This window comes from Oceanospirillum sediminis (assembly GCF_014164585.1).
GTDB classification, from domain to species: domain Bacteria; phylum Pseudomonadota; class Gammaproteobacteria; order Pseudomonadales; family Halomonadaceae; genus Oceanospirillum; species Oceanospirillum sediminis.
Window position 1 is genome coordinate 4,838 of the sequence record NZ_JACJFM010000020.1, and the last position, 57,671, is coordinate 62,508.

45 protein-coding genes (1 of these 45 cut by a window edge) are annotated in these 57,671 nt (G+C 46.1%); 26 read left to right on the forward strand and 19 right to left on the reverse strand.

Going from position 1 to position 57,671, the window contains the following annotated elements; all coding sequences use genetic code 11:
• Nucleotides 1–1,715, forward strand: a 1,715-nt coding sequence (locus tag H4O21_RS14695; RefSeq protein ID WP_220495675.1) for a hypothetical protein, incomplete at its 5' end; no start/stop codon positions are given.
• Between the two features lie 207 nt (nucleotides 1,716–1,922).
• On the opposite strand, the gene H4O21_RS14700 is transcribed toward H4O21_RS14695, so the two are convergent.
• The gene (locus tag H4O21_RS14700) at nucleotides 1,923–2,684 is read right to left on the reverse strand and encodes a substrate-binding periplasmic protein (protein ID WP_182809632.1); all 762 of its coding nucleotides are present in this window, start codon (nucleotides 2,682–2,684) and stop codon (nucleotides 1,923–1,925) included.
• A gap of 290 nt (nucleotides 2,685–2,974) precedes the next feature.
• Here H4O21_RS14700 and H4O21_RS14705 point away from each other — a divergent pair, with 290 nt between their 5' ends.
• The 3 genes from H4O21_RS14705 to H4O21_RS14715 all read left to right on the forward strand — a co-directional run bounded on the left by H4O21_RS14705 (nucleotide 2,975) and on the right by H4O21_RS14715 (nucleotide 6,921).
• Complete coding sequence (locus H4O21_RS14705) at nucleotides 2,975–3,520, forward strand: nuclear transport factor 2 family protein (RefSeq protein WP_182809633.1); 546 nt, start codon at nucleotides 2,975–2,977, stop codon at nucleotides 3,518–3,520.
• A 378-nt stretch (nucleotides 3,521–3,898) separates the two neighbouring features.
• Nucleotides 3,899–5,746: an adenylate/guanylate cyclase domain-containing protein gene (locus H4O21_RS14710; protein ID WP_182809634.1), complete on the forward strand. Its 1,848-nt coding sequence runs from the start codon at nucleotides 3,899–3,901 to the stop codon at nucleotides 5,744–5,746.
• 218 nt (nucleotides 5,747–5,964) lie between these two features.
• A complete protein-coding gene (locus H4O21_RS14715; protein ID WP_182809635.1) occupies nucleotides 5,965–6,921 on the forward strand; it encodes a methylenetetrahydrofolate reductase in 957 nt (318 codons plus the stop codon).
• Nucleotides 6,922–6,994: 73 nt separating this feature from the next.
• Here the strand turns inward: H4O21_RS14715 and H4O21_RS14720 are convergent, their stop codons facing one another.
• Nucleotides 6,995–7,201, reverse strand: a complete 207-nt coding sequence (locus H4O21_RS14720; protein ID WP_182809636.1) for a hypothetical protein — start codon at nucleotides 7,199–7,201, stop codon at nucleotides 6,995–6,997.
• A 204-nt stretch (nucleotides 7,202–7,405) separates the two neighbouring features.
• Here H4O21_RS14720 and H4O21_RS14725 point away from each other — a divergent pair, with 204 nt between their 5' ends.
• Entirely contained in the window at nucleotides 7,406–7,849 is a 444-nt protein-coding gene (locus H4O21_RS14725; protein ID WP_255487317.1) for a GNAT family N-acetyltransferase, read from the forward strand.
• A gap of 86 nt (nucleotides 7,850–7,935) precedes the next feature.
• Entirely contained in the window at nucleotides 7,936–8,505 is a 570-nt protein-coding gene (locus tag H4O21_RS14730) for a DUF3833 domain-containing protein (protein ID WP_182809637.1), read from the forward strand.
• Between the two features lie 178 nt (nucleotides 8,506–8,683).
• Here the strand turns inward: H4O21_RS14730 and H4O21_RS14735 are convergent, their stop codons facing one another.
• The 4 genes from H4O21_RS14735 to H4O21_RS14750 all read right to left on the reverse strand — a co-directional run bounded on the left by H4O21_RS14735 (nucleotide 8,684) and on the right by H4O21_RS14750 (nucleotide 12,293).
• Nucleotides 8,684–9,061, reverse strand: coding sequence for a DUF6172 family protein (locus H4O21_RS14735; protein WP_220495676.1), 378 nt, complete (start codon nucleotides 9,059–9,061; stop codon nucleotides 8,684–8,686).
• Between the two features lie 412 nt (nucleotides 9,062–9,473).
• Nucleotides 9,474–9,932: a hypothetical protein gene (locus H4O21_RS14740; RefSeq protein WP_182809638.1), complete on the reverse strand. Its 459-nt coding sequence runs from the start codon at nucleotides 9,930–9,932 to the stop codon at nucleotides 9,474–9,476.
• 624 nt (nucleotides 9,933–10,556) lie between these two features.
• Nucleotides 10,557–11,381 carry a mechanosensitive ion channel family protein gene (locus tag H4O21_RS14745; protein WP_182809639.1) on the reverse strand — a complete coding sequence of 275 codons (825 nt, stop codon included), beginning with the start codon at nucleotides 11,379–11,381 and terminating at the stop codon, nucleotides 10,557–10,559.
• 75 nt (nucleotides 11,382–11,456) lie between these two features.
• Nucleotides 11,457–12,293, reverse strand: a complete 837-nt coding sequence (locus H4O21_RS14750; protein WP_182809640.1) for a diguanylate cyclase domain-containing protein — start codon at nucleotides 12,291–12,293, stop codon at nucleotides 11,457–11,459.
• A 457-nt stretch (nucleotides 12,294–12,750) separates the two neighbouring features.
• On the opposite strand from H4O21_RS14750, the gene H4O21_RS14755 reads away from it, so the two are divergent.
• Nucleotides 12,751–17,787 (forward strand): EAL domain-containing protein, encoded by a 5,037-nt coding sequence (locus H4O21_RS14755; protein WP_182809641.1) that lies wholly within the window; start codon nucleotides 12,751–12,753, stop codon nucleotides 17,785–17,787.
• Nucleotides 17,788–17,924: 137 nt separating this feature from the next.
• Here H4O21_RS14755 and H4O21_RS14760 read toward each other — a convergent pair whose 3' ends face one another.
• The 6 genes from H4O21_RS14760 to H4O21_RS14785 all read right to left on the reverse strand — a co-directional run bounded on the left by H4O21_RS14760 (nucleotide 17,925) and on the right by H4O21_RS14785 (nucleotide 24,899).
• Nucleotides 17,925–20,219, reverse strand: coding sequence for a sensor histidine kinase (locus H4O21_RS14760; protein ID WP_182809642.1), 2,295 nt, complete (start codon nucleotides 20,217–20,219; stop codon nucleotides 17,925–17,927).
• Between the two features lie 84 nt (nucleotides 20,220–20,303).
• Nucleotides 20,304–21,368, reverse strand: coding sequence for a succinylglutamate desuccinylase/aspartoacylase family protein (locus tag H4O21_RS14765; RefSeq protein ID WP_182809643.1), 1,065 nt, complete (start codon nucleotides 21,366–21,368; stop codon nucleotides 20,304–20,306).
• A gap of 47 nt (nucleotides 21,369–21,415) precedes the next feature.
• Nucleotides 21,416–22,321 carry a 30S ribosomal protein S6--L-glutamate ligase gene (gene rimK / locus H4O21_RS14770; RefSeq protein ID WP_182809644.1) on the reverse strand — a complete coding sequence of 302 codons (906 nt, stop codon included), beginning with the start codon at nucleotides 22,319–22,321 and terminating at the stop codon, nucleotides 21,416–21,418.
• Nucleotides 22,322–22,337: 16 nt separating this feature from the next.
• Nucleotides 22,338–22,784, reverse strand: a complete 447-nt coding sequence (locus H4O21_RS14775) for an ATP-dependent zinc protease family protein (RefSeq protein ID WP_182809645.1) — start codon at nucleotides 22,782–22,784, stop codon at nucleotides 22,338–22,340.
• Between the two features lie 15 nt (nucleotides 22,785–22,799).
• Nucleotides 22,800–23,720 (reverse strand): mechanosensitive ion channel family protein, encoded by a 921-nt coding sequence (locus H4O21_RS14780; RefSeq protein ID WP_182809646.1) that lies wholly within the window; start codon nucleotides 23,718–23,720, stop codon nucleotides 22,800–22,802.
• Nucleotides 23,721–23,759: 39 nt separating this feature from the next.
• On the reverse strand, nucleotides 23,760–24,899 hold the full coding sequence (locus H4O21_RS14785) for a cation:proton antiporter domain-containing protein (protein WP_182809647.1): 1,140 nt from the start codon (nucleotides 24,897–24,899) through the stop codon (nucleotides 23,760–23,762).
• A 263-nt stretch (nucleotides 24,900–25,162) separates the two neighbouring features.
• Between H4O21_RS14785 and H4O21_RS14790 the strand changes: the two genes are divergently transcribed.
• The 5 genes from H4O21_RS14790 to H4O21_RS14810 all read left to right on the forward strand — a co-directional run bounded on the left by H4O21_RS14790 (nucleotide 25,163) and on the right by H4O21_RS14810 (nucleotide 32,210).
• A complete protein-coding gene (locus H4O21_RS14790; protein ID WP_182809648.1) occupies nucleotides 25,163–26,143 on the forward strand; it encodes a zinc transporter ZntB in 981 nt (326 codons plus the stop codon).
• A 301-nt stretch (nucleotides 26,144–26,444) separates the two neighbouring features.
• A complete protein-coding gene (locus H4O21_RS14795) occupies nucleotides 26,445–28,217 on the forward strand; it encodes an N-acetylglutaminylglutamine amidotransferase (protein WP_182809649.1) in 1,773 nt (590 codons plus the stop codon).
• Nucleotides 28,218–28,228: 11 nt separating this feature from the next.
• Complete coding sequence (gene ngg, locus H4O21_RS14800) at nucleotides 28,229–29,971, forward strand: N-acetylglutaminylglutamine synthetase (RefSeq protein ID WP_182809650.1); 1,743 nt, start codon at nucleotides 28,229–28,231, stop codon at nucleotides 29,969–29,971.
• A gap of 11 nt (nucleotides 29,972–29,982) precedes the next feature.
• Nucleotides 29,983–31,095 carry an osmoprotectant NAGGN system M42 family peptidase gene (locus tag H4O21_RS14805; protein ID WP_182809651.1) on the forward strand — a complete coding sequence of 371 codons (1,113 nt, stop codon included), beginning with the start codon at nucleotides 29,983–29,985 and terminating at the stop codon, nucleotides 31,093–31,095.
• A gap of 260 nt (nucleotides 31,096–31,355) precedes the next feature.
• Nucleotides 31,356–32,210, forward strand: a complete 855-nt coding sequence (locus tag H4O21_RS14810) for a GGDEF domain-containing protein (RefSeq protein WP_182809652.1) — start codon at nucleotides 31,356–31,358, stop codon at nucleotides 32,208–32,210.
• A gap of 330 nt (nucleotides 32,211–32,540) precedes the next feature.
• Here H4O21_RS14810 and H4O21_RS14815 read toward each other — a convergent pair whose 3' ends face one another.
• From H4O21_RS14815 to H4O21_RS14825, 3 genes are all read right to left on the reverse strand, one after another.
• Nucleotides 32,541–32,861: a hypothetical protein gene (locus H4O21_RS14815; protein ID WP_182809653.1), complete on the reverse strand. Its 321-nt coding sequence runs from the start codon at nucleotides 32,859–32,861 to the stop codon at nucleotides 32,541–32,543.
• A 407-nt stretch (nucleotides 32,862–33,268) separates the two neighbouring features.
• Nucleotides 33,269–34,900, reverse strand: coding sequence for a chaperonin GroEL (gene groL / locus H4O21_RS14820; protein ID WP_182809654.1), 1,632 nt, complete (start codon nucleotides 34,898–34,900; stop codon nucleotides 33,269–33,271).
• Nucleotides 34,897–35,211 carry a co-chaperone GroES gene (locus tag H4O21_RS14825; protein WP_182809655.1) on the reverse strand — a complete coding sequence of 105 codons (315 nt, stop codon included), beginning with the start codon at nucleotides 35,209–35,211 and terminating at the stop codon, nucleotides 34,897–34,899. Before H4O21_RS14825 ends, groL begins: the two co-directional genes overlap by 4 nt.
• A gap of 266 nt (nucleotides 35,212–35,477) precedes the next feature.
• On the opposite strand from H4O21_RS14825, the gene H4O21_RS14830 reads away from it, so the two are divergent.
• Together H4O21_RS14830 and H4O21_RS14835 are read left to right on the forward strand one after the other, a co-directional pair.
• Entirely contained in the window at nucleotides 35,478–36,071 is a 594-nt protein-coding gene (locus H4O21_RS14830) for a hypothetical protein (RefSeq protein WP_182809656.1), read from the forward strand.
• A 149-nt stretch (nucleotides 36,072–36,220) separates the two neighbouring features.
• Nucleotides 36,221–37,132 (forward strand): zinc metalloprotease HtpX, encoded by a 912-nt coding sequence (locus H4O21_RS14835; RefSeq protein WP_182809657.1) that lies wholly within the window; start codon nucleotides 36,221–36,223, stop codon nucleotides 37,130–37,132.
• Nucleotides 37,133–37,297: 165 nt separating this feature from the next.
• Here H4O21_RS14835 and H4O21_RS14840 read toward each other — a convergent pair whose 3' ends face one another.
• Complete coding sequence (locus tag H4O21_RS14840) at nucleotides 37,298–38,419, reverse strand: polyamine ABC transporter substrate-binding protein (RefSeq protein WP_255487318.1); 1,122 nt, start codon at nucleotides 38,417–38,419, stop codon at nucleotides 37,298–37,300.
• 181 nt (nucleotides 38,420–38,600) lie between these two features.
• Entirely contained in the window at nucleotides 38,601–39,947 is a 1,347-nt protein-coding gene (locus H4O21_RS14845; protein WP_182809659.1) for a glutamine synthetase family protein, read from the reverse strand.
• Between the two features lie 394 nt (nucleotides 39,948–40,341).
• Between H4O21_RS14845 and H4O21_RS14850 the strand changes: the two genes are divergently transcribed.
• The 5 genes from H4O21_RS14850 (at nucleotide 40,342) to H4O21_RS14870 (ending at nucleotide 45,737) form a co-directional block, all read left to right on the forward strand.
• Nucleotides 40,342–41,625, forward strand: a complete 1,284-nt coding sequence (locus tag H4O21_RS14850; RefSeq protein WP_182809660.1) for an NAD(P)/FAD-dependent oxidoreductase — start codon at nucleotides 40,342–40,344, stop codon at nucleotides 41,623–41,625.
• 51 nt (nucleotides 41,626–41,676) lie between these two features.
• On the forward strand, nucleotides 41,677–42,387 hold the full coding sequence (locus tag H4O21_RS14855; RefSeq protein ID WP_255487319.1) for a TetR/AcrR family transcriptional regulator: 711 nt from the start codon (nucleotides 41,677–41,679) through the stop codon (nucleotides 42,385–42,387).
• A gap of 293 nt (nucleotides 42,388–42,680) precedes the next feature.
• Nucleotides 42,681–44,258: a peptide chain release factor 3 gene (locus tag H4O21_RS14860; protein ID WP_182809661.1), complete on the forward strand. Its 1,578-nt coding sequence runs from the start codon at nucleotides 42,681–42,683 to the stop codon at nucleotides 44,256–44,258.
• 276 nt (nucleotides 44,259–44,534) lie between these two features.
• Complete coding sequence (locus tag H4O21_RS14865) at nucleotides 44,535–45,308, forward strand: TatD family hydrolase (RefSeq protein WP_182809662.1); 774 nt, start codon at nucleotides 44,535–44,537, stop codon at nucleotides 45,306–45,308.
• A gap of 114 nt (nucleotides 45,309–45,422) precedes the next feature.
• Nucleotides 45,423–45,737 (forward strand): hypothetical protein, encoded by a 315-nt coding sequence (locus tag H4O21_RS14870; RefSeq protein ID WP_182809663.1) that lies wholly within the window; start codon nucleotides 45,423–45,425, stop codon nucleotides 45,735–45,737.
• Here H4O21_RS14870 and H4O21_RS14875 read toward each other — a convergent pair whose 3' ends face one another.
• Together H4O21_RS14875 and H4O21_RS14880 are read right to left on the reverse strand one after the other, a co-directional pair.
• Nucleotides 45,738–47,420, reverse strand: a complete 1,683-nt coding sequence (locus H4O21_RS14875; RefSeq protein ID WP_182809664.1) for a PAS domain S-box protein — start codon at nucleotides 47,418–47,420, stop codon at nucleotides 45,738–45,740. It lies immediately after the preceding gene.
• A gap of 366 nt (nucleotides 47,421–47,786) precedes the next feature.
• Nucleotides 47,787–49,481 carry a FapA family protein gene (locus H4O21_RS14880; protein ID WP_220495677.1) on the reverse strand — a complete coding sequence of 565 codons (1,695 nt, stop codon included), beginning with the start codon at nucleotides 49,479–49,481 and terminating at the stop codon, nucleotides 47,787–47,789.
• A 358-nt stretch (nucleotides 49,482–49,839) separates the two neighbouring features.
• Between H4O21_RS14880 and H4O21_RS14885 the strand changes: the two genes are divergently transcribed.
• The 7 genes from H4O21_RS14885 to H4O21_RS14915 all read left to right on the forward strand — a co-directional run.
• Nucleotides 49,840–50,175 (forward strand): hypothetical protein, encoded by a 336-nt coding sequence (locus tag H4O21_RS14885; RefSeq protein ID WP_182809666.1) that lies wholly within the window; start codon nucleotides 49,840–49,842, stop codon nucleotides 50,173–50,175.
• A 128-nt stretch (nucleotides 50,176–50,303) separates the two neighbouring features.
• Nucleotides 50,304–50,933, forward strand: a complete 630-nt coding sequence (gene upp, locus H4O21_RS14890) for a uracil phosphoribosyltransferase (RefSeq protein ID WP_182809667.1) — start codon at nucleotides 50,304–50,306, stop codon at nucleotides 50,931–50,933.
• Between the two features lie 14 nt (nucleotides 50,934–50,947).
• Complete coding sequence (locus H4O21_RS14895) at nucleotides 50,948–52,195, forward strand: uracil-xanthine permease family protein (protein ID WP_182809668.1); 1,248 nt, start codon at nucleotides 50,948–50,950, stop codon at nucleotides 52,193–52,195.
• Nucleotides 52,196–52,388: 193 nt separating this feature from the next.
• Nucleotides 52,389–53,639, forward strand: a complete 1,251-nt coding sequence (locus tag H4O21_RS14900; RefSeq protein ID WP_182809669.1) for an EAL and HDOD domain-containing protein — start codon at nucleotides 52,389–52,391, stop codon at nucleotides 53,637–53,639.
• Between the two features lie 72 nt (nucleotides 53,640–53,711).
• Nucleotides 53,712–54,791 carry a DNA polymerase IV gene (gene dinB, locus H4O21_RS14905; protein WP_182809670.1) on the forward strand — a complete coding sequence of 360 codons (1,080 nt, stop codon included), beginning with the start codon at nucleotides 53,712–53,714 and terminating at the stop codon, nucleotides 54,789–54,791.
• Between the two features lie 222 nt (nucleotides 54,792–55,013).
• Nucleotides 55,014–55,808, forward strand: a complete 795-nt coding sequence (locus H4O21_RS14910) for a response regulator (RefSeq protein WP_182809671.1) — start codon at nucleotides 55,014–55,016, stop codon at nucleotides 55,806–55,808.
• Nucleotides 55,809–55,868: 60 nt separating this feature from the next.
• Nucleotides 55,869–57,671 carry the 5' portion of an EAL domain-containing protein gene (locus H4O21_RS14915; RefSeq protein ID WP_220495678.1) on the forward strand. The gene runs 798 nt beyond the window's last position, so 1,803 of the gene's 2,601 nt are visible here — the first part of the coding sequence; its start codon is at nucleotides 55,869–55,871; its stop codon lies beyond the right edge, outside the window.

The window sequence follows — 57,671 nt, forward strand, 5'->3', positions numbered from 1 at the left end:
ACGAAGACGCAGACGCAGACGCAGACGCAGACGCAGACGCAGACGCAGACGCAGACGCAGACGCAGACGCAGACGCAGACGCAGACGCAGACGCAGACGCACCTGATGATGGTAAGTGGGACGGGGTCGATCTGGATATTGCTCCTGATGCCGGAACAGACTTTACTCCGGATTCTGATCAGGCTTACTTCGACAACATGAACTCTTCTTCTGAGAGAGCGATGTCTGGCGACGACGAAGTTGTTGTTGAACAGAATATGAATGCTCGATTTGACCTGGGCAGCGGAGACGATGAATTACTGGTTAAAGGTAATGTCAATAACTCTCTCAATATGGGAGAGGGGCATGATGAACTGGAAGTAGAAGGGAATCTTTCTGGTTCCACAAATACCGGAGCTGGTGATGACAAAGTTAAAGTTGGTCAGGATCAGACATCTCAGCTGAAGACTGGTGAAGGTGATGATACGGTCATCATTGATGGCAATTCACAGGCTACAATTGATACCGGGTCTGATAATGATCTGGTTGATATTGGAGGAAATGCAACCAGTAAGATTAAGACTAGTAGCGGTGATGACACTGTTAATGTCGGTGGAAACCTGCAGAATAAAGTAGAGACCAGCGCAGGAAATGACACAGTTAATATCCGGGGGGATGTAACCGGGAATATTAATCTGAGTTCAGGTAATGATGTCGTTACTATTGGCGGCAAAGTGAGTTCTAAAGTCGAAGGTGGATCAGGTAATGATTCGATTCATCTTGAATCCTATACCCAGGAGGATTGGGATAATAACGTCGATAATATTCAGAATCTGGTGAAAGGTTTTGAGCAGATCACTTTTGCTGAAAGTAGTGAGGAAGAGGCCCCTGAAGAGCTGATTGCTGATGAGAGCTCGAACTTGCAGGCGAAAACTGCAATGGTTGGTGAGCCGGATGAGGCATTTGATCCGGAAGCGGATGATTCTGAGGAAACTGTTCTGTCTGAAGATGAACCTTCAGAAGATAGCGATAGTACAGAAGAAACTGATGATGAGTCTGAAGTTTTTGCTGCAGATGAAGATGACGATGACTCGGATGATTCTGATGGCGTAGATGAAGAGGATGATGACTCAGATGATTCTGATGCCGCAGATGAAGATGACGATGACTCGGATGATTCTGAGGCTGCAGATGAAGAGGATGATGACTCGGATGATTCTGATGCCGCAGATGAAGATGACGATGACTCGGATGATTCTGATGTAGCAGATGAAGAGGATGATGACTCGGATGATTCTGATGCCGCAGATGAAGAGGACGATGACTCGGATGATTCTGATGCCGTAGATGAAGAGGTCGATGACTCGGATGATTCTGATGCCGTAGATGAAGAGGTCGATGACTCGGATGATTCTGATGTCGTAGATGAAGAGGATGACTCGGATAATGCTGATGCAGCAGATGAGAACGACGATGACTCTGATGATCTGGACGGGGCATTCGAAGATGATGATGCTATAGATGACCTGTTTACATACGGAGATGACAATCAGTCTGGTGACTGGACCAATGCGATTGAAGGTGAGGTTGAGCAACCTTCTGACAATAACGGTTGGCTTGGTGAGCTGGATGACGCCGCAGACAGTGATTCATTCGGATCTGATTCTGACTTTGATGAAAGCTATGGTAGTGATGATGGCCTTGGAGAAGGGCTTGATGACTCTCCTGTAGAGTAATAAACATAACGGCGCCGAAAGGCGCCGTTATTGTTTGAGTCGCTTTATTGGAGAGGTTTGTTGGCTATTCTGTCAAAAATACTATCTGAATTGCTTTTTACTGTGCACAGCGATTGAACGTGGAAAGATATGCGATGCACTATTAATAAGCAAAAAAGAACAGATGTTCCTGCGCATCATGACAAAGCAGCGGGTTTGCTTGAGGTGTCAGTTACTGGAGTGACTGATATTGTATTGAAGCTCGCCTGACATGATCCTGCGATACTGACCATTATCCCGTATCAGACTTAAACCTCTATCCAGAGCCTCAGCCAGTTGCCCGGATGAAGGTGACGAGCGACTGAACGCGACATATATGTCACTAACATGATTCTGAAAGCCTTTATACAAAGCAGGCCTTTCCTGTCTGATTTGCTCTTGCGTGTAGTTTGCTACCCGATCAAACATAATGGCGCCATCTATACGATCAGCCATTAACATTCTGATTAGCTGAACCTGAGTGGGCACTCTTATTTCAGAAAAACGATGGCGGTGAGCTTCATAAGTATCGCCATACTCATAATCGATGATCAGTCCGATTCTGCTGTTATCTGGAAGATCAGACAAACTATTGGCCTGGGAGAACTCTGGATCCGAGTAGTAAAAAGAAGCAGGTGCTTTAAGCAGATATTGTGTTCCAAAGTGGAAGCGTTCTTCTGTAGATTGTTGGCGGGTAACGTTATAACCACCATCTGTGTTACCAAACTGAAGATCATAAAGCACTCTGGCGTAAGGTTTCACGGAGATTATGGGCTTTATACCTACTGCATTAAAGGCGGCTATAACCAGAGATGTCGATAGTCCATTACCCTGTTTATCCGCGTAGGGAGGCCAGCTGTTTTCCACGCTGAGTGTGACCTGATTTTCTGTTGCTATTGCCTTAGAGAGTGGAAAACAGAGGCAGAGTGACAGAAAAGTCTGTTTAAACATGGCAGCAGTTGATCCTCTCGGGCTTTACAGTTTTCGGGTATTCTATGCGCCGTTTATTGTCTTACACTGACAATGAAGACCTTTATTAGCTTTTTCATGATTCTATATCATCGGTATTCATTATGCACTGAATCTGATTTTTTCTGATATTTTTTGTTTCTTTTCTGATTGACTCCTTACCCAGTTCTGTATCACTCTGATTGAATTAAATACTCTGTGATTGATGGCACAGTCTTAGCAAGTATGCTTTTCCGTGTGTTTTTCTATTTACGCAAGGAGGTAACGAGAACATGAATATGACAGAACAATATCAACAGCGGGTCAGTGACTATATTCTGGCTAAAGATGGCAACCGTCCCTGGGCGATGGCAAAAGCTTTTCTTCCCGATGCAGAACTCCAGATGCAAGTTGATACCGATAATATTGATTTTCCGGCCAGAGTGATTGGGCTGGACGCGATTACCGACACTCTGGTCCGTGGCTTTGGACGTGAGAATGACAACGTTTTTACATTCTGTCTGCAGGATACTCTGGTTGTTCAGCAAGAAAAGCTGATGTGTGACTGGGTGGTTTTTATGACTGATAAGGATACTGGTCGTATTCGTGTCGGCTGGGGGCAGTACCATTGGGATTTTGCCGATCAGGAAGGGCAGGCATTGGCAAAAGCTCTGCTGATTCGTATTCAGCAAATGGATATTCTATCTGCAGCACATCAGGCAGAACTCTTTTCGGTACTTGATGGTATGCCTTACCCATGGCTGTCTAAAGAACAGCTTTTAGCTGCTGTGTCTGATTCAGAATATCTGCGTAACCTGTCGGACTTTCTGGCTGGCTAGAGCGTCTTTCCGGGTTTGTAGTGATTACAGGGGTGTGGTTCTTTAACTTAGATTTTTACCCGGGACTTTATACTCATTCTGAAGTGAATGTCTGCCTGATAAGAAGGAGATAATCTTTATCAGTCACAACAAATTTTCAGATCTCTCTGATTATTGCTTGTCAGATCGTGAGTAATGCAATGCTTGCGATCTGAGCGACCTGTATCCGGTTCCGGGCACATTCTTAATGCTGGTACGCTTACTGAATACCAACAGAATGAATGTTATCCTGAGAGTAAGCTTAACGGGTTAAAGGTGCTCTGAGGGTTTCCCTCTGAACAGAATATCTGGTAGCACAATGCTATTTCCCTGATTGGTACTTCCTCGGTTTTTTTCTCTATGAGTGATCCGGATTCTCCTCGGAACTTTTCTGTAACTGTTGTGCTAGCGACTGCAATTGGCTCTTTAATGGCGGTTATGCTGATCATTGTGCAGTTAATTCATTTTACGGCCAATGAGAAAAATACGGCTGAACTTCTGATTGATAAAGCCAGAAATATCGTAGTGGATATTGAGCAGGGCGTTCGCCTGCAACTGGATCAGACAGCTGAAATCACAGCGTTATTAGCCGCTGAAATGGTTGATGATCAAGGATTGGTCAGTGACCTGCGCCTGGAAGATCTGTTCTCTGGTGCACTGCTAAGTCATGGGCGAATGGGGAGTCTGAATTTTTTTTCGGCAGATCTGCGTCCTTTTGGTATGGCAAAAAATGAGCAGGGTTTACCGGAATATTCGGCTATTACCGGGCTGACTGAAAGAGCGATGAGGGATCCTGATATTCTTCGGGTGATGGCAATTTGCCGGGAGTCTGACGGACCTGTCTGGCAACAGCCCGAATACTTCCAGGATGAGTCTTTTCTGGTGCTGACCCACCCTGTTTTTTTTCAGGACAAGTTTCTCGGTTGTCTGGGCGCAACAGTTGAAGTACGCAGTCTGTCAGAGTTAATGGTACATCTGGGAGATCGATTCGACGCAACACTGTTTATTATCCGAGGGCGTGATCGGGTTCTGGCACATGCATCTTTACAGTATGGCCATGAAGGCCAGAGCAAAGAGACGCCGTTATTGCACCTGAATGATATTGATGACTCTGTTTTACAGCGTATCTGGGATTCAGAGTCGGTACATGACGAGTTTGCAGAACTGGCAGAAGAAGGTATTCAGCTAAGGCTGGCAAAAGGAGAGCATGAGAAACCCTGGCTTTTTCTGATGCGTTCGTTGGAAGGGTATGGCGATGAACCTCTGCTTGTAGGGGCCTGGTTTCCCTGGGAAAGCTTTTCTGCTCAGATTATGAGGCTGTTCTATGCGATGATTTCAGGGTTAGTGTTATTGGTGATCGGAATTGGGCTGGCAGTATTTATGGGGCGTCGTATTGCTCGCCCGATTAAAGAAACTGCACTGGCTGCTACCAGAGTCAGCCATTTCAGCCTGGATGACGTTGAAGCTTTGCCTCCTAGCCGGTTTCGTGAGCTGAATGATCAGGTTCAGGCGTTTAACAGCATGCTGACAGGGCTAAGAGCGTTCGGTAAGTATGTGCCTGATAAGCTGGTTGAGCGTCTGATCCGCCAGAATCAGGGGTTGAACTGCTTATCTCAGGAAAGAGAGCTGACGGTTATTTTTACCGATATTGCAGGGTTTACTCAGGTATCTGAACATCTGCCTGCAACAGATGTTGCTGACTTTTTAAACCATCATTTCGAATTGTTGGGAACAGAGGTACTGGCAGAGCAAGGAACGATTGATAAATACATTGGTGATGCCCTGATGGCGTTCTGGGGTGCCCCTGAAGTACTTGATGATGCTCCGGTTAAAGCCTGTCGGGCTGCATTGGCAATACGTAGCGCGATAGAAGCTGATAACAGAATCAGGCGCGAGCGAGGGCTGAATCCTGTCCATATGAGAATAGGTATTCACACCGGAGCTGTCGTCGTGGGGAATATCGGTTCAACAGACAGGATCAACTACACTATTGTCGGGGACACCGTTAATGCTGCACAGAGACTGGAAGCCAGTGGAAAGCAGTTTTCCTTACCTGATGAAGAAGTGGTTATTCTGATCAGTGGTGAAACCTGTCAGCAGTTGACGGAAGAGTTTCTGACTCAGGATCTGGGAGCAGTTCAGGTGAAAGGGCGTCATCAGCCGATTGATGTTTTTCGTTTGCAGGGAATTAAGGATAAACAGGTCTGATTATACTTCGGCCCTGCCATTGATGAGCATGGAGTTATTAAGGCCCATCAGATAAACCGGGACAGAAATTCAATCTGTGTGAAAATAAATCTGCTGACTATTAAAAATCTTCAATTTGATCCATAGAAACTTTCATCTTATAACCTAATCACATGAATGTATTTAATTGTTATAATTAAAAGCAATTAGAGTGCAGATAGAAAGATAAAGACAGAATCATGAAACAGGATCTCAGAAGTAAATTTAACGATAGTAGCCGTGGTATTTACCTGTTTGGTACAACACCACCTAAAGCGGGTACCAGCCCGGAAGCCACTTCCGAGATTGCGGATAAGCTATTAGAGCGTTTGCAGCATGTGGAGTTTGACGGCCTGATTGTGTATGACATTCAGGACGAGAGTAGCCGTATCGATAAGCCGCGTCCTTTTCCTTACATGCAGACTCTGGATCCGAGAGCCTATTCAAAACTGATTCGTGAAAAAGCAGATAAGCCGGTTATTACGTACAAAAGTGTATCACAACGGGATGCGGCTTCTTTTTCACAATGGCTTGATGAAGCCTGGCATGAGTATGGTGTAAGAGATACTGTTCTGGTTGGCAGCCCTTCGTCAGATGGTGATATCAAACTGAGCCTGAATGATGCCTATGGTGTGATAAAAGATCACCCGGATGCATTTAATCTGGGTGGGGTGACAATCGCTGAGCGCCATGCTGCAAAAGGCAATGAGCATGAGCGTCTGTTTACCAAGTCAGAACAGGGGTGTGACTTTTTTGTTTCCCAGGCTGTTTATAATGCTCAGGCAACGATTGATATGCTGAGTAGCTATGCGCGCAAGTGTCGTGAGCAGGGTATTGAACCGAAGCGGGTTATTCTGACTTTTACGCCATGTGGCAGTACTAAGACACTTGAGTTTATGGAATGGCTGGGTATCTCTGTACCTGATGCAACCCGGTACAGAATTATGGATGCGCGTCAGCCGTTGCAGGAGTCTATCCGGATTTGTCGTAATAACCTGGAGCAGATTCTGGAAGCGATATTACCGCTGAATATCCCGATTGGTCTGAATATTGAGAGTCTGACTAACCGTAAAGAAGAGATTGAAGCCTCGATTCGGATGTTTAAATTGTTGAAATCTATCGTTGATTTGAAGCTGGCAGAAGCTGACCTGCTGTAAACAGCGCCTATTGAGATTCTGTCAGTGCAATAAGCCCTGCGTCATAAGATAGCAGGGCTTTTTTATCGCTGATTTAAGGGCACTTCACAAACATTGACCGATCTGCAAACTGGAATACTTTGGTCAGAGTATGACTAATATTCTGTAGACGTTGCGCACGCTCTTCTTTTGTCTTCTGTATTACACGTTCTTTTGCCAGACGCTGGAAGTACTCTGCTTCTGTTTCTGTACGGTGTGTAGAAGGAATATGAATAACCTGGGCTGGGTCGAAAATAAACATGCTCTGTTAGTTCCTGGGGAGATGTAATTACTGCAAATAAGTCTATTGAGTAGTGAATTTTGCCAGGATTCTACATCTGGGATATATCAGAAACAAACGAAGTTTATTAATGCCAGAGCTTAGAAATATTCATCAATTTGGCAAAATCTGTGGCTATTATCGATTAAAATAGCAACTTTTTGTTAAACAGATACGATAGATGAGATGAATACTATGATAGCAATGCGTGAGATGTTGCCAGATGATTATCCTGCCGTCATGAGGCTCTGGTCTGTGAGCGACGGTATGTTACTTCGCGAAGCGGATTCGGAAGAAAATATTATCCGGTATTTGCAGCGTAATTCGGGGTTAAGCTTTGTTGCTCTGCATCAGAAAACCGTAGTGGGTGCCGTACTGGCAGGTACGGATGGTCGCAGAGGCTATCTGCAGCATCTGGCTGTTGACCCTGAATTTCAAAAGCAGGGGATTGGCCGTCAGCTGGTGCAGCGTGTGACAGATGCATTACTACATGAAGGCATTGCTAAAACCCATTTATTTGTTGGCCATGACAATAAAAGTGCTCAGGCGTTTTATCAGAATATGGACTGGCAACCCAGAGATGAAGTGCGCATGTTCTCGTTTAATGCCTCTTTTGATAAGAATATCTGATGCCTGAGTGGCATTATCAGCTATTCAGTTTTTGATCCGACACCCATTCTGAAACGTAGAAAAAGCGATTGTTTCTGGAGAATAAAATGAAACCGATTCGCTTTTTTACCGCCCTTGCTATAACGGTTCTTATGTTGTCCGGGTGCTCTGGCATGAAGCCTGAGCAGTTTACAAAGCATAGACCTCCGCTCGTACTGGAAGATTATTTTTCAGGCACTGTGTATGCCTGGGGGATATTTGAAGATCGATTTGCTCAGGTTAAACGTCAGTTCCAGGTGGATATTCAAGGTATCCGGGATGGCAACACGCTGGTGCTTGATGAAGCTTTTCTGTTTGATGATGGCGAAAAAGATTCGCGTATCTGGACGATAACGAAACACTCTGATCAGCATTATACAGGAACAGCAGGAGATATTATCGGAGAAGCAAAAGGTATCTCTGCAGGCAATGCGCTGAACTGGCAGTACCAGATGAACCTTCGGGTTGGCGATGGCAGTCTGCAGGTGACGTTTGACGACTGGATGTTTCTACAGCCTGGTGGTGTCATGATTAATCGGGCTATCGTGAGTAAATGGGGTGTTGAGCTGGGGCGGGTTACTTTGTTCTTTGTCAGAGCTGAAGCATTGAAACAGGCTCCTTTCAATCTGCGTGATTGAATATTTCTTTTATTGATATCACTGCTTTGATAGCTGTGAAATGACAGGAAAAGCTTCAGGCTTACAGTACAGGTAACAAATACTGGCGCAAAGCGGCCAGTATTCGCTATTTTCTTCGGGCGATCACCTGCTCAATAAAGTGGTATCACTATCTGTTACCCATTGGGTGATGGTTTGATCAGTCTTCTGTCCATGGATCTGCTGGTGTGGACTTTTCTGCTTCTGCAGATGTTTCGGTATCCTGCTCTGTATCTTCTGATGTATCGGCTACCGGACGAGGGCTGCGCTTAGCTGGTTTTGCCTGAATTTCCAGATAGAAAGAGTCCAGTTGTTGTGCTTCTGCCTGACTGATGTATTTATTAATTTCAGCAACGTGAATCACTTCAGCGTCCTGCTCATTGGTACCGTATTTACAATCGAAATCCCAGAAGTCAGCATCGTCTGGTAATGCCTTATTTCTTTCCCGTTTCAGGTATTTTTTAGCTTCATTCTTAGCCGCCTCAATCAGTCGAGGGTACTTAATTTTGGGATGAGATAAAGTAAATGTCTTTTTCATTAGAATCCTGAAATCAGCTATCTGTTGTGATGGAATGCCATCACTTACTTTGAGATGGCGCGCATGATAACGGATTTATGGCTCTTCGGCAGATCTTTTTCGAGAATCATTTAATAGATTTATCAACGCTGTGCTCAAAACTACACAGAGTAAAATTACCCTGACATAATCGTTATACCTATCGAGGACGAGCAACTCTGGCGATTTTTTTATGCCTATAGAGAGCTTTGTGACTCATGGCAGAGAGTATCGCCCTGAATAGTCAAAAAACTCATCAGTTATTCTCGATCTCTCTGTCGTTTTTCCGTGACCTTCGGGTCTTTATCCTCATGGGGCCTGATAAACGTATTGAAGGCTTTGTCCGCATCTGAGTGAGTTTCAGTCTGCCAGATATTACCTGAGCGCATAGTCTTTAAGCAAAACGGTTCACAACAGACAGATAGCTATTTACCCGGCTTGAAGTGACCGATGAAGGATTCAGGCGATCAGCAATTCTAAGGGTCAGACCTAACTGATTTAACGATTCCCGATCATCTTCAGACAGCTCTTCAGCGGCATCAGATTTGGTGAAACTGTTCAGCTCAGCAAGTACCGATTTAATATCGGCTTTAGTCTCTGCTGACTGAGAGCCATCAAAATTATCAATGATCTCTTCGGCCTTATTCAGGGTCTCAATCAGGCTGTTTTCAGAATCATCTTCTTTTAATTCATCACGAAAATCGCTGATAAACTGAGTGACCTTATCCAGAGAGGTATTGTCACCCTGATCTTTGAAACGAGATGCCGATGATACCAGAGGCGATAAGCGTGATGCTTCTGTACCGTTGATTAAGCCATACTCTTCAAGCCGGGATACAAACTGAGACGTCACCTGAAAACCTTGGGTGCCATTAGTAAAAAACTCCTGACTGAGCTTCTGAACGCTTAACGCTCTGCCGGATAGAGAAACATCTTTGTTACTCGATGATGAGCTGGAAGCAGTGCTCTCTTCAGAACTGCGGCTGTCATCTGTCCTGAACAGGCTGCTGCTGGTTGAATGTAGTATAGACGTATCAAGCTGTGCAGAACTGACTCGAAACATGATTATTCCCTATAGTGTGGTTACTCTAATTGTCAGGGAATATGAAAAAAACATGCCAGGAACAGGTTGTACAGACAACACGGGGTTGCAGAAAAGATATCAGAATTAAGCAGAATTAAAACGGCAAGCTTTCGTCGAAAGCGAAGGTTAACCTGTGCCGGTCACGGATAAAAATGCAGTATATCAGCCTGTGACACGTCATCAGTGACAGATGGGGGCCGGTTTAAACGGCTTTCACCTGGTCTGGAGCGCATTACAAACGAATAATCATTTTAAAAACTTCACCGCTCAGTGTGCTTTTTGATAGTGATATCAGAGAGTAGTGGTAGTGGTGAGCAAATATATTACTTCCCTCTCCGGCTATTAGCTGGAGAGGGAAAGGGTATAAATACCAAAACACTTTTGTACAGCGACTTAATCACTACCATGTTGATATAAATGCACATCTCGCTGTGGGAAGGGGATTGAAATACCTTCTTCATCCAGCTTCAATTTTACCTTTTCCGTCATATCAAAATAAGTAGGCCAGTAGTCTTCTGATTTCACCCAGATACGTACTGTGAAGTTCACAGAGCTATCCGCTAAAGCGCTAACGGCCACAAGCCCTTCTGGCTCTTTCAGTCCCCGGCTTTCTTCAGCAACCAACTGCTTTAATACATTTTTTGCTTTTAGCAAGTCATCGCCATAACTGATCCCGACAGTAAGATCCAGACGTCGCGTTGCATTAGCGGAAAAATTAGTTAAGTTATCATTGATCAAAGAAGAGTTTGGAATAACAACCAGCTTATTATCAGGCGTTTTCAGGCGGGTATTCAGCATAGTAATTTTTTCTACTGAACCCGAAACACCTGAACCCTCAATGAAGTCCCCTTTCTTAAAAGGGCGCTGCGAAACGAGCAATATGCCAGCGGCAAGATTTTCCAGGGATCCTTTAAGGGCCAGGCCTATTGCAAGGCCTGCGGCACCTAATACTGCCAGCAAAGAGGTTGTATCAACACCCAGTTGCCCCAACGCAGTAATGAGTAAAAGAACCGTAAGAACTGTTTTAACAATCTGTCCGACAAAATGAGTGGCTGCTTCATCCATATGTTTGCGCTTGAGCAGACTTTCAAGCACATTGACGACTCTTTTTACTACCCATAAACCGATTAATAACAGTAGCAAAGCTGGCCAAAGATTGTTTAACCACTGAAGAGCTAATGCGAACCATTCATTTTGTAAAATATTTGATATATCCATATCGAGTCCTGGTTGTAAAAATCTCAATAAAATCAGTGCAAGAACAGGAGAGCATTTTTCGCTCTGCCTCAATATTCATGCTCTGATCGCCTGGGTGCTAATCTCTTTTATCACATAACTATGCTTTCCTTCAGCCTTTGCACAATAAGTGGCCTGATCGACCTCTTTCATTAAGTCTGTTATTTTCAGTTGCTCGTTTTCCAGGCCATTTTTTGAGCCAATCAAACCAATTGATGTGTTAATACTGAGTTTTATACCTTCAAATTCCAGTGGTTGGATCAAGGATTCAAGCACTCTCTGGATAATAAACTCAGCTTCATCGAGATCGGTTAACGGCAGCAGTAAAGCGAACTCGTCACCACCAAGCCGTCCTAAAGTATCCGTTTTTCTGAGTTGATCTTTAACTCTTTGCACAAACGTTTTCAGCAGTTCATCGCCCACGTGATGTCCATAGGTGTCATTAACCGGCTTAAACTTATCCAGATCAAAGTAGGCCAGAGAGATTGGCTGATGATGACGTTTAGCATTTTCCAGAGCCTGTTTCAGACGATCTGTAAAAAGGTGTCGGTTAGCCGCTCCAGTAAGATTGTCGTAATGAGCCAGCGCAACCAGCTTCTGATTTTTAACAAAATCTCTTAGCAAAGAGTTAATACTCATTTTCAGAATTGCAGGCGATAAGAGATCCATTGGCAAAAAATCTGTAGTGAACTGCTTATCATGCGCCTGGAGTTCAGATTTTTTATTATTTCCGACGACAAGTATCGGGGTGGTACAGCCATTATCTTCATAGACGTTTATCATCTGAGAAAACAGATTATCTGAACAAATAGTAATTTTCAGGCCTGCCATTTCGTTGGCATTGAACTGGGACGGATGCTGATATATATGCAATTTTGCTTTTGGGAAGCACAAAGCCAATCCTGAAGCCAGCCACTGTGACATGTGGACGTTATCACAGACGACTAAGAATGTATCTTTGATTCTCTTTGCAGACATGATTGATCTCTACGTCAAAAAAGCAAAAAACAGCAGCGAATATCGCGCTTGAGCTGATGCCATGATAAGGCGGCTCACCGGATAGAAACCGAATACAGCTGTAAATAAAGGTTTTCAATTATGATACTGATTAATCCGTAGCCTGTTAAATCCGGGATTCAGACTCACTCTTTATGGCGCAGGCATAAAACGTTGCATTTAAAGGCTTCTATTTTATACGCGGTGAGCCAAAAATTGTACAAAAAACAAGCACAAGAGGCGTTTCCAAAGATACGCTACGGAATGTCCGGTATTTAGCCATCTGATTTATTGTTGTCGTGCAATTGTATGGAGTATCCTTACATATCAGAGATATTTGTACTGCAGGTGAGAGATGGACGCTATCAGGAAAGTGCTTTATGTAGAAGATGACACCAGCATCAGGGATGTTTTTACTGAATACCTGCAGCGACGTTTTACCACAGTGATTACTGCCGTTGATGGCGAGGATGGGTTATCCCGGTTTATTACCGAACAGCCTGATCTGGTGATTACGGATATCAGAATGCCGGGGATGAATGGTGTTGAGCTGATCCACGCCATTAGGAAGGTTAATGCACAGACCCCCTTGATTGTACTCAGTGCTTATGCCGATCAGGATTTTCTGACCGATAGTATTCAAAGCCAGATAGCAGGCTATCTGTTAAAGCCCATTGATGAAGACGCCTTTCAGGCTCTTCTGGACAAACTGCTCGCCCCCAATCAATCCATTGAAGAGTCTGAGTCGGTCAAAGGACTAGTGACTCAGGAAACCTTCGCTGCCAGCAAGCCGAATGATCTGCCAGATATACCCAGTGCCGCAGTCCAGGAAGGGTTGATGATTGTTGGGATCGGTGCCAGTGCCGGAGGCCTGGAAGCATTAAATGCGATGGTGGCCGGATTACCGGAAAAAAACAACACCGCTTACCTGATTGCCCAGCACCTGAGTCCGACGCATAAGACCATGCTGGTGGATCTGCTCAGCCGCACGACTGACTTATCTGTACGTGATGCTGAACACGGTTTAACGGTTCAGCCAGATGTGATTTATGTCACGCCACCCAATAAAAATATCGAACTGACCAGCAATAATACGATTATTTTAAAGGCCCCTGAGAAATATTCATTCTTTCCAAGACCTTCGGTTAATCAGCTATTTCTATCACTGGCTGAGCAGAAGAAAGACCGTGCCGTCGGAGTTATCTTATCGGGTACTGGTTCCGATGGGGCGCAGGGGATGCGTGCCATTAACGCCTCCGGCGGCGTAACCATCGTGCAGAATCCGGACTCTGCAAAGTACGATGGTATGCCACTGGCAACCATCAATGGTTGTAGCGTCGATATGGTGATCGAACCAGGGAAGATCGGTGAAGAGCTGGTGGCATTAGCCAATTTCCCCCGGCAAAGAGTGCTACAAAAATATCAGGAGAAATCAGACAATGATGATATCTCCACGGTATTTCGCTTGCTGTATCAGTATAAAAAAGTCGATTTCTCGGTTTATAAAAAGAATACGATTGCCCGCCGGATTGAGCGGCGTATGCTCACATTGAAACTCACCTCATTAGGTGAATATATCGAGTATTTGCAGAAACACGATAATGAAGTCGTGATGCTCTATAACGATATCCTGATTGGCGTGACCAGCTTTTTCCGGGATAAAGAGTCCTTTGAAGCACTGGAAGAGGCTTTAGAACAGTATCTGGCTAAACGTCCGGATATGGATGAGTTCAGAATATGGATTCCGGGTACGTCTACCGGAGAAGAAGCTTACTCCATTATTATCACGCTGAAAAAGTTGTTAAAAGGCCGGGATACCGTGATTCGCGCCTTTGCCACTGATATCGATGAAGACGCACTGAGAATTGCCCGTCGGGGCGGTTACAGCGAAGCCTCGGTCAGCGAAATTTCGGTACCGGATATCCAGAGCTACTTCAATATTCGTGACAGTGAGTTTGAGGTTAAAAAGCCGATTCGTGAGTCTGTGGTTTTCTCTTTTCACAACCTACTGGCCGACCCGCCGTTTAAAAATATCGATCTGGTGGTTTGTCGTAATCTGCTGATTTACTTCACCCTGGAAGCACAGCGCCACATTATGCCTTTGCTGCACTATGCGCTAAAGGATCATGGTTTATTGTTTCTGGGAAAATCAGAAAATGTCACTGGTTTTGAGCATCTTTTTGCCTCCCAGAATCGCAATCATAAGGTGTTCCGTCAGGTTCCGGCGATAAAAAGAGAGTTTAATCTCTCACTGGCTCCTCCTGTTTATAGCTTAAATAAGATTGCAGAGGTGAAGCGGGAAGAAACCATTAAAAGTGTGCCGGTTCACTTAAAAGCGGTGGAAGAAGCAGCCAGGCTGATCTTACCCAATCTGGTTGTGGTCAATGAACAATACGATATCGTCTATAAAAAAGGCGAAATACGCTACCTGTCTTTTCAGGATGGTTATGTCAGCTATAACCTGTTCAAAATGATCGACCCCAGGCTGGCCATTGATGTGCGCAAAGCCTTAACGGACAGTAAAGATCAACAGACGGCTATTTCTACTCCCTATGTTTCATTGTCCTCGGAAGAGAAAGGACAGAGCTTCCTGCGGATCTCTGTTATTCCTCTGGTTCATCACCGACAGGAGCTGTATGTACTCTATTTTTCTGAGATTGCTGAAGAAGAACTGCCCCAGCTAAGCTTTATTCAAGCCGAAGGAGAGGCACCAGCAGATAAGCAAATTCTACTGGAGCTGCAACGCACCCGTGAGCATATGCATACCCTGGTTGAAGAGCTGGAAACCAGCAATGAAGAGCTTCAATCCACCAATGAAGAACTACAAAGCTCTAACGAAGAGCTGCAATCCACCAATGAAGAGCTGGAAACCAGTAATGAAGAGCTGCAATCCACTAATGAAGAGTTACAAACCGCATACAGTGAATTAAGACAGCTCTATGAGAACAATAACGAGATTAAAGAGGAGCTGTCCTCATTAAGCAAACGCTATGAGCGTGTGCTCGACAGCATCAGTGATGGGGTGTCTGTTGCGACTTTAGACGGTACGTTTATCCGAACAAATCAGACCATTCAGTTGATGACCGGTATCAAGGGAGATGCCTTGTTGACACGCAGCTGGTCTGATCTTTTGACCTCATTTCCAACTGACTGGAAAGGCCGAAGCGAGAAACTAATTAATCGTGGTCGCTTTGGTCCCTATCAGGGCAAACTGATTAACGGCGATGGCGACGAAATCATCGTGAGTATTCGGGATTACCTGGTGGAAGATGAGCGCGGTGTACAACTGGTCTGGAGTTTTGTCTCGGATGTCTCTGCAGAAATAAAAGCTAAACATGCGCTGGAGCTAAGCGAACAGAAATACCGGGGTATTTTTAATAATGCCAATGTGGGCATCGCTAAGGTAGCGTTTAATGGTACCTGGGTCGAGGTGAACTCTAAGCTGTGTGAGCTACTCGGCTATGACTCGGAAGAATTAAAAAATCTGCCCTTTCAAAAAATCACACATCCGGAAGACCAGAGCAAAGAGCAGACGCTCATGAAAGAGCTGGTCGAAGGGGGCAGAGACAGCTATAAGCTGGACAAACGCTATATCTGTAAAGATGGCACGGTACTGTGGGCAAAGGTTTCTGTAGCCGTCGTTAAGAATGACCTCAACCAGCCGGAGTTTCTGGCCAAAGTCGTTGAAGATATCAGCCAGATAAAGAAGGTGATGAATAGCCTGGAACAGGCTCAGGTAGTATTTAACGCTACCCAGGAGGCGATCATGGTAACGGATGAGGAGGCAAATATTCTCAGTGTCAATGATTCATTTGAAAGTATCACAGGTTATAGTTCAGAAGATGCCATCGGTCAGTCCGCCTCCATTTTAAAATCCGGCAAACACCCGAAGCTTTTTTACGATGAAATGTGGCGTTTAGTTAAAAAGACAGGCTTCTGGTCTGGCGAGGTGATCAATCGTTCTAAGTCAGGTGATTATTACCCCAGTTTTCTGAACATCACTTCAGTAAAAGACAATAAAGGCAAAATTATTCAGTATGTCGGGGTTTTAACCGATATCTCACTGATTAAGGAGTCTCAGGAGAAGATCGATTATCTGGCCAATCATGACACCCTGACGGGCTTACCAAACCGTGCTTTACTGAAAGATCGGCTGGAAAATGCGCTGGATCGGGCTAAGCGGCATGGCAGTAACCTGGCGATGATGTTTGTTGACCTGGATCGCTTTAAAGTGATTAACGACGGCCTGGGTCATCAGGTTGGTGATGATGTTCTGGTTGAAATCTCCCGTCGTTTTAAAAACATGCTGCGAGACCTGGATACCGTGGCTCGAATTGGCGGTGATGAGTTTGTTATTTTACTGGATAACCTGAGTTCGCCGATCTATGCCGGTAATGTGGCACAGAAGTTAATTGACGCCGCATCAAAACCGATCACCTCCGGTGAGCATACTGTGCATGTGGGTTGCAGTATCGGTATCAGTATCTACCCGAATGATGGCATTGATATTGATGAACTTTTTCGTCTGGCCGATATTGCTATGTACGAGGCCAAAGAAGGCGGCAGAAACACTTATCGTTTCACGAATTCCGAGCTGTCTTCCAACGCTTTCGAGAAGATTACTCTGGAAAGTGCCATCCGGGATGGGCTGAAGCATGATGAGTTTGAAGTACATTATCAGCCTATCTATGATCTTAAAAGTAATCAGGCTGTGCACTATGAGGCTCTGATTCGCTGGAATCACCCGAAACTGGGCCTGGTGATGCCGGGTAAATTTATTCCTGTGGCGGAAGAAAGTGATCTGATTGTCGCTATTTCGGAATATGTGGTTTTTGAGTCCCTGCAAGCGGTTAAACAGCTTTCCGCTGCCCAGGGGCGTGATGTTAAAGTCGCGATCAACTTCTCGGTGAAGGACTTTGAGAGCCGGGAGCTGTTTACCAAGTTCAAACAGTACCTGAAACAGAGTGGATTGCAGGCCTCATCGATTGTACTTGAGCTGACGGAACGGATGTTTGTTAAAGGAGACAGCCGTCAGAAACAGCTGTTTGAACGTTATGAGCAGCTGGGTGTGGAGATTGCGATTGATGACTTTGGTACCGGTTATTCTAATCTGAACTCCTTAAGCAGCATGGAGTTTGATTATCTGAAGATTGACCGCAGCTTTGTTGATGGCATAGGACGGGAAAAAACTGCTGAAGAGCTGGTGAAAGCCACGATCGCAATCGCTAAGGCTCTGGGTCATAAAACCATTGCCGAGGGTATTGAGCAGCCGGAACAGCTGAAATTTCTGCTGGATAATGGCTGTGACTTTGGCCAGGGCTATCTGATGCATATGCCCTGTTCCCTGAGCGAGTATTTGCAAAATACGATAGAGATATCACGGGAACCCTGATTGTCTGTATTCTCAATGCTGTGCGCCTGGCATCCCTCTATTTTCTGTCAGCTCTTCAGGAAATAGAGGATCAGGAATATAGAGGGGCAGGAAATAGAATGAGGCAGGGAATACGTAACCCAGCATCATGCGCTGGGCTATGAAGGAAGAGGCAGGCTAATGGTCAGAGCTGTGCCATTCGGAAAGCCGTGTGCTTCGAGCTTGCCTGTCATATTCTTTTCAATAATGATTTTACTCATGTACAGCCCAATCCCCGTCCCTTTTCCTTCAGGCTTAGTCGTAAAGTAAGGTTCAAAAATCCGATCAATGATCTGTTCCGAAATACCACTGCCGTTATCTTCCACGATAACAAGCGCTTTTTGATGATTTTTATCCCGTATAATACTGATACTGATTCTGCCCTGATGAGCCTCCGTATCCTGCCGTTCAACAACGGCATCTTTGGCGTTATTGATCAGGTTGATAACAACCTGGATAAACTCATTTTTAAAGCCCATCACCTGCAGCTGTCTTTCAGGAGCTAAAAGTTCCGGGGCTTCGAGCAGCACAATATCCTCATGATCAACCAGACGAATGGCCAGATCAATGCCGCAGTTGTTGAGTTGAACCTGTGTCATTTTTATAGCAGATAGTGTCGCACGAATAATACAGAATGGGGCCGGTGTTTTTGCAGGAGCAAAAAAGTTGCGAAAGTCATCAATGGTTTCAGACAGAAAGTTAAGATGACTATAAGCCTGTCTGACCTGCTTATCCATATATTCAGGGGTCAGCTGGTGATGCTGATAGGTATCTTTCAGATTCAGCAGCAGTACACCTATAGCGGTTAACGGTTGACGCCATTGGTGTGCGATTGCTCCCAGCATCTCACCCATAGCAGCCATTTTGGACTGTTGAATCAATAACTGCTCTTTCTCCTGGGCGTTTTCCTCAAGGGTGACTTCTCGACTAATATCCTGAAGAATGCCTATAGCCAGAGGTTCATCGTTATCTGTCATCATGACAGAGAAATAAAATAAAACATGAATATCACTCTGGTCCTGACGGCACAGTTTTTTCCTTATGGAGAAATGGGTAATCTCTCGTTCCGCTATTTGCCTGAGATACTCCGTCTGCGTCTGAACATCGGTATCTGAGCTGAAATCATTAATATGCTGGCAATTAAATGACTCGGCGTCATAGCCCAGCATTTGAGGAAACTGTTCATTATACTCAACGACGCTGCCATCAAGCTTAGTGAATAAGATGGCCAGACCAGAATTCTGATAGATCGCCCGGAGCCTGGACAGGGTAAGATGTTGGGCGTATTCCTGCTCTTCCAGCTCCTGGGTGCGCTGTCGAACCGTTTTTCTTAACCACTCCCGTTCCTGGGCTTTTAGCAGTAATCTCTGATAAAGCACAACCGATATAAGAGCTATCAAAAGCAGAAGCAGGGATACTCCACCAATTTTATTTCTTGCATGTTCACCAGAGGCGCTCAGGGTTGTTTTATCCACCAGCGCAACGACTTTCCAGAAGTCTTTATCATCATAATGAAAGCGGCCTGAATCACCCTGCAAAGCTATCGCGGCATGCAAACCTTCTTGCTCAGGAATCACTGTCTGGAAATACCAGAAATTACCGTTCTCTTCGATAGCATCTTGTTGCAGATGAAGCATCTGTGACCAAAGCAGCGGGAATTGATCTGAAAATCGATGCTGATGTTCCAGCAGAAACCCCCAGCTTTTACCCGGCTCCTGGTTGTATAGCCAATATCCTTCCTGGTTTAACAGCATCAACTCACCCTGCCAATCCCCGGCAGCCTGGGTGAATGCTTGTAATAAAAAGTCTGCGGAATAATTAATAATCAGAATGCCTTTACTCTCTCCCTGACTATTAAATAAACGGGTTGCAAAACGCATTTCGGGATGTATGGGCCTTTCTATCCTTCCTTCCTCAATATTCAGGTCCATCGGTGAGACATATATTGCCCCGGCGGGCAGATCGATTGTGTTTCTGAAATAGTAGCGGTGGGCTTTATTTTGCAGTTCCTCTGCGGAAATAACCTCAAGCTGGCTGCCTCTGTAATTCACCCTGACTTTCTCAGTCCCTGAGTTACTGAGCCAGCGTATCTGGCCGTAAACCTTATGGGTATGGGCAAATGAAGAAAAATCTGTCGTTAAACGGGAAATAGCATCTGGCGAATCATTATCCAGGGCTTGCTTCAGGGAGGTTAACTGAGACAGTGTAATCAGGTCTTTTCCAATACCTTGCAATGTGCCGGAAATGGCAGCGGAAACCAGTGCTACCTGGGTCTCAGCCTGGTGCTTCAGCCTGCTTGTTTCCCGTTCATACTCACCACGATAGGTATAATAACCACCACCAAAGATCAATATAAATATGGGAAAATAAAGTGTCAGTATCAATGATGCGCTGGACAGCTTTCCTTTCTTCATAGTCTCTCAGTGAAGGCTCAAGTTGTCATCTTCCGGGGTTTACCGGCCAGGCTGGCCGGTAAACAGGGCGTTGCTATAAATCGGTTAATTGGCTATTGGTGCCAGTTCCGGGTCAACAGGCGGTTCTAACACGGCAGCAATCTCCAGGTCGTCAGTAAAAGAGCCAACCTGATCGACGATATCACCGGCATTCTCACTGAAGCGGGCAATATGAAATAGTGCTTCACCTTCATGAACCAGAGGCAGGTTCACGCGACCAATAACGACCCCCTCACAAGAAGCACAGACCTCAATCTCAGACTCGCCAAGGGGGTCTGCTACAATTGCAATGACGCTGCCTACTGTCGTTCTTGCACCCAGTGGAATCAGTGTCCTTAAAATACCACTGGCCGGTGAACGTATCCACATCGAGTTCAGTGCTACGGTGCTCTCCTGCTCTGTTTTACGTGCAACTCGTCGAATCATCCCCAGATGCCTCATAACATTGACGATGCCATTTTTACCCGCGCGTATGCAGACCTCATCGAAGCGCAGAGCTTCCCCTGCTTCATACAGAATCACAGGAATACCTAATGCCTCAGCGGACTTTCTGAAAGTGCCCTCTTTCGGAGATGAGTGCAATATAATTGGCAGGCCAAATGCTTTTGCCATCTGTTGGCAGGGTTCGTTATCAGGATCAAAGCGAATCTGCGGCAGATTCGACCGATGCCGGGCGCCGGTGTGAAGGTCAATGGCAAAATCCACATGGGACACAATCTCGGTCAGGAAGGTATTCGCCAATCGAGCCGCGAGAGAACCTTTCGGAGAACCCGGAAAACTCCTATTCAGATCACGGCCATCAGGTAAATAGCGATTGTGATCCAGAAAACCATGAATGTTCACGATAGGCACCACAATCAGAGTACCTGACAGCTGTCCAAGTTGCTTCAGCTTTAGCAAACGGCGAATAATTTCAACGCCGTTAATCTCGTCACCATGAATCGCTGCAGAGACCAAAAGAACCGGACCAGGTTTACGACCATGAATAACCCTGACGGTTAAACCAATCTCATTATTAGTAATCATGGCAGCAACCGGGATATTCAGTGTCTTACGTTCACCAGGCTGAATAATGGTACCTGCTATTGTAATCGGTTCCGCTTTTTTCATCTCTTGTGTCCCTGAAGCCCAGAAAAATAATTAACAACAGGTTTTGATTAACCTTTGCCCTTGGTTCGGGTGTTGTTTGGCTTAGCATTAGTTTCTACAAATTCAACAATCATACTAGCAATATCTTTGCCGGTAGACTTTTCGATGCCTTCCAGTCCAGGGGATGAGTTGACTTCCATCACCAGCGGGCCTCTGTTTGAGCGCAGGATATCTACACCGGCTACATTTAATCCCATACACTGTGCCGCTTTAACCGCCGTAGCTCTTTCCTCGGGGGTTAACTTCGTTAATGCTGCTGTACCGCCACGGTGCAGATTGGAACGGAACTCACCTTCAGCTGCCGTACGCTCCATAGCCGCCACTACTTTTTTCCCTACGACCAGACAGCGCACATCTGAACCACCAGCTTCCTTGATAAACTCCTGAATCAGGAAGTCTGCTTTCAGTTCACGAAACGCATCAATCACACTCTCTGCTGCTTTATTGGTTTCAGCCAGTACGACACCTTTACCCTGAGTACCCTCTGTTAATTTAATGACCAGAGGAGCGCCGCCTACCAGAGTAATCAGATCCTTTGTGTTATCGACACTGTGGGCAAACCCTGTTTTTGGCATGCCGACGCCTTTGCGGGACAGTAGCTGTAAAGAGCGCAATTTATCCCTGGAACGCCCCAGTGCTATTGATTCCGTTAAGGTATAGGCACCCATCATTTCAAACTGACGAATCACTGATAAACCGTATTGAGTAACTGATGCCCCAATGCGAGGAATAATGGCATCAAAACCTTCCAGCTTTTCGCCGTGATACCAAACGGCAGGTGAAGATGAGGTGATATCCATATAGCACTTTAAAGTATCAATGACCCGAACTTCGTGACCACGGCTTTCAACGGCTTCTACGAGGCGTCTTGTGGAGTATAATCTTTTGTTACGGGACAAAATTCCAATTTTCATTACTGTTCCTCTTTATTTAATGAGTTTTTACGATCGGCTTTTGTTGAGCATGGGACAAGTCACAATCAACGACAAAGTGCTCTCTCAGAGCAGTACGTCCCAATAGCATTCTGTAAGCCATTTTTTCCCGATTGGTCAGCGTAAGCTCGGCCATAAACCGGGTATCACCCACCACAAATTCAGTCTCAATCACAAAGCGTGCTTCAATATGTCCGCCGGAGTCGCTGACATTGCGCACCTCTTTTACAGGAGCCTGGGCTATAATTTCTGGCGTTTGCTTTTTTCTGACAGGGTGCAAACCAAAACGTACCCATTCACGTCCATCCTCCCCGGTAAAAGGCTCAATAAAAAAAGTGTGCAGTGCTGAGGTTTTTGCCCCGCTATCCACTTTGGCAATCACCTGTTCAATACCTAAGTCAGGAAACGCTACGTATTCACGCCAACCCACTGTTTTTTTTATCATACTCAGAAGCCTGTTTTAGTCTGAAGAAGCATCTTTGCTCTGGTCACCCGGCTCAGTTCTATCATAATCACCATCTTTATGCTTTGATTCAGGGGATTGATAGTTCCGGGTTTGTTTATACCAGTACGCCATAAAATCCTCGGTGATCTTTTGCTCAATCGCAACAGCTTCAGGCGTTGGACAGAAGAAGCTGATCATGAAGACATTTTTGGCGGTGCTATTAGTACAGACACGTACGCCATACTCATTCATATTCAGCTCAACGCCGAGCTTCTTTTCAATCAGAGCACCATATCGCTCTGCTACCTGCCTGAAAGGAGAGCTATAAAACTCAATGCGCTGCATTAAAAACTGCCTGGCTGCACGTATATCAATAGGATCCGCTTCTCTGACCAGCTCAAAACTATGAGTGATATAGCGACGCATAAAGTTCAGATTGCGTACGGCAGTGGTTGAAAAATGATGATTTGGAATCACTACCGTCCGTCCGGTATAACCATAGCTTTTTCCTTCCAGGTCCACTTCTAAAAGTGTGGTCGTTAACCAGTCACTGCTGACGACCTCACCATGCACTGTGCCAATCTGAATCCAGTCGCCTACTGCAAATGCCCGGCTACCAGCAATATAAAGGGCGCCCAGAAAGCTTTGGATCTGTTCCCTTGTTGCTACAACCAGAGCCACGGCAAAAGCAGCGATAGAAAGAGCAATAAACCTCAGTTCTGACAGCCAGATTACAATCAGAGCAATAATCGTGAACAGACTGGTCAGGTTGTTAACCACGTTGATCCAGCGTTTCGGATCAATATCATCACCTTTGCGGAATTTCTTAATTAAGCGAACACAGGACCAGCGCAGCATTAAGAATAAAATCAGTACTAAGAAAGATGCCAGCCACTTATTGTCATGCACCGTTAGCCAAATAATTTCTTTATCCAATGTCTTTGTCTCTGAAAATATTTATTAAAAAGCCGGGTGTTAATCAGACTCTTTTACAATTTTTTCGGTTATCCCTATCCACAGCGGGCTTACCAATAATGTCAGCGAAATAACACTTAATGCAAGCTGGTAACCAAAATCACTAATCATCTCTGCCTGGAAGCCTACCGCTGCCAGCACAAAGCTGAACTCACCAATTTGTGATAGCAGGGCACCGGTCAGGACACTTTCTCTCCAGGAATACGCCGCCCCTTTCAATATCAGAGTGTTAATCAGTGTTTTAGCCATCAGAGCCAAGACAACCAGCGCCAGAACTACCAGTAGGTTGTGTGTCAAAAACTCCAGATTCAACAATAAACCTACAGAGACAAAAAACAGCGCCACAAACACGACTTTTAAAGATTCCAGGGTATGGTGCACCCACTGAGTTTCTTTTGCCGCGCCAATCAACATACCCGCAAGGAAAGCCCCTAAAGCAGTCGAAAGTTCAAACCAGCCCGAAATCAGCGCAAAGCCTGAGCATACTCCCAGTGCGGCAAATACCTGTAGCTCTTTATCACCTTTAAGCCATTGTCCTAAAGGCAGGTGAACCTGTCTGGCTTTCACCAGAAAAGTAAACAAGGCTATGGCTAACAATGTCCCCAGAGACTGTTTAATTATAGTGTAGTCAGAAACTTCCCCAGCCCCCAGAACACCCAGCACAATCAGCATCGGAATCAACGCAAGATCCTGAGCCAGAAGAATACTCAAAGCCCCTTGTCCGATTCGACTACCCATCAGACCTTTATCTTGTAAGAGTTGAATCACAACCGCTGTACTACTCAGACTAATGACAAAAGCAATCAGTAAAATTCGCTCAAATGGCCAGGTCAGAAAATGCCCTAACACAAAAACCAGAACAAAACTCGATACTATCTGTAACCCGGTTCCGATCAATGCTAAACGCCAGTTTCTGGCCAGTTGTCTGGCATCGGTTTCCATGCCGACAAAAAACAATAGCAAAACAACTCCCATAGCCCCGAGTCGATTCATTAAATCGGCATCGTTCACCAGACCAATTCCCCACGGCCCCAATGTAATACCTGCAATCAGATAAGCAATAACATGAGGTTGCTTCAGAATTTTAAGTACTAAAGCCACGATGAGTATCAGTAAGGTAATACCCACAATATTGGGCATTGCCGGGTCCATATGCATTTTTTATATACACCTATGAGCAGCGAAACAGAAGTATTTCATTTATCTTTAATCAGCGTGGAAGCATAGCTTTAACCCTATGCTATAGATACTTTGTCTCAGGTTTTAAATGTTGATTTTTAGTCCGCTTTTAAAAGAGCGCGCTTTTTATAATGCAAAATAGGTTGGGTCAATGTATTTTTATTTAAAAGATAAAAATATTTTTTATTTGTTACAACACGATTCATTATTAAGACACCATGCTTATGACAAATAATTACGAAGATGCCTTAATTCATGGCTATCGCTTTGATAGAAAAGGTAAAACAGAGCAGATTGGCTTAGATTCAGCAGGCCCGGAGTCTGCTGCAGATAGCTTTATCTGGTTGCACTTTGATCTCAATGCTTCGGGTACTACCGATTGGTTGAAGCAATATTCTCAATTGGAGCCTCTTATGGTTGAGGCGATGATTGCTGAAGATACTCGCCCCAGGTGCCTGCCGGCTGATGCAGGAATCCTGCTTATTCTGAGAGGGGTTAATCTTAATCCGGGGCAGGATGCGGATGACATGATCTCAATTCGTCTATGGATAGAGCATAACCGTGTTATAAGTGTCCGGCGCAGAAAGCTCAGCTCTATACAGGGGCTCCGAGAGCAGATTCAGAGGCAGCAGCCGCCAAAATCTTCTACTGAACTCATTGTTGATCTTTGTGATCATATGATCTGGGATATTGGTGCGACGGTTGAGCATTATGAAGAGCAGCTGGCTGAGCTGGAAGATTATGTGCTAAATACTGCTCATGGCAATGTACGCCATGAACTACAAACGATAAGGCGACAATTGATTACATTACAGCGTTACCTTGCACCGCAAAGAGAAGCCTTAAATCATTTGTTGACGGAAAAGATTGATTGGATCGAAAAAAACCAGAAGAAAAGATTAAGAGAGATCAGTGATCGCCTGGTGAGATACCTGGAAGACTTGTCAGCGATGAAGGAAAGAAGTGCTGTGGTACAGCAGGAGTTATCTAATCAACTGGCAGAGAAGGCTAACGCCAGAGTCTATTTGTTATCGATCATTACCGCGATTTTCCTGCCAATCAGTTTTATCACAGGGCTGCTGGGAATTAATGTTGCGGGTTTACCTGGTCTGGATAATCCGCAGGCTTTTAAAAGTGTCGTCATAGTGCTTATCGCAATTGTCATTGTGCAGGTCTGCATCATGCGTTGGAAAAAGTGGCTGTAAAGCCACATTCTTTTTCTCCCCTCTACAAATTGCACCCATCATCTTGCTATTAATTCATCCTGCTAAGTACTTTTTCCTCTCGATATATAAAAATGGGTTGTAGTTCTGGTCTATTACACATCACATATTATTTATAAAAAGCTAAAAATCATTTAAAAACAGTGTGTTATGTGTGCATTGTGATTTAATCAGAAACAAAACGACAGTAAGTATTTTCAAAAAACATAAATAAATCATTTGAACACGAAATGTTCGTGATGTAATAATAAAGGGGCAATCATCACACTTATATGGAGGATTTATGTGTGGCTTAGCCGGGATTATAGCCCGGAAAACCAATATCGAACCGGGCGCAATCATCGAACAAATGACAGACACCATGCGCCAGAGAGGACCTGATGCGAAAGGAGTATTAGTCAGGAATAATACTGCACTTGGTCACCGCAGATTACAGATTATTGATCTGTCTGATCAGGGGCAACAACCTATGGCTGACCCGGAACTTGGCCTGGATGTGGCTTTCAATGGCTGTATCTACAACTTTCAGGAAATAAGGCAGGCGCTGAGGGAAAAGGGTTATCGATTCTTTTCTGTCAGCGATACCGAGGTCATTGGTAAAGCCTACCATGCCTGGGGCAAGGAGTGCTTCAAACGCTTTAATGGCATGTTCGCCATCGCAATCAATGACTGGCGTAACAATGAGCTGATACTGACGCGTGACCGCTTAGGCATCAAGCCTCTGTACTATTCCGATACCGATCAGGCTCTGCTTTTTGCATCAACCACACACGCGATTCTGGCTTCAGGGTTAATCACACCAGAACTGGATCCTGCCGCCCTTAACTTCTATATGAGCTTCCACTCGGTCGTCCCTGCACCCAGAACGCTGTTAAAAGAGATTAAAAAAGTAGAACCGGGCACTTATCAGGTCTGGCGTGATGGACAGAAACTGCAGGAAATTCGATGGTGGCAGTTGTCCAATAAACAATTGCCATCGGATAAAGGGATGTCCGCTGAGGATTGGAAAGAAGCCTTGCTATTCAGGCTGCATAGAGCTGTTGAACGTCGTGCTATTGCGGATGTTCCTGTTGGGGTGCTGTTATCTGGCGGTGTGGACTCCAGCCTGATTACCGGTTTACTGGCCCAATACTCCGCGCAGCCACTGCATACCTACTCTATTGGCTTTGAAGCGTCAGGAGGTGAGCGTGGTGATGAGTTTGAATACTCAGACCTGATTGCTAAACATTTTGGCACCGAACACCATAAGATTGAGATCCCTTCCCACGAGCTGTTAAAGCATCTGCCCGAGAGCTTTAAAGCGATGTCTGAGCCTATGGTGAGTTACGACAATATCGCTTTCTGGCTCCTGTCACGGGAAGTATCGAAAGACATGAAGGTGGTGCAATCTGGCCAGGGGGCTGATGAAGTCTTCGGTGGCTATCACTGGTATCCACCGCTAATGTCGCAGCAAGCCGATGCCGGGACTTACTGCCAGTACTTTATGGATCAGAACTTCGAGCGTTATCAGCAGATGGTGCAGTCCCGCTGGGTGGAGCAGGATTATGCCGGTGATTTTGTGCGTGATCATTTCGCTTCCGGTATCTCAGATAGCACCATTAACAGTGCGCTGCAGTTGGATACCACGGTGATGCTGACCGAAGATCCGGTTAAGCGCGTCGACAATATGACCATGGCCTGGGGGCTGGAAGCCCGTGTGCCTTTCCTCGATCACGAAGTTGTTGAACTGGCTGCTCGAATGCCCCCTGAACTGAAGGTTAAGAATGATGGGAAATGGATTCTGAAAGAGGCCGCCCGTCAGGTAATTCCTGATGCAGTGATTGATCGTCCCAAGGGCTATTTCCCGGTACCCGCACTGAAGTATATCGAAGGCCCTTATCTGGAGATGGTACGAGATACTCTGAACAGCACAGCCTGTCGTGAACGGGGCCTTTTTCAGTCTCACTATATCGATACCCTGCTGGATAATCCAAAAGAGCATCTGACGCCTTTGCGTGGCTCACGCCTCTGGCAGGTGGCTTTACTGGAACTTTGGCTACAAACCCATCAGATATAAGGAGTGTGAACATGCAAACGGGTCATGAGTTTCCCAAACGCGAAACAACCATGGATATTACCGGCATGGTCTCCCTGAAACACTGGGGGGAGCGACCTAGCCAGGCGAAGCCTTGCGCTAATATGAACCGTCAGGTGGACTGTGGCTGGGGTAACCTGATCTTCAGTCAGACCTTTAATAAGGATACACAACTGACGGAAGTGCTGCGGGATGAGACCCACGGTCAGCGTAATATTGCCCTTTACGTCAGAAACCCGCAGGTACTGGTAGCCCAGTACCCACAGGAACTGTTTCTGGACCCTTCACTGACTTATCGTCTGGACTTAAGTGCGAGCATTCGTCCCGATATCCCAAAAGGTTTGATCATTGAACCTGCGGCTGTTGCGGATGAATACGCTATTAACCGCATCTATAAGAGCCGCCATATGATACCCGTGCGGGAAGGCTACCTATCCAGCCTTGATGCTAATGACAGTGTGATCATGCTGGTGGCAAGGGAAACAGGCAACGGAGATATCGTTGGAGTGATCACAGGAGTGGATCATCAGCAGGCGTTTAACGATCCTGATAACGGCTCCAGCCTATGGGCTTTGGCAACAGATTCTCAAACCAGCTGGAGCGGTTTGGGCAAAGCCCTGATTCAGGCGTTGGCAGCCCACTTTAAATCCCAGGGGCGCAGCTTTATGGATCTGTCCGTGATGCACGATAACCATCAGGCGATTGCACTGTATGAGCACCTGGGCTTTAAAGCGATTCCGGTGTACTGCATCAAAAATCGCAATGCGGTTAACGAGAAGCTTTATACCGGCCAGCAACCGCCACAAACGTTAAATATTTATGCCCGTATTATTATCGAAGAAGCCTGTCGCAGAGGCATCGCGGTGGATATACAGGATGCGGAACAGGGCTTTTTCAGCTTGTCTCTGGGGGGCAGAACTATTCACTGTCGGGAATCCCTGACCGACCTGACCAGTGCTGTGGCGATGAGTTTGTGCAGTGATAAAGCGGTAACACATCGCGTACTCAATAAAATCGGCTTATCTGTACCGAAGCAGATTACTCCTGAGAATAGTGGTGATTTGCTGGACTTCCTCCACCAACACCAGCGTTTAGTGATTAAACCTGCCAATGGTGAGCAGGGCGATCATGTATTTGTCGATTTAAGCGATGAAGGTTCTGTACTGGATGCCTGGAAACAGGTGTGTTCGACAGGTGATACGGCTATCGCCGAACAGTTTGTTGAAGGTCAGGATCTGAGAATTGTTGTGATCAATTATCAGGTGGTGGCGGCTTCTGTACGTATTCCTGCTCGCATTACAGGCAATGGCCAGAATGATATTCAAACGCTGATTGAAAAACAGAGCCATCGTCGCTCCAGGGCCACTGGTGGAGAAAGCTATATCCCTCTGGATAGCGAAACCTTGCGCTGTATTGCCGACGCAGGATTTTCACTGGGCGATACCTTGCCTTGTGGTCAGACCCTGACGGTGCGTAAGACGGCGAATCTGCATACCGGTGGCACCATGACCGATGTGACGCAGAAACTGCACCCTCAGCTTGTCGATGCCGCTGAAAAAGCCGCGAAGGCACTGAATATTCCAGTGGTTGGGCTGGATATGATGGTCGACGCCCCGGATAAACCCGTTTATCACATTATTGAAGCCAATGAACGACCAGGATTAGCCAACCATGAACCTCAGCCTACAGCAGAAAGGTTGGTTGATCTGCTGTTTCCACAAACACAGCCATCCTGAGAGGTGTCGTTATGCAAGCATTAACCATTGATCAGGATTATCTTAAGAATACCCTGATGTCTCTGTTAACCATCCCCAGTCCCGCCGGCATGACCGACAGTGTGGTGCAGTGGGTTTGCCATGAGCTGGAAAATCTGGGCATTGAATATGAACTGACCCGTCGCGGCGCTATTCGGGCTAATCTGTATGGTCGACAGAACAGTCCTGATCGGGCGATTGCGGCCCATTTGGACACCCTGGGTGCTATCGTTCGAAAATATAAAGCCAATGGCCGCCTGGAGATCGCTTCTATTGGCACCTGGCCTGCGCGCTCCGCTGAAGGCGCCCGTGTGACCGTATTCACCGAAAGTGGCCGCACCTATCGGGGCACCATACTGCCGAAAAAAGCCTCTGGTCATACTTACGGCAGTGAAGTGGATAAACAGGAAGCCAGTTGGAACAATCTTGAACTACGTCTGGATCATACATTGTCCTGCGCTGAAGATCTCGAAGCCGCAGGGATCAATGTTGGTGATATTATCGCTGTAGACCCTCAGCCAGAGTTCTGCGCTAACGGTTTCTGGGTATCCCGTTTTCTGGATGATAAAGCCGGCGCTGCCGCTCTGCTGGCCGCGGCTAAAGCGATCAAAGAGCATAATCAGCCACTGGAGATGGATTGCCATCTGCTGTTTACCATCTCGGAAGAGGTCGGTGTTGGTGCATCCCATATATTACATGGCGATGTGGCTGAGTTGCTGGCGGTAGATAACGGCACCATCGCCCCTGAACAAAACACTTCAGAGTATGGCGTGACCATTGCGATGCAGGACTCCAGTGGCCCCTTTGACCGCCACTTAACTCATCATCTGATAAACCTGTGTAAAGAACACCGCCTGGAATTCAGCCGGGATGTATTTCGCTATTATCGCAGTGATGCCGCGGCAGCATTGGAAGCGGGTAGCGATATCCGTACGGGACTGATCTGTTTTGCTCTGGATGCCTCTCATGGTTATGAGCGCACCCATCAGTCTTCAGTGGCAACGGTTGCTCAGTTGCTGACTCTGTATATGCAATCCGGCCCCCTGTTTCATCGTGATGAACATGCTCTGGGTCCCCTGAAAGACTTCCCCATTAAAGATATATAGTTTCTTGATGAGCTTTCAGGCGACCACTATACAACACAAAGTTACATAAAAACGGTTGAATTGCTGCTGTTCTCTTCAGCTGGAAAGCGTTGAGAACAGCAGAACATTATTTATGTATACTGAGCTTTTCCAGATATGACTATAATTTGATCATCACGGATCAGTTGATCTCCAGGCAACTCTGCTCATGATCTCAAAGTTATCTCTGCCACACGCTTAATTAAGCTTTCCCGGCCAGGGCTTTTAGAAAATGGATCAATATGAAAAATGACAATCAGCAGCTTGAAGAGATTATTACAATCGAATCAGGCTCACTGTCTCTAAGAGAAATCAGTCATATCACTTCAACCCCGGAAAGACTGCAGTTCTACGAAAAAAAGTACCCTGACATCCTGTACTCAACCCTTCTTATGTCTCTCACACATGAGTCTTACACAGAAGCACAGGCTAAACGTTTATGGTCCGGGATCAGACAGCATATGGATAAGCTAAACAATATCCTTCAAAGAGATGTCGGTCTCAGCGTCGCCACACTTGATTATTTAACCAATTGTTCTGAGCACCTGTCGGCTCCTAAAATCATCGAGCAGGATAAAAGTGATTTTGTAAGTCGGGCAGCAACGATTGATGAGCTTACAGGCCTTTATATCCGTGATGTTTTCGATGTTATGATCAAAACAAGCATTGGGAATGCTATACATAACAACACACCTCTATGCCTGTTAATGATCGATATCGATGATTTTAAGCAGGTTAATGATAATTATGGCCATATGACCGGAGATAAAGTGCTGGCAGAATTAGGCGCCTGTCTGAAGCAGTCTATCCGGGAATCAGACATGGCAATTCGCTATGGAGGTGAGGAGCTTTCGGTCATTATGCCTGAAACAAAGGAGAAAAATGCATCTAAAGTAGGCGAGCGTATCCGTAAACAGGTTGAACAGTTAGAATTTGATGGATTTTCTGTAACCGTCAGTATTGGTTTAGGTTCGTTAAATAAAGTATGCAGGACTCCAGAAACATTAATATCGGCTGCAGATGAAGCATTATATGAAGCTAAACATAATGGCAAAAACCAGCTAATAATTTCTCAATGCGCAATACGGGAAAATTGACTCATTTACCCTGAGATATAAATCTGCAGGGGTTCTGACAATACAGCATTTAAGAGAGCAGAGTGCCAGCAAACGGTATTGTAAATCTTAGCCTGAACCAGTCTTGGTGTATGCATGCCTCCATAAGCAGCCCGATTACCACAAGCCGAATAGGATTATCCTGGCCAGGTATTCACCAGCTTATCCGTTGGCAGATAAATTAATAATGTTGTCAATAAGGGCGATAAAGCAACGACCAAACCTCTGGCGCGAGGTCTGGTCATATTAGTCATTTCTTCTGGGTACTCAGAGCTGTACCCGGATCCCTCCCGGTTGGGTGAGTGCCTCATTCTAAGTTGATTTTTTCTCTGTCTCAGCAGGTTTGTTCTGAGTCGCATCCTTGTCAGTAACAGACAGTTTCTGAGGATGCCACTGAATCAGATTGACCAGTTGTCGGTAGTCTGATTCTGACAGAAGAAAGCTGTAATCCGACTGTTCGGGTGTCAGATAATACGTATTATCCTGTTCTGATAAATTCAGTTGAAGATCATTTTTACCCTTAGCCGACAGAGTTAATGAAAGTGCTGATGATGTCATAGGCAGAGTATCTGCCAGTCCCTCAATGGTGAGCCCTGAAAGCTGTTCGGCAAACTGCTCTGCCTGATTCTGCAAAGCGTTCTCATCCAGTGCTGCGATCTGACCTTTTGTCAGCTGCCAATAGCCCTGCTGTTTCTCTAAACTGAACCGGTCCGTGGTGATCTCCTCTTTCTGTTTAACCTGGTTATTCTGCCCGTCCGCTTCGTTGTTATCCGAGTGGCTATCTGAGCGGCTATTCGATTCACCCGCGTTCCTTTCATCAAGGCGTACTTATGATGTCGTCCGAAAAATAGAGTCGCTGGGAAAATGGTATCGTTCAGAAAGTGACGTCGCTCGGAAATTTGATAAGAGGTTGTTTAACGAATAGCCGCACAGGGCAAAAAAGGGGGGCGGTAAGCCCCCCAAACGACTTGTCAGTAAAGGTCTGTAAAGACTAAAAAATGCAGGACTATTCGCTTACAACACGGGAAGGCAAGGTTTTACTACCCCCAATCGTTGTGGGCGGGTAAAGCGGAAGCCTCCTCATCTTTTGGTGCATCGGTCACCATCACTTCGGTGGTTAACATCAGGCCAGCGATTGAGCCTGCGTGTTGCAGTGCTGAGCGGGTCACTTTAGCCGGGTCGATAATGCCCATCTCCAGCATATCGCCATAGACTTCGGTCTGTGCGTTAAAGCCGTGAGTGGTGGAGTCCGCGCTGCGTACTTTTTCCAGTACCACACTGGCTTCCAGACCGGCGTTGGTAATGATCTGACGGAAAGGCTCTTCCATCGCACGCAGAGCAATTTTCGCCCCGACTTCCTGATCCCGGTTTTGCAATGCCAGATTATCGAGCTGGATATTCTGGGCAATGCGCACCAGACTAACACCGCCGCCCGGTACGATACCTTCTTCCAGAGCCGCCCGGGTGGCGTGCAGGGCATCATCCACCAGATCTTTTTTCTCTTTCATCTCCACTTCTGTGGCGGCACCCACTTTGACAACGGCGACACCGCCCGCCAGTTTTGCAACGCGTTCCTGCAGTTTTTCCTTATCGTAATCGGAGCTGGTTTGATCGATTTCGCGACGAATCTGCTCAACACGGGCCTCGATGTCGCTTGCTTCACCGGCACCGTCTACCAGGGTGGTATGGTCCTTAGTGATCACGCAGCGTTTGGCCTGCCCCAGATGTTCCAGGGTAGTGGTTTCCAGGCTCATACCGGTTTCTTCACTGATAACCGTTGCGCCGGTCAATACCGCAATATCTTCCAGCATCGCTTTGCGGCGATCACCAAAGCCAGGGGCTTTAACCGCAGCGGCTTTAAGGACTCCGCGCAGGTTATTCACCACCAGTGTGGACAGGGCTTCCCCTTCGATATCCTCCGCGATCAACAGTAAGGGCTTCCCTTCTTTGGCCACCGTTTCCAGTACCGGCAGCAGATCCCGGATGGCGCTGATCTTCTTGTCGTAGAGCAGGATCAGGGGATTATCCAGCTCCGTCAGCATCTTATCCTGATTATTAATGAAATAAGGGGACAGATAACCACGGTCAAACTGCATCCCTTCCACGACATCCAGTTCGTTGTGCAGGGATTTACCTTCCTCAACGGTAATCACACCATCACGGCCCGCTTTCTCCATCGCTTCGGCCAGAATATCACCGATATCGGTATTCCAGTTGGCAGAAACGGTCGCCACCTGACGAATGGAATTAGCATCGTCACAAGGTTTGGATAGCTGTTTCAGCTCATCGACGGAGGCTTTGACCACGGCATCAATACCGCGTTTCAGATCCATAGGGTTCATGCCGGCAGCAATAGACTTGTGCCCTTCCCGTACCAGAGCCTGAGCCAGTACCGTCGCAGTTGTGGTGCCATCGCCCGCAACATCAGCGGTTTTAGATGACACCTCTTTAACCATCTGGGCACCCATGTTTTCGAACTTATCTTTCAGTTCGATCTCTTTAGCCACGGATACACCATCTTTTGTAATACGAGGGGCACCAAACCCTTTGTCCAGTACGACATTGCGTCCTTTTGGACCCAGGGTGGCTTTTACTGCATCGGCTAGTACATTGACGCCGGTTAACATGCGTTCACGGGCTTCAGATGAAAAGGTTACAGCTTTAGCACTCATGCGGCTTTCTCCTCTGTCGCTGACCATTCAACAACGGCCAGAATGTCTGACTCTTTCATTACCAGTAATTCTTCACCATTCAGTTGAATTTTGGAGCCTGCGTATTGACCAAAAATCACCTGATCTCCCACACTGACCGCGAGAGGGCGACGTTCCCCCTGCTCTGTCAGCAGGCCGTCACCGACAGCTACGATTTCGCCCTGAGCAGGCTGCTCAGCGGCGGCGTCTGGAATGATAATGCCACTTTCCGTGGTGGTTTCAGCTTCTAATCGACGCACAACCACACGGTCATAGAGAGGTTTAATCGACATTAAACAGATCTCCTATAATGAGGTTTAATCAGAAACAAAACAGGGTCAGATCCTGTCAAAATCGCTAGATAGGGTCACTGAAAAGAGTTTCAAGACTTTTTCTGAAAAAAATTTAAAAAAATTATCTGGCGATAAAAGTCATGGAATACAGCAGGTTAAACTGAACCCATAAACTTTTTCTGTATTGATTTGTCGATTGGTTCAGAGGTATACCGAAAATACGAAATACCTGTTTATGCTTGAATATGCGTATTTGGAGGTGCTTTATGGCTTCATCTTCCATTATTCAGAAAACATCACTCAGTGCTTATTTTCATGAGCAGTTAATACATTTTGGCGGTGGGCTTAAACCTCAGCCTCATGAAGATACCCTCTGGTATCTGGGTGAGATGCTTGCCCGTTTGGGAGACAGTCGACAGCTGTTTGCCTATCAGGATGGTGAATACGGTCTCAGGCCTCTGGCGCTGCTGTATCAGGATGCCTTAAATAGTGAGCGTATGTGGCAGCGCTGCTTAATTCTGCGCCAGTTAGGCGATCTGTCACTGTTTATGTCAGCATTGTTCCCTGAAGTTTTTGCCCGTAAGGGCCTGGGTAAAGACTACCTCAGTGGTATGGGCGGCGGGGCTTATGAATATCTGGCGGATCATGATCATCATGCCCCCCACATATATCTGGAGCTTTCCAGTGCTTTTGAGGAGATGATTGCGCTGGTTGCTCAGGTATGCAGTCGAAACACCCTATCTGATACGGATAATGTGATTGCGATTTATCAGCAATGGCAGAAGACTAAAGAACCAGGGCTGGCAAACAAGTTAAGGGTTCTGGGCATTGATGTGGATCATATGGGATCTCACCATTGATTTTCTGATCAGTAGCCCTTACACCCTATAGTGTTATCAGTGCACTAAGCATCGTACTTGTATGCGCTACACCTGAGTGACAACGCCGAAAAGGGGAAAGAGTAAAAGTAATCCTTTCGGGCATGTATCAGGTGGGCAGAGGGGGTACTATGAATCAGTTCAATGTGAAAAAGCATCAGCGGCGCAATACGCTGCATACTCTGGTGTCAGTGTGCTCGATGTCGTTGTTACTGGCATTCAGTGTTTATCTGTTATTCGGCTGGAGCTTCTGGCTGTGTCTGTTGGTTGTCAGTGCAGTTCTGGTGACCACTCTGCGACTGTTGCCCACGCACTGGACATTGCGGATCTATAATGCTCGTCGGTTGAGCTATCAGGAGGCACCTGAGTTGTATCGTGTCGCTCAGATATTGTCTCAGCGTGCAGGACTTAACCGGGTGCCTGAGTTGTACTGGATACCCAGTCGTATGTTGAATGCCTTTTCTGTGGGCGATGAAGCCCGCTCTGGTGTGGGCTTAACTTACGGGCTGCTGAACACCCTGACCCAACGTGAACTGGCCGGGGTGATGGCCCATGAGATCAGTCATATTGCCCATAATGATACTCGCTTGATGACCTTAGCCGACATGATCAGCCGGTTAAACTATCTACTGGCGCTGGCGGCCTGTGTGATGACGCTGCTATTAACGCCGATGGTGCTGGCAGGATTAGTGGATTTGTCTCTGCTAGCCCTGTTGCTGTTAGTGTTAATCCCCTGGTTGTCGGGAATGTTGCAGATGAAACTGTCCCGAACCCGTGAGTTTTCCGCTGATCTGCAGGCTGTTCATCTGACAGGTGATCCGGTAGGACTTGCTTCTGCTCTGGCAAAAATAGATATGGGTGGTCGCAAGGGATGGCAGCGGATACTTCCAGGCTACCAACAATCACAGCCGTCTTTACTACGCTCTCATCCTGCAACTGAAGAACGAATTCGTGTGCTGAGACAACTTGAAACACCCTGGGCTTCCCATGTAAAGGTGGGGGCAGTTTATGACCACCCCCGATTGAGCAGAGTCAATATCTGAGCGTGCGATTTTAGTGCCTCGGATGCCTGCACTGATACCAGAATCGAAAGCGGCGTCCAGGCTACCTTGTATCGCAGGATTGATTTCCCGCTATTTCAGATGAGCCTGTGCTGCTGTTTGTATTTATCTGTTGCTGATTTGTAAGGTCGCTGTGGTGTTTCCAGATCAGCGGCCTGCCTTTATCTCAGTCCAGGTACGATTACGTATTTTGGCCACTTTAGGATTTTCTTCCATGCTGATAAACAGATTGTCGCGTACCGATTGTGCCGGATAGATAGCCGGATCGTTAGCGATTTCCGGGTTGATCAGAGCGGTTGAGGCAGGATTCGGATTGGCGTACCAGACGTAATCTGTGATCTCTGCAATCACTTCAGGGCGCATCAGATAATTGATAAATTTATGGGCGTTTTCAGCATTTTTAGCATCTGCCGGGATTAGCAGCATATCAAACCACATTTCACTGCCTTCTTTTGGGATGCTGTAAACGACTTCTACACCATTGCCAGCTTCTTCAGCCCGTGCCGATGCCTGGAAAATATCACCGGAAAAACCGACTGCGACACAGATATCACCATTGGCCAGATCATTGGTGTACTGAGATGAGGTGAACTGTTTGATATAAGGGCGCACCGCTTTCAGTGTTTTGGTGGCAGGGCTATTGGATTTAAAATGCTGACGCCCACGAGCATTGGGGTCTTCCCCGTTGTAGATCAGGGCGAATGGGAACATTTCATCGGAGGAGTCCAGGAAAGTGACGCCACACTCTGCCAGCTTTTTCATGTTTTCCGGATTAAATACCAGATCCCAGCTGTTCAGTGGGGCGTTATCTCCCAGCACTTCTGCTACCAGCTCAGGATTGTAGCCAATACCTGTTGTACCCCACAGATAAGGTACGCCGTACTGATTGCCGGGGTCTTTATTCTCCAGCATAGCCATCAGTTCAGGGTCCATATTTTTCAGATTGGGCAGTAAGGCCTTGTCCAGCTTGCGGAAAATACCAGCTTTGATCTGTAATGACATAAAGTGTGAGGTGGGAACAACCAGATCATAACCGGTATTGCCTGCCAGCAATTTGGCTTCCAGTGTTTCATTACTGTCATAGACATCGTAATTGACTTTAATACCGGTTTCTTTCTCAAAGCGGGCGATGGTGTCCTCTCCGATATAATCTGACCAGTTATAAAAATTCAGTATTTCCTGTGCCCAGCTTGCCGGAGCCCAGGCAGCCATGCTCAGAGCAGCGGTTGCTGCCAGTTTTTTTAAATGGGATGACATCGCTGTTGTCATTGTTGTAGCCTCTCGTCAATGTTTATAAGCACGGAACATAAGTATTGTTATACAGGCTTGCCTGCAGCCGGATACGGCAGATACTGGCAGCAAGGTTATGCTCAGATGTGTTGTAAATGTCAGGCAATAGCCGGTTGCCTCACAGAAAATGTGACAGCCAGCTATTGGATTGAAAACCGATTCAGACTGTTAACAGGAGAAATTCACGTTCCCATGAACTGATGACCTTATTGAAGGTTTCAAACTCCGCGCGTTTTACTCCTACATAAGCATCAATAAAGCGTTTACCCAGTATATCCTGTAACTCAGGGCAGTCTTCCAGCAACCTCAGAGCCTCTTCCAGGGAGCGGGCAACTTCCACAGGATCGCCTTCTTCTGCTGTAATACCGGCCGCAGGGGCAGCTGGCTTAATACCGGATTTCATACCGAGATAGCCGCAGGCGAGGCTGGCAGCTATAGCCAGGTATGGATTGCAATCTGCGCCGGGGAAGCGGTTTTCCAGACGAGTAGCTGCTAAAGGCGCTTCAGGAGCGCGTAATCCGGCTGTCCGATTGTCTATGCCCCATTCAAAGTTCACCGGTGCTGCAATTTCCGGAGCAAAGCGGCGATAGGAGTTCACATTAGGGGCATAAAAAGAGATGGCGTGCGGGGTGTATTTTTGCAGGCCTCCGACGTAGTGATAGAAAGCCTCCGAAAATTGACCCTCTTTTGTTCCGGCAAAAATATTCTGGCCGGTTTTTATATCAATCAGACTCTGGTGGATATGCATTGAACTGCCAGGTTCGTTCTGCATCGGTTTTGCCATAAAGGTGGCATACATTCCGTGCTTCAGGGCTGTTTCACGCAGGGTTCGTTTGAAAATAAATACCTGATCAGCCAGGCTGAGAGCATCCCCGTGCAGGAAGTTGATTTCCATCTGAGCTGCGCCGGATTCATGTATCAGGGTATCTACATCCAGTTGCAGTTCATCACAGTAGCTGTAGAGAGTATCAATGACCGGATTGAATTCATTCACTGCATCAATGCTGTAGGACTGGCGGGCTGTTTCCCTGCGACCTGAGCGGCCGGTTGCCGGTTTGAGTTCATAATCCGGATCGATATTTTTCTGTACCAGATAAAACTCAACTTCCGGGGCTATCACTGGTCTGAGTCCTTCTTTTTCATACAGGCTAAGCACCCGACGCAGTACAGAACGGCTGGACAAAGGGTGTAACTCTCCATCACTGGTATAACAGTCATTGATCACCAGTGCTGTTGGCTCATCTGCCCAGGGGACCAGACGCAATGTATTCGGGTCTGGTTCCAGCACCATATCTCTGTCTGTAGGGTCAACAATGTCGTAGTGGTTATCTGCCCACTCTCCGTTGACGGTTTGCACTAGCAGGGTCTCGGGTATTTTCCCCCCTTTTTCAGCCAGAAACTTTTCTGTTGGATAGAATTTACCCCGGGCATTGCCTGTCATGTCCGGCAGGGTGGACTCTACTTCTGTAATGGCATTCTCTTTGAGAAAGCTTGCCACGGCTTCCATACATCACCTATTTGATTTTTGCTTTTGTCACATCTTCGCTGTGTAGCAGGTATCAGATATCGCGAATTTGATATTTGCTCTTCGGCTATCAGTATTAGCCTGCAGATCGATGTGACGGCTTCATACTATGTTCGGGGAAGTAGTGCTGACCCGGAACTGTTAAGTCGAACTATTTTTCGGAAAAAAATCTTAATGCTTTTTTTAATCCGAATTATGATTCAGTTTTAAGGCTAAAATATGAAAAGGTCTAAATCAATACTAAAATTTAAATTTAAACGTTTTAATGTGGGTTGAAATGTTTTTTAACCAGAATTATTATTCGGGTTTTTGGTTGGCTTTTTGATATCTTAAACACACTTTGATAAATATTAAGCCGGTTTTTCTTGGAGGGTAAATGAGCTTGAAAGGGTATGAAGCGTCTTATTACGCTGCGTCTGCGAATGCAAAGCGTGACTATCCTGAGCTGCAGGAAGAGATCCACACTGATATTTGTGTGATTGGTGCGGGTTACACCGGATTGTCTGCTGCTCTCCACCTGGCTGAAAAAGGTTACAGCGTCAGTTTGTTAGACGCTGAAAAAGTAGGCTGGGGGGCTTCGGGTCGTAATGGAGGGCAGGTGTGTCAGGGGCATAATATGGATCACGCCGAGATGATCCGTAAGGTCGGCAGAGAACAGGCTGATATGCTCTGGCAAATGTCTCTGGAATCTGTTGATCTGGTGAAAGATCTGATTGCCAGACATCAGATTCAGTGTGATCTGAAGCAGGGGGTTCTGCATGTTGCTGCTAAGCCTGGCCATAACGATGAATTTAAAGAGTCGGTTGAGTATAAACATGAGGTGCTGGGTTATCAGGATATTCAGTACATAGAGCCTTCAGACGTTGCTGCAATGCTGGGCACTGACCGTTATTCTGCCGGGGAGTACTGGACTCAGGGTGCCCATCTTCATCCTCTGAATTATGCCCTTGGACTGGCTGAAGCGGCTGAAAAGGCCGGTGTCCGTATCTATGAGAATAGCCGGGTTGAGCATTATCGGGCCGGAAAAAATGCCTGTGTCGTCACTCGTAAAGGACGGGTTAAGGCTGAATATATTTTACTGGCCTGTAATGGCTATCTGGGAAAACTGGAACCCAGAGTGGCCGGTAAAATTATGCCCATAAATAACTTTATTCTGGCCACTGAGCCTTTGAGTGAAGATTTATGTCGACACATTAACCGGGATGACGTGGCTGTAGCGGATTCTCGTTTTGTGATCAATTACTTCAAGCTATCAGGAGATAACCGCTTGTTGTGGGGGGGAGGTGAAAATTACACTTCTCGCTTTCCGAAGGATATTCCAGCATTTGTGCGTAAATATATGCTGGAGTTTTATCCTGAGTTAAAGGATCTGCGTATTGATTATGGCTGGGGGGGCACTCTGGCAATTACGATGAACCGAATGCCACTCTTTGATCGGATTGAGGATAATGTATTTGTTGCCCAGGGCTATTCCGGTCATGGTGTGGCACTGGCTACTCTGGGCGGTAAACTAATGGCCGAGGCGGTCAGTGGCAGTGCTGAACGTTTTGATGTCTTTGCCAGTATGCCAACGCCCTCGTTCCCCGGAGGCACTCTGTTGCGCTGGCCCGGATTGGTTGCTGGTATGCTGTATTATTCGGCACGAGACCGTTTTTTCTGAGTTGAGAGTGCTTTTGCATTATAATGGCTGTTTTTAAGGCTTTCGGATTGGATGTTGATGCAGGATAAAGAGCAGACAAAAAACACTTCGGCAGGCGTACAGAGAAAGCGCAAGAAACAGGATCTAAGCCCAAGAACGGCACCTGTGCAGGGACGATCAAAAAAACGTTCTAAAGAAATTCTTGATGTAACCGGAGAGTTGCTGGAAAAGGTCGGTCTGGATGACCTGAGTACTATTCTGATCGCCAGGGAGGTGGGTATATCCGTTGGCTCTTTGTATCACTATTTCCCCAATAAACACGCGATCCTTTACGCAATGGCTCAGCGCTGGCTGGATGATATTAAACAGGTCATGAGTGATATGTCAGCTCTGCCTGTTGAAGAGATGGAACTTGAGGTTTTGCTGGACCAGATGCTGCAGTTAAATCTGAAGGTATATAAACGCCAGAAAGCGGTACTGATGCTGGTTCAGGCGATGTTCTCTGTGCCTGAGTTGAAAGAGCTGGATATTCAGCATGATGATATGGTGATATCACACATGGCTGCTCTTTTTAAACGTATGGGTATTAAACGACATCTGAAGGAGCGTGAACGTCTGGGAAGGGTTTACCTGGAAACCAGCCACAGTATCTTTCTGGTTGCAGTTCATCAGAAGGGCGAGCGCGCAAGGCGTACTCTGGCTGACCTTAAATTTATGCTGTGCAGCTTGCTGGAAAGACACCTGATGCAATCGGAAGCGGATGATCCTGGTTCTCTCCGATAATCAGACGGTTGTCTCAAAAGGATAAGGTTATGATAAGGCGATGGAGTGAGTGATCGTTAAAAAATCTTCTCCTGGCTGGGTCAGATAATAATGACAGAATCGACTTTTCCGGGTTATATCACGGGTTAATTTAAGAGTTGTGAGTTACCGATTGTTTATCGTTGCCGGATCGGCGAAAATAGCCGCCAATTTCAGGCCGGATTTCCGAGAGACTGCGACTTAATAATATCAGCTCGCAAAATGATGGCTCCGCACCGGCCTTCCTGTTTTCAGCAAACCAGAAGATTTTGTTCATGTCTATCCAGTCAGAAGTCACTAAGCGTCGTACGTTCGCTATTATCTCTCACCCGGATGCGGGTAAAACCACCATTACTGAAAAACTATTGCTGTTGGGAAATCTGATTCAGACTGCCGGGACGGTTAAAGGTAAAAAAAGTGACCGTCATGCCACTTCAGACTGGATGAGTATGGAACAGGAGCGTGGTATTTCGATCACCTCATCTGTGATGCAGTTTCCATACAATGACCGCATGGTGAACTTGCTTGATACTCCGGGACACGAGGACTTCTCGGAAGACACCTACCGTACACTGACCGCTGTGGATTCTGCACTGATGGTCGTGGATGGTGCAAAGGGTGTGGAAGACCGTACTATCAAGCTGATGGACGTCTGTCGTCTGCGAGATACACCGATCTTTTCATTTGTGAACAAGCTGGACCGCGATATTCGTGATCCGATTGAGCTGCTGGATGAGATCGAAGAAGTTCTGAAAATTCAGGCTGCACCGATTAACTGGCCTATTGGCATGGGGCAGGATTTTAAAGGCGTATACAACCTGTATACCGATACCCTCCATGTGTTCCAGTCTGGTATGGGACATACTCTGCAGGATGATATTCGTATTCAGGGACTGGATAGCGATGAAGCCCGTGAGCTGATTGGAGATATGTACGATGATTTTGTCGAGGAGATGGAACTGGCCCGTGACGCCACTTATAAATTTGACAGTGAAGCATTCCTTGCGGGTAAGCTGACACCGGTGTTTTTTGGTACTGCTCTTGCCAACTTCGGCGTGCGTGAAATGCTGAATGACTTTGTCGAATGGGCGCCTTCACCAATTGCCCGTAGTACTCAGACGCGTACTGTTGAGCCGGATGAAGATAAGTTCTCTGGCTTTATCTTTAAGATTCAGGCCAATATGGACCCGAAACACCGTGACCGTATTGCCTTTATGCGTGTCTGTTCCGGTAGTTATACCCGTGGCATGAAAATGAAGCATGTACGCATCAATAAAGATGTAAAGATTGCGGATGCGGTAACCTTCCTGGCCGGTGATCGTGAGAACGTTGAAGAGGCCTGGTCTGGTGATATTATCGGTCTGCATAATCACGGTACAATTCAGATTGGGGATACCTTCACTGAAGGTGAAGCGCTGAAATTTACTGGTATTCCTCACTTTGCCCCTGAGATGTTCCGCCGGGTTCGTCCTAAGGATCCTTTGAAAGTAAAGCAGTTGCAAAAAGGTCTGCAGCAGCTGTCCGAAGAAGGGGCGGTGCAGTTATTTATGCCGTTGAATAACAATGATCTGGTACTGGGGGCTGTAGGTCAGCTGCAGTTTGAGGTGGTGGTGTTCCGTCTTAAGGATGAATACAAAGTGGACTGTATGTATGAGCCAGTGAATGTGCAGACTGCACGCTGGGTTGAATGTGATGATGACAAAAAGCTGGATGAGTTCCGTCGTAAAAACGGAGATAATCTGGGGCTGGACGGTTCGGGTTTGTTAACTTATCTGGCGCCGACCCGTGTTAATCTGAGTCTGGCTCAGGAGCGTTTCCCGGAAGTTGTATTCCGCGCAACCCGCGAGCACTAATTGCGTCGCCTAAGGCTTAACAGGCTTTCTGAAACGGCTGTTTATCACTGATAGCAGCCGTTTTCTTGTTGAGATGAATCATACGACGACCCGCAATACCGCCCATTCTGTATCTGAAACCTGACCTTCTATCACCCTGTTGTACTTTTCTCTGGCTGTATTTTATCTGCCTCCTGGATTAATGGTTAATTAACAAGGCTTTTGTTTGAGTTTACAAAGGCTTTTCTGCCATGCTTATAAAAAAGAGCCGAAAGTGCCGGACAAAAGGAAACCTGTATGCTGATTGATAGTCATTGCCATCTCGATTTTGAAGACTTTCATCATGACAGAGCAGAAGTGCTACGCGCTGCTGTGGCCTGTGATGTCAGAAAAATTGTTGTTCCCGGAATCAGTGCCCGGCACTGGAAAAGGGTTTTGTATCTGCATGGAGAGATTTGTGGTGTTCAGCTATACCCGGCATTAGGTTTGCATCCTTTCTTTCTTGAAGAGCATCGGGAAGATGACCTGCAAATACTTGATCAGTATTTGCAGCAATATCGGGAGCGAGTGGTTGCTGTTGGGGAGGTCGGGCTGGATTTTTCCCGCAAAACAGATAAAACCACTCAACTGAGTCTGTTCCGTGCTCAACTTGAACTGGCTGATAGATACCAGTTGCCGGTCATTCTTCATGTGGTAAAAGCGCATGAGCAGGTTATTGCATTACTGAAAGAATTTCCGGAGGTCAAAGGTATTGTACATGGTTACTCAGGTAGTCTGCCTCAGGCAAAGCAGTATATTAGACAAGGATTTTTACTTGGAGTAGGGGGCGTGATCACCTGGCCGAAATCAGATAAAAAACGAGCGATGTTTGCTCAGCTGCCTCTGGAATCCCTGGCGCTGGAGACCGATAGCCCGGATATGCCTCCTTCTGATATCAGAGGACAGCGCAATACCCCGGCGCAGATTGCTGTTGTTCTGGACAAACTGGTTCAGTTGCGTAGTGAAAGCCGCGAAACAATTGCCAGAGTCACGACAGGTAATGTTCTGAATTTATTCAACTCTGATGTCTGATGACGTTAACGTTTCTGTTAACGGTTTACTGAAAAGAAATAAGACATCAGTGCTTGCTACTCCGGGGTTCGGAAGGTAAGTTGCGTCTCTGCTTGAGATATAAGAGGTAAGTAGATGACTACGCGTTCAAAAGTTGAGTTTCAATCTTCAGCATCGGCTATCCGGGCGCTTAAAGTGGGTAAGCGCAATCCGAACTGGATTGATGCTGCAGAGTATCTGATTGAGCGGGCTTCCCCTGAGGTGAAGCTGCTGCTTGAAGCCACTCAGGAAATTGAGCGCTCAAAGTGGCAGTCTGATGATCCGGTGGAGAAGAAAACAGTTGCGACGCTGTTCTCTCCTGCTCAGTGGTTGATCATGTTTCTTGTCGGGACTGCTTTTACCGGATTTATGATCTGGATTGCGACTCAAATCGGTCTTCGAGGCTGTTGATCAGCCTCTTGCTAAGGGCAGCTCTACCCAGAAGGTACTGCCCTGTTCTTCAGTACTGTTAAATCCTATGCTACCTTCCATAAGTTCTGCCAGGTTTTTACTTAATGCCAGGCCTATCCCTGTGCCTTCAATATCCATCTCTTCCGCATGCAAGCGATTAAAGGACTGGAACACCTGGTCATGCAGGTTTTCGGGAATACCTATTCCGGTGTCCTGAATGGCTATACGCACTTTATCTTCACCAGACCCGTGTATAGCAACTGTGACCTTGCCATTCGGACGGTTGTATTTAATTGCGTTAGATAACAGGTTGAGCAGGATCTGCTTCAGTTTGCCCGGATCAGCATAAACCAGTGGCAGACGTTGTTCGGGAATTAAAAGCTCCATATGAACATTGTGTTGTTCAGACATGTGCTGAACCATTGCGATACTTTCCCGGGTAACAGACAGGGCATTGGTATTAACCGGAGTAAGCTGATAACGGCCTGATTCTATTCTGGCCAGCTCCAGTACTTCATTAATCAGCCCCAGCAGGTGTCGACCGCTACTGATAATCTGTTCTGTGTATTCCATCTGTTCCGTATTTAATGGAGTGTCAGGGTCTGACTCCAGTAGCTGTGCAAAACCGATAATAGCATTCAGCGGTGTTCTGAGTTCATGGTTCATATTCGACAGGAATTCTGAACGGGCCTGAAGAGCCTGTTCAGCCAGGTTTTTGGCATCCGCCATAGCCTGATTAGCTTGTTTAATTGAGGTAATATCTTCCTGAACGGAGACAAAGTGGGTGAGTTTGCCGAATTCGTTATACATGGGAGCGATAGAGGCAACTACCCAGTAATGGCTGCCATCTTTGCGTTTGTTCCTGAATTCATCATACCAGCTATTACCTGAGAGCAGGCTTTGCCACATTTTTTTGTAGTCTGCCTGACTTTTTTCACCTGAGCTGAAGATGCGTGGTGTCTGACCCAGTACTTCATCATGATCAAAGCCTGTCATCTTAAGTAGCTTAGGGTTGGCATATTCAATCAACCCTTCACTATCAGTGATCATGACGCCAGAAGGGCTGTTATGAACGGCAAGGGCCAGCTTCTGACGTTCAGCTTCTGCAGCCTGGCGGGCTTTTTGGTTTCTTATATTTTTCAGTACACCAACAAATACCCGTTGTGACTGATAATGGGTTTCCTGGAAGCTCAGTTCAATATCAACATCATAACCACTTTTATGCTTTACCCGAGTCTCAACACGAGCCAGCTGGCCTGGTGGTAGTGGTTGTTCCAGAATTTTCTGGAATCCTTTCAGATGCTTATCTGCCAGATGCTCTGGCACGATCTGTAATAAGGAATGACCTTTCAGTTCTTCAGGCAGGTAGCCGCAGAGTTGTTTGATGGCGGGGCTGATATAGAGAATATTTCCTTTGGCATCAACGGTAATAACCGTTTCAGCAACATGATTCAGCACCAGATTAAACCACTGGCTATCCTGTTCTGCTTTTCGTTTTTGCTTTCTCAGATAGCATTGATTAAGCAATAAAAGTGCTGTCAGTATACTGATACCTGTCAGCATAGGTCCGTACATAGACAGATGAGGAGGGTAGATCAGGTGACTCAGAGTCATTACGACAACCACAATAGAAAGGGTTGTGTAAGGCTTTGCGATTAGACGGGTAAACAGACGCGCGTCCACTGTGCTTCCGGAGCTGTTGGTGTGCAATGGTGCGTGCAAATGAAATACCTCATCCAGGCGTGAAAAGAGATAAAAGGTATTCTGCATTTATTTTTAAATTGCTCTACGTTTAACTGTCTGCTCCTTAAGGGTAAATCAAATAAAATACATAATGTTACATTTGAATGGCGGTTAATTTCATAAATATGTCAATTTCTCAGAAATTAGACGATATTTTTAGTTATATAGCAGAAAATATTACTTATCGAGAAGTTGATAGCAAAATGGTTTAAGTGCTCTGATGGCTGGAGCGAAAAATAAGGCTGCACAGAGGGTTTTCCTGTTGTCGTCCCTTTCTGCAGCCTGATTGTCCTCGGTTTCTTATACCTACCGGATTTTTATCTCTCCGGCATCAAGGTAAAAGATGGTTTTCCCAAAATCATCTTTTATCTGGCGACCAACATCGGCAATAGTGATATTACACCCTGAGTAGGCCTTTTTCAGCGCTTTTACTCTGGCTTTTTTGCGGGTTTGTATTGTCTCTTCAAGCTCCTGTCTGCGATGCTCCAGAGCTTTTAGTGCATTTTTAATTGTATCCCGTGCTTTAAGAATCTGTTCTTTTTTCTCAGGTGATACCCGTCGGTGTTCTTCCCTGATTCGATGGATAAGTTGCTTCAGTTGTCTGGCTTGTTCAAAGCCGTCTTTGATTTTTTGCTGAATTTTCGACATTTCATCCCGAGCATGATCCAGAGGCCCAACTTCCAGAAGTGTTGGAACAGAGGCCGGGACACCCAGCTGGCCACCTTCGATATACTCTCCGGCAATCGCATGACCGCCGACAAACTGCCCTGATGCGGCAAGTTTTATCGAGTTTTCCGCCCAGATCCGGCTATGCATAATCAGCTTCTGTGCTGAAATACTGCCGTTACTCTCCACCCAGGCATCCTGGATAAAGCGAGCCTGAATATTACCTTTGGCCCGCACCACTGCATTTTCTTTAGTAGGAGCTTCAGCTTTGAGGTCAGGGGATTTTTGCCCCATAATTCCTCCTTTCACTTCGATGTTTCCGCCAGCAGTGACTGTGCAGCTGTCCACCAGACCGCCAACTCTGATGTCTCCGCTTGCTTCGACCAGCATGCCTGGATTGACCCCTTTTTTGACTTGAATGCTGCCATCATAACGCACGTTGCCAGTAGCCAGACTGACCTCGTCTACCTGCAGTACATTTTCGATATGGACGCCTTTTTCGGTAAAGACCGGCATGCCTTTGACTGTTGAGACATAAACCCTGCGATCTTCATAATCCGGGCGAACTGTTTTGTCCATCTTCAGCTTCAATTCTTTGCCATGATAGGCCCGGATTGGTTTGCCGGTAACGGTCATGCCATCAATACCAGCAACGGGTTCCGTTAAACGAAATACGCGGGTTTCTTCCGGATAGACCGGGAATTCTCCCAGCTCTTTGTAATCTGCTTTATTCTGAGAGTCTTTCAGAATTCTGGGGCGGCGTTCTGATACCTGTTCTACCAGAGGAATAAAGTCGGAATCTTTGCCATCAATAGCTTTTTTTCCATGAGCTATCAGATAGCAGCAGGCCTCAGTAATATTTAATACCGGCCCGTCAGCAAATATTTCATTGATCAGTTCTTCGTTAATACCGATGCGAATTCTGTTTTTTTGCAATTCGGTATCAAATGCTTCTCTTGAGGCAGGTAAGCCTTTGCCCATAGGAGGCGTGATCTGAACAGAAGCCAGAGTCTCATCCATAGACAGGTGAATACTGATGTTCGCATCCACAGGGCCGCCCAGTTCGATTTCAAAGCTTTTTCTCTGTCGTATACCAATGACCAGATCCCGTACCCTGTCTTCAAACAGAGGGAAATCTTCAGGAGGAAACCCGGCTTCCTTAACCTGCTGACTTATGTCGTCAGCTGTCAGGTTAAGCATCTGCTGAGTTGGTTGGTATCTGGCTATAACGCGAGTACCTGCCTCATTAAGAATATATTCAAGGCCGGTGTCTGGCTGTGCCTGATCTTCGTCCTGATGAACATTGGTGTTCTGTAATTCTTCTGTAATGTCCATATGTTTGTTTTCTTTATCAGGTGAAACCATAGTCGTATTCCGCTGCTTGATAAGAAAAACGCAGTTCTTAGGCAAGCTGATCATATATCGGCAGGCTGAACCAGCTTAAACAGGTACTTTCAGTATTTTTTTTCTATTCTGAGACCTGCGTCCAGAAATATAAAAATGTATTTACAGTATATTGTTGAGTGTATATGTGCCTGATTGGCATCATAAGAAATTCTATTAATATCTGAATATTAATGCGTTATGGTCGTAGGCAACTGACTTAATTCAGGTTATTATCTGTTACTCTTTTTTCCCGTATGGTGCACTGCCATGTGAGTAACGCTAATGCCGAGGTTGTAAAGGTTTTCTGATGACTGATTCGCCGAAAATTCGAGCAAAACGTTTAAAGCGCTTGCTGGGTATAGTACTGCTTTCAGAGCTGGTTACAGGTAAACGTAATCTTCTGAATGTCATTCTGGATAAAGGCACCATGATGGAAAGCGACAGAAAAGAGCTGGAGCTGCCCCCTTTACCTGGTAATGCATGGCAGGGGCTGGATCTGAAAACTCAGCTGCGAAAAGCCCGACTGGAATCGGCTATCATTCGTCTTTCTGAAGACCGGACTGTCAATCAGAATAAGAGCCTGGTTTATAAAGACCATATTTATTCTGCCAACCGAAAAGTGGCCAATCAGAAAAATTCCTGATTTTTTTCCTTCAGAGTATACCTTCAGATATAAGACTATCGCATAATTAACGCCTTTGCACCCGCCACGACTGATTGTTGGGTGCAAGTGCTAATTATTTTTTCGATATTCTGATTTTGAGGGTCTCCATGACAATCCACGTAATCGACCATCCTCTGGTTCAACATAAACTGGGCCTGATGCGTAAAGCAGGCATCAGCACAAAAAGTTTCCGTGAACTGGCTTCTGAAGTGGGCACCCTGCTAACGTACGAAGCAACCAAGAGCCTTGAACTGGAGCAGACCGTTATCAAAGGCTGGGATGGTTCTGATATCACTGTAGAAAAAATCAAAGGTAAAAAAATTACAGTTGTGCCTATCCTGCGTGCAGGTCTGGGTATGATGGACGGGGTTATGAAATTGATCCCCAGTGCCAAAGTCAGTGTTGTGGGTTTGCAGCGTAACGAAGAAACACTGGAGCCTGTGCCTTATTTTGAAAAGCTGGTAGGCAATATTGACGAGCGTATCAGCCTGGTCATTGATCCTATGCTGGCTACTGGTGGCTCTATGATCGCTACAATTGATATGCTGAAAAAAGCAGGCTGTAAAGACATTAAAGTTATTGTTCTGGTGGCGGCTCCTGAGGGAGTTGAAAAAACACTGGCTGCGCATCCTGATATTGAGATTTTTACTGCCTCTCAGGACCAGTGTCTGAATGAAAAGGGCTATATTATCCCCGGGTTGGGCGATGCGGGTGATAAAATCTTCGGGACACTGTAATCAGGATCATTGTTATGACAACTGAAAATGAATTCGGTGCTGCAACATCGCCAAAAACCATTCTGACCGGGGCTCAGATGCTATTTGTGGCATTTGGTGCTCTGGTGCTGGTGCCTTTGCTGACGGGGCTTGATCCGAATGTTGCTCTATTTACAGCAGGTGCTGGTACTCTGCTATTCCAATTAGTAACGCGTGGTCAGGTACCGGTATTTCTGGCATCTTCTTTTGCTTTTATTGCACCGATTATTGCCAGTGTTCAAGCCTGGGGGATTCCGGCTACGATGGGTGGCCTGATGGCTGCTGGTCTTGCTTATATCGCACTGAGTGCTCTGGTGCGTGTTAAAGGTACTGGCATTCTGCATCGTATATTACCGCCCATCGTTATCGGGCCGGTCATTATGGTGATTGGTCTGGCTCTGGCACCTGTTGCTGTTAATCTGGCAATGGGTAAAACCGGAGATGGTGCTGCTGAACTGGTGGCCTACGATAAAGCTATTATAGTTTCGATGTTTTCTCTGGTGGTTACTCTGATTGTAGCGGTATTTTCCAGAGGTATGTTCCGGTTAATCCCTATCCTTGCCGGTGTTCTTGCAGGCTATATTCTGTCATTGATGCTGGGGCTGGTAAACTTTACTCCGGTTAGTGACGCAGCATGGTTTGCTGTTCCAGCTTTCACTATGCCGGAGTTTCACTGGCAGGCTATTCTGTTCATGATTCCGGTTGCTATTGCACCGGCTATTGAGCATGTTGGTGATATGGTGGCGATTTCTCAGGTGACTGCGAAGGATTATCTGAAAAAACCAGGTCTGCACCGTACCCTGCTGGGTGATGGCCTGGCGACGTCATCAGCTGCATTATTCGGTGGCCCGCCTAATACGACGTACTCTGAAGTAACAGGAGCGGTGATGCTGACTCGTAACTTCAACCCCAGGGTAATGACCTGGGCTGCAGTATTTGCTGTACTACTGGCTTTTATCGGTAAAATGGGGGCTGTCCTGCAGACCATTCCGACACCCGTTATGGGCGGTATCATGACTCTGTTATTCGGTTCTATTGCCGTTGTGGGCATGAATACACTGGTTAAATCTGGTGAAGATCTGACAGTACCGCGTAATCTGAGTATTGTGGCCCTGATTCTGGTATTTGGTATTGGTGGTATGTATATCGGTGGTGGTGAATTCAGCCTGCAAGGGGTGAGTTTATGTGCCATTCTGGGTATTGCTCTTAATCTGATTCTGCCTGAGCATCGCGAAGCTGACTGATATTGTTTGTCTTCTTTAGTATGCGTAAGACCCCGTAATTGCCCGTGCATTGCGGGGTTTTTTATGCTTGTATTGTTTGTTGACTTTAAATAGTGTTTTTTTTGTATGTTTGTGTTTTTCTGAAAATCGTCTTTATTTAATAAAAGATAAGTTGACTGATAATAAGATGAATCGTGACCTGAGGATGTGATATATGGGAACAGATCAGGATACACCGGAGGTTGCACTCAGCCAGGAAAGCTACTGTATTGCTCGTCAGATAATCTGTGACGAGGATTTAAATTTGTCAGCATATGAACTGCTATACAGAAATAATGCGTCGACATCTGAGGCCTTTGTCAGCAGTCCTCATGAAGCGACGGCGCGGGTTCTGACTATCGCATTTATGGATATTGGTATTGATCGTCTGGCCGGGCAGCACCCTGTCTTTATCAATATGACAGATGAGTTGTTGCTGAAAGGAGACATGCTACCTGAACCGGCAGACAGAGTTGTGCTTGAGGTGCTGGAGGATATTAAGCCAACACCGGAAATGCTGTCTGCATTAAAGGCGCTTCGCTCCAGAGGATATAAAATTGCCCTGGATGACTTTGCCCTGACTCAGGAAACGCGGGCTTTCCTGCCTTATGCTGATATTATCAAGCTGGATGTTATGGCCTGTTCTGTAGAGGTGCTGAAAAAGCGTGTTGAGATACTGAGCCGTTTGCCTGATATCACTTTGCTGGCTGAAAAGGTTGAAACCTGGGAGGAGTTTGAAGCGTGTAAAGCGATGGGCTTCAGGTTGTTTCAGGGATATTTTTTGTCTAAGCCTGAAACAATGAAGGATCAGCCTAAATCGGATAGTAAGTTAGTGCTGACGCAGCTATTAGCAATGCTGCACCAGGCAGAGCCGGATGTCGCTGAAATTGAACAACAAATATCCAGAGATCCGCAGCTGTATTATCGTATTCTCAGGTATATTAATTCCGCTCAGTTTGCGTTGTCGAAAAACATAGAAAGCCTGCGTCAGGCTATTGTGCTATTGGGGTTTGATCAGTTACGTTCTCTGGTCAGTATGATGGTGCTGGCTGGTTCAAGCCGTCGTGGTCCAACACTGATGCCTATCGCATTACTGCGTGCACGAATGTGTGAATGTATTGCTGTTAAAAGTGGCTATGAAACAAAAGAGACCTATTTTACTGTCGGCCTGTTATCTATGCTGGATGCTTTCTTTAACAGAGATCTGATGTCTATTCTGGAAGACTTACCACTTCATGACAGTATTGAGCAGGCATTACTGCATTTTGAAGGTGCTCCGGGGAGGGTGCTGAAAGTGGTTGAAGCCTATGAGAGGGCTGATTGGGGGTATGTTCAGAATGCTGGTTTTGATAAAGAGATGTTGGCAGCATGTTATGTTGATTCTATGGCATGGGCTGATGAGGTTGTCGGATTGGCGACAACCTGAGATTTAAATCCGGGATCTTTTTGATAAAACCGATTAGTATTGTATCTATATACAGTGCTGGTCGGTTTTTTTATGCGCAAAATTATTCATGCTGATTGCGATTGTTTTTTTGCTGCAGTCGAGATGAGAGATAACCCGGATTTAAAAGATAAGCCTGTTGCTGTTGGGGGCGCAGCAGATAAAAGGGGGGTTATTTCAACCTGTAATTATGCAGCCAGAGCCTGGGGAGTACGCTCTGCGATGCCTACCGCTCAGGCTTTACGGTTATGCCCTCAGTTAATTCTGTGTCCTTCCAGAATGCCCGTTTATAAAGAAACGGCGGCAGTTATCCGTGAGATTTTTTTTCAGCTGACAGACCGGGTCGAAGTGGTATCAATTGATGAGGCTTATCTGGATGTCAGCCAGTGTGAACTGTTCCAGGGTAGTGCAACCCGAATTGCACAGAGGCTGAAGCAAGAGGTCGTGAGTCAAACCGGTATTACTATCTCCGTGGGTATCTCCGTGAATAAATTCCTGGCCAAAGTGGCCTCTGACTGGCAAAAGCCTGATGGTCTATTTGTTATTCATCCAGAGGATATTAACGGCTTTATGCCTGATCTTGCTGTCAGAAAGATACCCGGAGTAGGGGCAGTAACAGCTGAAAAGCTGGCTGTAAGAGGGATTGAGAACTGCGGTCAATTACAGGCAGTATCTTTATCAGAGCTGACAGGCTGGTTTGGAAAGTCCGGCGGGACTTTGTATGAACGCTGTCGGGGGATTGATTACCGGGAGGTAACCACTGAGCGAATCCGTAAGTCTATAAGTGTAGAAAGAACATTTGCCTGTAATCTGAAGCATCCGGATGAGATGATACAGGTTATCAATAATCAGTTGTTGCCGGAGTTGATTGCACGGGCCAGCCCCTATGCGAGCAGAAGAGTGAGAGGTTTTTTTCTTAAGGTCAGATTTGCCGACTTTTCTGTGACTACCGTGGATCATAGTATTTCTGACAGCTGTATGAAGGATATACTGGCATCTTTGGGAAATAGTGAACTTTTTCAATCCTTATTGCGAGATGCTTTACAGAGAGGTCCATCTGATATTCGTTTATTGGGTACCGGTTTTCGTCTGCAGGATGAGGGTTATTCGGTACAGCAACTCAGCCTTTTCTGATGTAAGTGTCTGAAATAATCGTCTTGTTCCAGACTGCCGTATTCTGTCGTTGTAATCCGAAAGATACGAAAATATTGCCATTCAGGCATGTATATCAGTCAGAAGTGTTTGATTTGTATTGTTTGTATCAGAACAGATGATGATATTTTCTGGTAAATTGAATAGGATGTGCAGTGCTGTAGTTAATGTAAAACTTATTCTTAACCACCTGGAAGTGTCTTTATGGAAAACCTGGCTGTTCAGGATCTGTCTATTCTGTTGGTAGAGCCTTCAGTAACTCAGAGAAAAATTATTATTAATGAGTTAAGAGAAGAAGGTGTTCTGAGTGTTGAAGGTGTTGGTAGTGCCCGTGAGGCTTACAGTGAAATGCAACGCTTTCAGCCAGATCTGTTGATTACAGCGATGTATCTGCCTGATGCAACAGGGCCTGAGCTGGTTGAAATACTGCAGAAAAGTGAGCAGACAGCTGATATTCCGGTGATGGTGGTTTCCAGTGAACAGAATTATGACAATCTGGAAGCCGTACGTCAGTCAAAAGTTCTGGCTCTGTTACCGAAGCCTTTTACCCGTCAGGATTTGCATCGGGCCCTGGTTGCAACGATTGATTATATTAACCCGGATGAGCTTGATCTGGAGTTGTATGATATTGATAAACTAAGAGTACTGATTGTGGACGATAGCCGTATGGCGCGCAGACATCTGGCAAGAGTACTCCAACAGATAGGCGTTACTGATATTACAGAAGCTGAAGATGGTGCTCAGGCTCGTGATATCATCGAAGAGCATGGTTTTGATCTGATTCTGACTGATTATAATATGCCTAATATGGATGGCGAACAACTGATCAATTATGTCCGTAATGAGAGTGAACTGTCTCACGTACCTATCCTTATGGTGACATCAGAAGAAAATGATGCCCGCCTGAGTTCAGTCAGGCAGGCCGGGGTGTCTGCTTTGTGTGATAAACCCTTTGAGATGACTCAGGTAAAAAGTTTGCTGGTATCATTGCTGGATTAAAGTCGTCAGATAAAAATAAATCCGGCACGGACAAGGATGTGTCGGGGCCGGAGATTGTGGATGGTTTTTGAGTTGAAAAAGCGTGCTCCTGTTGAAACAGAAACTTATGTCAGTCGAATGACGTTTACTACGGATGTGCCTGTAGGAGAAGTAATTCATAACCACCTGCTCAGTTGTTCGCCAGATGATCTTCTGGCTGATGCTGCGCGTCGGATGCAGCAGCATCATGTCAGCTCTATTCTGATTGTTGAGAATGGCCAGTCTCTGGGTATATGGACAGAGGCTGACGCCCGGAAGCTTGATTTTTCCGATCCGGCGTTGCTGAAACACCCTATCCGCGACTATATGAGCTCTCCGGTTGATACTGTAAAAGAAGATGTCAGTCTGAGTGAAATTGCCCTGAAGTTTCAACAACTGCGTCGTCGGCATTTTCTGGTAGTTGATCAGGATGAAACGCCTCTGGGAGTCGTGTCGCAGACTGATATTATTCGTTTTCAGGGGTTGGAGCATTACCTGTGTATGAGAAATGTCCGCTCTGCTTTGCGCAATCCTCCACTGATTCTGGAAGATAGCTTATCCCTGTCTGAAGCCGTAAAGCGGCTGAAAGAAAGCGGTCGGGATAGTGCAGCTGTCCAGTTCGGCAGTTCTGAACGTTACAGTATTATCACCGAACGAGATATTGTGCGCTGGCTGGCTGAAGGCATTCATGATCGTTATCTGAGAGATGTCTGTGTCAATCAGTTATATGCTGTTGATGAAGAAACGGGGTTACTTCAGGCCAGTAATCTGCTTAAGCGGAAAGGTTTTCGTCATCTGGGGGTTATTAATCGCCAGGGGCAGTTGGTGGGGATTTTGTCTTATGGCGATATTCTGGATAGTGTTGAGTATGAGTACGTTAATCGCTTGCAGGAGGCTCTGCACTCTCGTGATGAAGCGTTAAAAGCATCAACGTCTCATTTACGTCTGGCACAACGGGTTATCGAAGCGAGTCTGGACGGTATTATCATTACCGACTCCAGAGGTATCATTCAGTCGGTTAATCCTAAGTTCACTCAGGTCACAGGGTACAGTGAACAGGAAGCTATCGGGCAAAGTACCGGTCTTTTAAGTTCCGGACGGCACTCTGCAGATTTTTATAATCATATGTGGGATGCATTGCATCATAGCGGTTACTGGCAGGGAGAGATCTGGAACCGGCGTAAAAATGGTGAGGTTTATCCCGAGTGGCTGACAATCACTGCCATTTATGATGATGATGGTGAAGTTTCACAGTTTGCGGCTATTTTCAGTGATATCTCTGACCGTAAAAAGGATGAGGAGCGTATCCGGCGGCTGGCTTTTTTTGACGATCTTACGGGTGTGGCTAACCGGCGTTTATTCCAGGATCGTCTGGAACAGGCTATTGCTAATGCCCACCGGCATCAGCATCGTCTGGCGGTACTTTTTCTGGATCTGGATATGTTTAAGCGAATTAACGATTCGCTGGGGCATCTGGTTGGCGATGAAGTATTGAAAATTGTCGCAGGTCGTCTGGCTCATACTGTACGAGAAGGTGATTCTGTTGCTCGTCTGGGGGGCGATGAGTTTACGGTAATGGTGCCGGAAGTATCATCAATGGAAGGCCTGATGATACTGGCTGAGCGCATTAATGATTCTATATGCGATCCTATTGTTGTCGGCAGCCACGAACTCTATATTTCGACCAGTATTGGTATCAGTATTTATCCTGATGATGGCCAGTCTCCGGATGAACTGGTTAAAAATGCTGATGCCGCTATGTACCGTGTAAAGGCGGATGGCCGGGGCAGTTATCACAGGTACACGGATGCCCTGCATCATGACTCTGTGCGAGAACTTACGATA

What these genes read in the sequence shown, in the direction of transcription:
- H4O21_RS14700 (WP_182809632.1), bottom strand. Translation starts at nt 2,684, where the DNA reads ATGTTTAAACAGACTTTTCTGTCACTCTGCCTCTGTTTTCCACTCTCT.
- H4O21_RS14705 (WP_182809633.1), top strand. Translation starts at nt 2,975, where the DNA reads ATGAATATGACAGAACAATATCAACAGCGGGTCAGTGACTATATTCTG.
- H4O21_RS14710 (WP_182809634.1), top strand. Translation starts at nt 3,899, where the DNA reads ATGAGTGATCCGGATTCTCCTCGGAACTTTTCTGTAACTGTTGTGCTA.
- H4O21_RS14715 (WP_182809635.1), top strand. Translation starts at nt 5,965, where the DNA reads ATGAAACAGGATCTCAGAAGTAAATTTAACGATAGTAGCCGTGGTATT.
- H4O21_RS14720 (WP_182809636.1), bottom strand. Translation starts at nt 7,201, where the DNA reads ATGTTTATTTTCGACCCAGCCCAGGTTATTCATATTCCTTCTACACAC.
- H4O21_RS14725 (WP_255487317.1), top strand. Translation starts at nt 7,406, where the DNA reads ATGAATACTATGATAGCAATGCGTGAGATGTTGCCAGATGATTATCCT.
- H4O21_RS14730 (WP_182809637.1), top strand. Translation starts at nt 7,936, where the DNA reads ATGAAACCGATTCGCTTTTTTACCGCCCTTGCTATAACGGTTCTTATG.
- H4O21_RS14735 (WP_220495676.1), bottom strand. Translation starts at nt 9,061, where the DNA reads ATGAAAAAGACATTTACTTTATCTCATCCCAAAATTAAGTACCCTCGA.
- H4O21_RS14745 (WP_182809639.1), bottom strand. Translation starts at nt 11,381, where the DNA reads ATGGATATATCAAATATTTTACAAAATGAATGGTTCGCATTAGCTCTT.
- H4O21_RS14755 (WP_182809641.1), top strand. Translation starts at nt 12,751, where the DNA reads ATGGACGCTATCAGGAAAGTGCTTTATGTAGAAGATGACACCAGCATC.
- H4O21_RS14760 (WP_182809642.1), bottom strand. Translation starts at nt 20,219, where the DNA reads ATGAAGAAAGGAAAGCTGTCCAGCGCATCATTGATACTGACACTTTAT.
- H4O21_RS14765 (WP_182809643.1), bottom strand. Translation starts at nt 21,368, where the DNA reads ATGAAAAAAGCGGAACCGATTACAATAGCAGGTACCATTATTCAGCCT.
- rimK (WP_182809644.1), bottom strand. Translation starts at nt 22,321, where the DNA reads ATGAAAATTGGAATTTTGTCCCGTAACAAAAGATTATACTCCACAAGA.
- H4O21_RS14775 (WP_182809645.1), bottom strand. Translation starts at nt 22,784, where the DNA reads ATGATAAAAAAAACAGTGGGTTGGCGTGAATACGTAGCGTTTCCTGAC.
- H4O21_RS14785 (WP_182809647.1), bottom strand. Translation starts at nt 24,899, where the DNA reads ATGCCCAATATTGTGGGTATTACCTTACTGATACTCATCGTGGCTTTA.
- H4O21_RS14790 (WP_182809648.1), top strand. Translation starts at nt 25,163, where the DNA reads ATGACAAATAATTACGAAGATGCCTTAATTCATGGCTATCGCTTTGAT.
- H4O21_RS14795 (WP_182809649.1), top strand. Translation starts at nt 26,445, where the DNA reads ATGTGTGGCTTAGCCGGGATTATAGCCCGGAAAACCAATATCGAACCG.
- ngg (WP_182809650.1), top strand. Translation starts at nt 28,229, where the DNA reads ATGCAAACGGGTCATGAGTTTCCCAAACGCGAAACAACCATGGATATT.
- H4O21_RS14805 (WP_182809651.1), top strand. Translation starts at nt 29,983, where the DNA reads ATGCAAGCATTAACCATTGATCAGGATTATCTTAAGAATACCCTGATG.
- H4O21_RS14810 (WP_182809652.1), top strand. Translation starts at nt 31,356, where the DNA reads ATGAAAAATGACAATCAGCAGCTTGAAGAGATTATTACAATCGAATCA.
- groL (WP_182809654.1), bottom strand. Translation starts at nt 34,900, where the DNA reads ATGAGTGCTAAAGCTGTAACCTTTTCATCTGAAGCCCGTGAACGCATG.
- H4O21_RS14825 (WP_182809655.1), bottom strand. Translation starts at nt 35,211, where the DNA reads ATGTCGATTAAACCTCTCTATGACCGTGTGGTTGTGCGTCGATTAGAA.
- H4O21_RS14830 (WP_182809656.1), top strand. Translation starts at nt 35,478, where the DNA reads ATGGCTTCATCTTCCATTATTCAGAAAACATCACTCAGTGCTTATTTT.
- H4O21_RS14835 (WP_182809657.1), top strand. Translation starts at nt 36,221, where the DNA reads ATGAATCAGTTCAATGTGAAAAAGCATCAGCGGCGCAATACGCTGCAT.
- H4O21_RS14840 (WP_255487318.1), bottom strand. Translation starts at nt 38,419, where the DNA reads ATGACAACAGCGATGTCATCCCATTTAAAAAAACTGGCAGCAACCGCT.
- H4O21_RS14845 (WP_182809659.1), bottom strand. Translation starts at nt 39,947, where the DNA reads ATGGAAGCCGTGGCAAGCTTTCTCAAAGAGAATGCCATTACAGAAGTA.
- H4O21_RS14850 (WP_182809660.1), top strand. Translation starts at nt 40,342, where the DNA reads ATGAGCTTGAAAGGGTATGAAGCGTCTTATTACGCTGCGTCTGCGAAT.
- H4O21_RS14855 (WP_255487319.1), top strand. Translation starts at nt 41,677, where the DNA reads ATGTTGATGCAGGATAAAGAGCAGACAAAAAACACTTCGGCAGGCGTA.
- H4O21_RS14860 (WP_182809661.1), top strand. Translation starts at nt 42,681, where the DNA reads ATGTCTATCCAGTCAGAAGTCACTAAGCGTCGTACGTTCGCTATTATC.
- H4O21_RS14865 (WP_182809662.1), top strand. Translation starts at nt 44,535, where the DNA reads ATGCTGATTGATAGTCATTGCCATCTCGATTTTGAAGACTTTCATCAT.
- H4O21_RS14870 (WP_182809663.1), top strand. Translation starts at nt 45,423, where the DNA reads ATGACTACGCGTTCAAAAGTTGAGTTTCAATCTTCAGCATCGGCTATC.
- H4O21_RS14880 (WP_220495677.1), bottom strand. Translation starts at nt 49,481, where the DNA reads ATGGACATTACAGAAGAATTACAGAACACCAATGTTCATCAGGACGAA.
- H4O21_RS14885 (WP_182809666.1), top strand. Translation starts at nt 49,840, where the DNA reads ATGACTGATTCGCCGAAAATTCGAGCAAAACGTTTAAAGCGCTTGCTG.
- upp (WP_182809667.1), top strand. Translation starts at nt 50,304, where the DNA reads ATGACAATCCACGTAATCGACCATCCTCTGGTTCAACATAAACTGGGC.
- H4O21_RS14895 (WP_182809668.1), top strand. Translation starts at nt 50,948, where the DNA reads ATGACAACTGAAAATGAATTCGGTGCTGCAACATCGCCAAAAACCATT.
- H4O21_RS14900 (WP_182809669.1), top strand. Translation starts at nt 52,389, where the DNA reads ATGGGAACAGATCAGGATACACCGGAGGTTGCACTCAGCCAGGAAAGC.
- dinB (WP_182809670.1), top strand. Translation starts at nt 53,712, where the DNA reads ATGCGCAAAATTATTCATGCTGATTGCGATTGTTTTTTTGCTGCAGTC.
- H4O21_RS14910 (WP_182809671.1), top strand. Translation starts at nt 55,014, where the DNA reads ATGGAAAACCTGGCTGTTCAGGATCTGTCTATTCTGTTGGTAGAGCCT.